The organism is Maricaulis sp., assembly GCF_030149515.1.
GTDB lineage: Bacteria > Pseudomonadota > Alphaproteobacteria > Caulobacterales > Maricaulaceae > Maricaulis.
In genome coordinates this window covers 1-45853 of sequence record NZ_JASBRI010000009.1, presented here as the reverse complement: position 1 = coordinate 45853, position 45853 = coordinate 1, and the positions used below count along the sequence as shown (strand labels likewise).

Below are 45853 nucleotides of genomic sequence, written 5' to 3'. Positions count from 1 at the left end.
ACTTCTTCGCCGTACCGCCGCCAGCTTCCGCCAACACCATCGTGATCGCCGCCGTCAGCGTCGTCTTGCCGTGGTCAACGTGACCAATCGTGCCAATGTTCGCGTGAGGCTTGGTGCGCTCAAACTTTTCCTTCGCCATCGTCTTTTCCTCTTGAACGCCGATCTAATCGCGAAGATGGGCATATCGACGTGGATGTAGATGAATATGCCCGGATACGGACGTATCCGAGCGACCGGCGCGGGATAGCGTCGGTTTCCGCCAAACGCAAGGGGCAAGCGCGGACAGTACCAGTTGTTATCAAGGCTTCCGCCTGCCCAGACCCCTCAGGCAGGCACAATATCCAGGGCGATCGTCAGTCTGGGATCCTCGCCCGAAAACGGGATGGTTCCGTGCCACATATAGGAGGGAAAGAGCACGATGGTGCCCGGCTGCGGCCGCACGGCGTGTTCGAAACCAAGCTCTGGATCGGTCGCGATGCCCGGTTCTCCGAACTTTATCCAGCCCTGTTTTCCTTCCGCGCCGACCGCTGCGGGCAGTTCGATGTAGCATGCCGAGGACAGCCAGCCGCGCGGATGGACATGATCGGCATGAAATCCGCCCGGTTTGAGCCAGACGGACCAGATACCGTCCAGGCGCCAGCGCCCCGTATTGCGGCGGCGCAGCGGATCCCCGCCGGTTCCGATTTCGGCAAGATGCCGCTCGACCGGCCCGCGAAGCGCCTCGGAGAAGGCCCTGATCGGCGGCAGATCGACCTGCAGCACATCGGCCAGCTGGCTGCCCTGGCGGACCGATTGGCCAAATGGATGGGTCTGGTAGGGGTGCACCGATTTCAACGCTGCCGCCAGATCCGCGACGTAAGCTTCAAGCGAAGCCCACCCGGCGGGTGTGTCGAGACGGTGGACCTTCACCATGCTCGAATAGTCATAGAGCGCGCGGTGCCGGTCATCGCCCAGCATGCGCCAGGCCGTCGATTGCAGCGCGATGGCATGCTGGTCGTCAGGCGCCGAGCGATGCAGCATGTCGGCCAGGGTGGCGGCCTCGGCGGCCCGGCCGGCCGCCAGGCAGGCATAGGCCTGCGCCTCCACAGGCGCGCGATCGTTCGGCGCCAGGCTGCGCGCATGCGCGGCATGGGTCAGGGCCAGATCCGTCTGACCCGACTGGGTCGCCACATTGACCGCCGGTATCAGCAGGCCCAGATCGTTCGGCCACTGTTTCAGCGCATCGGCAAAACAGGCATAGGCGGCGGCCGGCCCCCTCGTGAACTCCAGAATGCGCGCCCTGATGAAACGCAGGCCCGGCGCCTGCGGATTCGCAGCCACAGCGGCATCGATCCGGGTCAGCGCCACGTCGGCATCGCCGCTCTGCATCCAGATCAGCTGCGCCCATTCGAACTGGGCATCGAGCAGCAGGGGATTGCGCGCGAGCACCGCCTGAAAAGCCTCGCGCGCCTCGTCATGACGAAACTGAGCCTGCAGCGCCCGCGCCAGCACCAGCCAGCTCTCCGGCGCGTCCAATCCCTTCTGCATGGCTTTTCGGATGTGGGTTTCGGCGTCACGCGCCCGGCCCGCATCGCCGAGCGCTCCGGCCAGGTTGTGCTCGGCCACGGCGCTGGACGGATAGGTTTCCGTGGCCTGGCGATAGACTGCGACGGCATCGTCGAGCCGCCCCTGGGCCTTGAGCTGGTTGGCGCGGTCGGTCAGGGATTTCAGGCTCTCGGTCACGGGACGATCCGCCAGTCTGGAAAACTGCCTGCGAAACAAGCACATCCCCGAGCCTCGCGGCAAGCGTCAGGCACTGCGGCGAATGGCGCATGCTGCAGACGCGGAAACCGGGGCCACCGGCGGCGCCTGCCGGGAAAAGCCGTGTTGGCGCTTATTCTGGAAGGATGGAGCGGGTAGCGGGAATCGAACCCGCATCCTCAGCTTGGAAGGCTGCTGCACTACCATTGTGCTATACCCGCATCAGGGCGCCGGTGTTTACCGGGAAGCGCGGCAAAGGTCGAGAGGGCATTTGGATGCCGGTGCAGTGCGCGCTGGACGCAAGGATGGTGGAGGGGGCTGGATTCGAACCAGCGTACGCAATGCGGGCAGATTTACAGTCTGCTGCCTTTAACCACTCGGCCACCCCTCCACAGGGTGTTTCGCGACCGGGATCTAGCCGGTGCGGTCCGCTCCTGCAACGAAGGGTCTCAGCTTCCGTCCAGCCGTGCTATGGCAGGCAAAAACCGGGGCACCCCCGAAACAGGAGCGCGGACTATAGTGACGAAGAACCCCAGGCGCAACAGCCCGAAACGGCCCGATTACAGCCGCCGCTCCAGGCCTTCCGGCGCAGGGGAAACGGGCTGGATCTGGGGCCGCCACGCGGTGCTGGCGGCGCTGTCGAATCCGCGCCGGGAAATCCTCCGGATACGGGTCACCCGCAATGCCGCGCGCGACCTGCCCGACGGTAGCGCGGCCGAGATCGTCGAACCCCAGGCCATCGATCACGACCTGCCCGCCGGCGCGGTGCATCAGGGATTTGCCGTACAGGTCAGGGCCCTGGCGCCCGAACCGGTAAGCGCGGTGACCGATCCGACGCATGGCGCGCTGCTGGTGCTGGACCAGATCACCGATCCGCACAATGTCGGCGCCATCCTGCGTTCGGCAGCGGCGTTCGGGGTGCGTGCGGCGGTCATGCAGGACCGCAAGGCCCCGCCCCTCTTCGGCACGGTGTGCAAGAGCGCGGTGGGCGCGGCGGAACGCGTGGCACATGTGCGTGTGGTCAATATTGCCAATACCTTGGCCGATTTCCGCAAGGCCGGCCGCTTCGTCCTGGGCCTGGCCGGCGAGGCCGAAGTCGGCATCGCGCAGGCGCTGGCGGGGCCGGATGGCCAGGGGCTGGGCCCCGGCGTGGTGCTGGTAATGGGGTCGGAGGACAAGGGCCTGCGGCCGCGCGTGGCCGAGGCCTGCGACCGGCTGGTCCGCATTCCGATGACCGGCGCGGTGGAAAGCCTCAATGTTTCCAACGCGGCCGCCATCGCGCTCTACGAAGCGGCGAAGTGGCGCCCGGCCGGAAGCCGGGCACCGGATTGATCTCAGTCGGCACCGCCGACGCGCAGCACCGAGCGGCCATTGCGGCGCCAGTCGATCGCGCCTTCCACGGCCTCGATATCCACGTCACCGCCGCCGGATTCGCGAATCGTCACATCGATCGCCGTACCGCCGAAGGAAATGTCGCCCGAGCCGTTTATGTAGGCCTCGAAGGGCTGGGCCCGCCCGCCTGCGATCCGGATATCGCCCGAACCGGCGATCGAGGCGCGAAAGGCACCGTCGATATTGTCCACGCGCACATCGCCCGATCCGGAAACGCCGACATCCAGGCTGGCAATGCCGGCCAGCTCGATATCGCCGGACCCGTTGATGTCGATCTCGGTCGCACCGGCCACATCGCCGCCATCGACATCGCCCGAACCATTGACGCTGATGGTGACATTGCCCGCGATATCGCCCACGGAAATATCGCCCGAGCCATTGATTCTGAAGCGGGAATTGCCACCGATATCGCGCGTGATCACATCGCCCGACCCGTTGATGTTCAGCTCGGCATCGCGGGCGATGGCCCCCGCCTCGAACCGGCCGCAGGAATTCATCGACAGGTCGATCGAGCCGAGATCGCCGGATTCGCCGACGAAGGCGCTGTCGCCCATCGCGAGGTCGAGCCCGGCCGGCGCGGTGATGACCAGCAGCGGGTAATCCTCGATCGGGCGCGAATTCATCCACCGGCCGATACGCATTTCTCCGTTATTTGTCCGGCAGTTGAGATTGCGCACACGCTGTCCGCCATCGATGACGACACCGCCGCTCGTGGCACTGGCGACCGGGTCCTCCGCGGCATCGCCGGGATTGCGGATCTCGACGCGGATGTCCGGACCGCCGGTGCGTATCTCGACACGGCCGATGAAATTCTCGATCTGCACCTGCCGGCCGGAAAAGCCCCGGCTTTCCTGGGCGTTGGCCGTCATGGCCAGGGCGCCGATTCCCATCAGGGTCGCGGTGGCGCCGGCTATAATCTTGGGTGTCATGGATATCCCTCCAAACAAAGCTGTCCCTCCCATGATGCCGCGCGGGCATGGATTGGATGCAGTTTATCCCAAGGACAGGCCTGCCGCGTACTGACGGTGCGATGACGTCCTCGTAATGTCGAAACCGCATGCACAACTGGCCAACAAGCCCTCAATAAGGCACCAATAAGACCCCCATACCGGTGCAAGACCGGTGCAGAACCTCGGCGCAGGGGGATTGCAGGCATGACACAGGAGCATCGCGGCGGCTGCCGCTGCGGCGCGGTGCGCTATCGCTGCACCGGCGAGCCCGAATTTGTCGCCAACTGCCATTGCGAAGACTGCCGGCGCTCCACCGGCGCGGCGTTTTCGACCTGGGTGGCGTGGTCGGACAGCCAGGTCGAGATCGTCGCCGGCACGCCGGCCGTGCATGCCAGTTCGGAAGGGGTGCAGCGCGGCTTCTGCCGGACCTGCGGCACCCCCCTCTCCTATCTCGGGGCGAAATGGGCCGGAGAGACCCATTTCCTGATCGGCACCTATGACCGGCCCGGCGCCTTCACCCCCCACGGCGACGCCTTCACGGCCGAGGCGCTGGCCTGGGCGAAACCGAAGCGCGAGAGCTGACGCCCTAACCCGGCCAGAGCTCGAAGACGAGCGTGGCGATGGGGGTGCCGATGGCATAGCCCAGCACCCCGACCAGCACGCCGGGCGTGACCAGGTCCTTCCAGCCTTTCGCGGCCGCCAGGGCCGGCGCCGTGGTGGCGCCGAGAATGGCGGCGTTCGACGCGGTGATGAGTTCGGGCAGCGACAGGCGCATGACCGAACCGGCACCGAACACGACAACCGCATGGATCGCCAGCATGACGCCGATCAGCAGCATCAGCACCGGCGCCTGCTGCAGCAGCGACATCACATCGGCCCCCGCGGCGATCATGGCGAAGAAGACGAAGGAGAGGCCGATACCGATCTCGTAGCCGCCGCGCATCCGCCCCATCGTCTTTGGAAAGGCGGTGGCGGGGATGAGGGCGAGCACCGAGATGATGGCGAATTTCCACTTGCGCCCGGCATCCTCCCAGAAGGCGTCCAGCTGATCGGCGATCAGCGTGCCCACGGCCACCACGATCAGCGCATAGGCCGCCGACAGGGCCAGCGAGGCCGCCGAGACCGGATCCTCCTCCACCCCCTCGATATCGCCATGGGTGTGGTCGATCTGCACATAGCGCCGCGCCAGCCAGGCCCAGCCGGGCATGATCGCCAAAAGCGCCAAGAAGAAGCCGGAATACAGATTGTCCACCGCCGTCATCGCCGAGGCGAAGGACGGATCGGCCTCGCCCAACCCGGTCGCGCCGAGCAGCGCGCCGTAATTCACCGACCCGCCGATATAGGTGGCCGTGAACGAGCCCACCGCCGCGGCCTGGCGCGTGCCCAGATCGGCCGCCGCCGCGCCGGCCTCATAGTCGCCGATATCGATGAGGGCGAAGGCCGCCACGGCCCCCGCGACCGTCCCCGCCGCCGCCAGCAGGAACGCCCCGGCCATCCGCGTCGTCTCGAAGAAGATCTTCTTCAGGTCCGCCTTCATCAGAAAGAGCGGGATCAGCACCGGCACGAAATAGGTCCAGACGAAGTCATAGGCCGGCGCCGAGGAGGGAATGAGCCCGACATTCGACGCCAGGATAGCAATGAAGATCGCCGACACCGCCCCGGTGACCAGCGCCCCGATCCGCGTCTTCTCCAGCAGGAAACCTGCCCCCGCAATGGCAAACAGCGCGGCCATCACCGCAAGATGGTTGTCGGCCGGAATCAAGGACATGTGCTCCCCCCTGCTGGATTCGCCGGCAGGTTAGAGACGGGGGGCTGGACTGGCAATTCGGCAGGTGGGGAAGGCCTGCTTCCCGGATCTCCCGGTCAGGCGCAGGAGGGGACGTAGGCAACCCGAGTTTCAAGCACTCTATCTGCCTACCCCGCTCCTCGACCACGTCGCATTAGCGCCACATAGGCTCGCTTCTGCTCCACTAGCATGATGCAGAATTGCAGGGTCGGAGACCGCCAGTTTGTGTATCGCCAGCGAAGATAAGAGACGATGCATATGCTGATCAACTGAATTGGAACCCAAGCAGACAATAGGAACAGCTCCGCGCGGTCAAAAATTATTTTACCATCTTTAATGTCTTCGTATATATCTAGTGATATTGCGGCGAGAACTAGGAAATACACAAATATTGTAACGCTCATTACGCGGCGCCATTTTATGAATCGTCTGAACTCCAAAAGCGTAAACCGAATACCCATCAATTGCTGATACGTGTCATCGTTAGAAAAAAGCTTATTAAGCGCCTTACCCCACTCCTGTGATATATTTACAAAGTGAATAATGGTTATCGCAAACACAAATCCACCTAGGACCAACGCCGCTAATACAAGATATACAAACGGGCCAATGCTTATCTCTCCATTTTGCGAGAACACCCCATGGATGTTTTCGGAAACGCGTGGGATGAAATAAAGGGCAACTAGGCCAGCCAATAGGTACAGCCCGATCATTCCTTTCCGCCAATGGTCGTCAGATGATTTACCCGACTCAAGAACACTCGCCTCCACGAAATCCTCGTGATCTGAATTCACGTTAGCGAAATATGGAATTACGCACCGACCATCATCGGTCTCGACGAGCGACCCTCGTCCCTTGACTCCCTCAAACCGCCGCTCCCGAATTGCGTGGGCACGCTTGTTGAAGATCCAAGCCCAGAGACCGAAAGGCATTGCACTCTCCCCTTCTGACGGACCAGCACTACGAGTTCAGGTCGCCGCCTCGCCGTGTTCGCATGAGTGCTCACTATCTATGCAAACGGCTGCACATTACACTTCGAGCAATTTTGGGTATTTTTTAGACTGCCTGTTGACCATTTACAGGCAGAACTGGTGCACTTCGACTTTCTTTTGGCCGACTTGGCATCAATCCTCGAATCGCTTCATCGTCCCTGTTACGCCAGCCAAGAACAAGGGTACCAAAATCCATCCGCTAACGATGAGTGCCCACCTGATTATTTCTAACCAGCCATTCTCGAACCGTTTCCGGAAGAACATTTCGTACGAGTTGGACAGAGCGGCCGAATGGTGGACCTGAAGGTATTGTGTCCAGTGTGATGGGTTAGTTTGCTTCGCGCACTCCGCCGAAACGCTTGACGGCCCCCAGTCCCTTTCGTGGTATTGATCGATTATCGGAATGTACGAGTCCACAACGTAGTAAAGGGCGTTCAATTCGCGATAACCGGCTGGCGTTTGGCAGTCATCTTGAGACCAATACTCGGAGCTAACTAGCACCTCGCCATTTTGCGGTGCCATCCAACCCTCCTGCGCCGCAATGCTGAAAACGAAATACGCCGGCGCCAAGAGAAAAACAGAGATGATCAGCGCGTGGAACGGCTTATGGCCATGGCCAACCGTGACGCCGAGGAACAAGTTCATAAGTTTCTGAACCGGATTCAAGGAATCGCTCTTGCGCAACTCGACTTGTTTCTTAATTGAGACGAATCGCGCGTCTTCCTTGTAACCCATCTTATCCAGCACATTGATGAGCTGGACCCACGGCTGGGGCCGAAAGCTTGTCACCAAGTGTCCGGTCTTTTGACCCTGCAGCCATCGAACGCGGCTTTTCCATGCCGTGCTGCAGTTACCTAGACGCGAGTAGATGAAGCCGTCCAGCTCAAGGCAACCAGGAGGCGGACCAGCGATGTACTCCGATCTCGAATTCGCGTTCCCGTCACAGAACAGTTCACAGGCGGCATGGGAAAGAATCAGGGCGCCGTCGATCATCGTCCGCTCAGCCGAAGCAGCGTCGTCAAGGTAAAGTCCCTCATCAATTTCCGCAGATTGGAAATTGAGCGCGACGCAGGGCACGGGAGTATCCCTTGAACGAAGGCGCCACGGCAGCAGGCCGCGATTGTGGGACGGGCGGAGGTCGTTTCCCGTGCCGCCGCGGAAAGTGCCGCCGCCGCAACGTACGTCCGATCGCACCTTGGCTCGGACGATGTTAACCTCACCGCTGGATTTGAACCCCTCGCCGATCATCACAGAGGCGTCCACGCGAACACCGTCTAAATGCAAGGCAATGCGCCGGCCCTTGTCCCCTTCGACGGTGCGGGCAGCCCTAAACGTCCCACCCCGACAATCGAGGCGACCGCCGATGGACGACCGGACGAAGCTGACCTTGCCCCGCGCCTCGAACTGTCGAAGGTCGCTGGACGTCAACAGGACGGACCCGCCTATCTCACTCGTCTCAGCCCGCAGAGCATAGCCATGGGTGTGTGACCAAGGTCCGGCGGGGGCGTCGTCCGATCCGGGTGCGCGATCCGATCCGATAAGCATTCCGCAGCAGGACATCTCCCCCTCCACGATCGCATTGTGAAGATCGACGCATTCGTCGCAGTTTGCTCTATCAAGGTACAAGTTGCCTTGGATGTGGCTCCGACGCGCATCAATCCTCTGAAATGAGCAACCGAGAAAACCGAGAGATTTTGCGTGGGCATCGCGAATGGAAATCACGCCGGGCAGATCTGCGCGCCCATCAGCGGCGGGTTGCACAAATGCGCAATCATCGAACCACAGCTTCGAGCACACGCGGACACCTTCAAGGTCCAGAGCTGCCGCGTCCGGCCGGTCGGCAACCACGGTTGCGCCGTAGATCTCGAGTCCTTTAGGGTTGACCGGGGTTAGCGGAACCACTCGCAGCGCCTCGTCAATGTCCGAGACTAAATCACGAATGACAGATGATCGTATCCGATTGGACTCACCTTCAACTGCACTCCAAGCCCGCCCGGTTCGTGCGCACGCAACCAAGCGCTCCTCCGCTTGCGACAATGCTTCTTCGACATCCGACCTAGCCATTACTCCTCCCCCGGGCGCAAGCTGCGTGCACTCCAGTCAGGCGCCATGTTCAGCACGTTAACCGTGTTTTTTGCTCAATTCCAATGTGAATTTTTAGTTTCATACGACTGTGCCTGAACGGACCATTTGACGCATGACGAATTGTTAACTGTGCACCATCCCGTAAAACCAGGTTTCGGTGAGATCGCTCGGTAGCGTCCCCGCCCGGGATTATGCGCGTATCCGATCGCCTGCATCTCAAGCCCAACGGTTCGGCATTTTTGGAGCTAAACAAGACCGGAGGCCGTATCGAATCTGCCGTAGTCGCACTTGCAATTACGCTTTAAAGTCGCGAACGGCAGGGAAATTAAATGACCGGGGAAAACAAGCAATCCAAGAAGCGACGTAGCCCGTTTGTCACCATGTTCGGGGTATTAGGCATCCTGATGGCAATCGCGGCGCTGATTTCGCTTATCCAGCGTTGGACGGGAATAGAAATCACAATTGAAGTCGCTGCTGATGCGATCGACCTTTATCGCGAAATGATGGCGCAATTCAAATGGGCGATGTTCGACTGGTGGACGCCGGTCAAGCTTCCGTTCGGATTGGCGATATCGATGCCTATGTGGGGAATGGATCTACTCGCGGTTTGGGTTTTGTCGGTGACGGCGATGATCCGAAGCCATTCAGTTTTCGAGAGGCCTGATACGGGAATTTTAGTTTCTATGGTGGTGTTGGGGCCCCTCGGGCTTGTGCTTGATCTCATCACCAGCGCCGACTATTTCCGGGACTCTTTGTACGATGTGATGCACGCTGACATCCATGACGGAAAAGCGATGAATTACCGCAATGAAGTCAATTCGTATCAGAAGATCAGGGCGAACATCAAAGAATCGCATAGATTTTTGAGAATTATTGAGGGGTGGTTCCAAGCTTTTACACCGTTCATCGCGGTCGCAGTATTCTTCATTTGGAATGCGATACAGCTTTAGCCTGATTGTCGGTGCTCCAAGGTGGGGATCGCTAAACGCTGGGCTGGCATCGAAAAATCGGACGGGGTGCTAGGGCCTTACCCCACTGGATTGCGGAGCGCCACGTGTCGCGATTTTCCCAAATCCGAATTGATGGCTCCCGTTACATTGCGACCCATCGCCAATGTCCGCATTCGGGATCAAGCAGCCATTCCACGCACCTCCGCGCGCAGCCCCACCCCTACTCCACCTCACTCCCCAGCAGGTCCAGCGCCACGGCTGTCATCGCTTCGGTCGCCTGGACGATGGTCGTTTCCGGGTCGTCGGGGGCGAAGAAGGGGGAGTGGTTGGAGGGCGGGGTCTGGCCGCGTTCGATATAGCTGTCCAGCGCCTCCTGCGTGGTGCCGCCGACCCAGAACATGAAGGTGGGGATATTGTGTTCGGTGCGGTGGTACTGGGAATAGTCCTCGCCGCCCATCACCGGATCGGCCTCGACCACATGGCTCGCGCCGAAGCGTTCGCGCATGGCGGCGACGGCGCGGCTGGCCAGCTCGGGATTGTTGTAGAGCGAGGGCGTGTAGGTCTCCTCGATCTCGATGCGCGGATATTCCTCCTCGGTCAGGCCGTAGGCTTCGGCCTGGGCATTGGCGATGCGTTCGATGCCCTCGAGCAGGTGTTCGCGCGTTTCGTCGGAATAGGAGCGCACGGTGAGCTGGAGGTGGGCCTCGTCGGAGATGATGTTGTGCTTGGTGCCGGCATTGAAGGCGCCCACCGTGACCACGCCGGGTTCGAGCGGGGAGAGCTCGCGCGAGACGAGCGATTGCAGGTTCACCACGATCTGGGAGGCCAGGTAGACCGGATCCTTGGTGGTGTGCGGATAGGCGCCGTGGCCGCCGCGGCCGCGGACATAAAGGTCGACACTGTCGACATTGGCCATGGCATAACCCGGCGCATAGGTGATCGTGCCGGCCGGGATGGCCGAGAAGGTGTGGAAAGCGATATTGTAGTCGGGCAGCGGAAAGCGTTCGTAGAGCCCGTCCTCCAGCATCGCCACGGCGCCCTCGCCCAGCTCTTCCGCCGGCTGGCCGATCAGGACCAGCGTGCCGGACCATTCGTCCGTGCGCTCGACCAGCTGGCGTGCCGCACCGACCAGGCCGGTCATGTGGGTGTCGTGGGCGCAGGCGTGCATGACCGGGTTCTCCACCCCGCGATGGTCCACATCGGTGTCGGTGGACGCATAGGGCAGGCCGGTCTGTTCGCGCACCGGCAGGCCGTCCATGTCGGCGCGCAGCATCACGGTCGGGCCGGCCCCGTTTTCCATCACCGCGACCACGCCCGTACCGCCGACGCCCTCGGTGACGTCAAAGCCCAGCGCGCGCAGCTCCGCGGCCAGGCGCGCGGCGGTCTCGTGTTCCTGGTGGGAGAGTTCGGGATGGGCATGGAAGTGCCGGTAGAGGCTTTCCAGATGGGCCTCGTAATCGCTCTCGATGGCCCGGCGCAGCGCATCCCCGCCCCCGGCATCCTGGGCGGCCAGGGCCGGCTGGACGGCCAGGGCCAGGCCCAGAGCGGTGGTGACGGCCAGCAGGTGATGTTTCATGTCGTGCTTCCCCTTGTCTCTCGTTGCGGCCATTCGAGCGGGTGCGCGCGGCCGCGTCAATCGTCCGCAAACAAGTGTTCGTACCGCGCCGCCACATGGGCCAGGTCGATCTCGTTGAGGAAGGTCGAATAGGCCAGGTAGGAGAGCAGGTAGCGCAAGTCGCGTGCCCAGGGCGGCATGATGGCCGGTTCGCTAATCAGGCCGGCCTCGCGCAATTGCTTCATGGCCCCGAGATCGGCCAGGTCCATCTTGCCGGCGAAGAGCAGCCGGATCAGGCCCGGATCGCCGGCGCGCACGGCGGTGCGCAGATAGTTGTGCACTTCCAGCAGGCCGCCCAGATAGACCGAATCCTTGGTGAAGGGCGCCCCGCCGCCCACCAGCCCGCCCCGCACGACGCGGCGCGCGCTCTCGAAGGCCTCGATCGGCCGGTCCGGCGCGTTGCGCTCGCGGAAGAAGCGGTAGAGCTCGAGGAAGTCCGCCCCGTTCGCCGCCATGTCGATGGCGATCACCCGGTCGGCCAGGCGCCGGAAGCGGCGCGGATCGAGGGCGCCGGAGATGAATTCGGCGAAAACGGCCAGCCCTTCCTGGGTGCGCGCATTCCCCGGATGGCTCTCCGCCAGGATCGGGAAACGGGCCTGTTGCAGCCCGTTCCGGCTGGTGGCGATGTGGATATAGGCCTCGTGATGGAGCAATTGGGTGACATCGAGATCGGAAAAGACCGCGTCCGCCCGCAGCTTGATATAATCGCGCCCGGCAGCCGCCTTGGCCGAGACGTCCAGCGTCACCTCCACGCGCGGCGCCTGGCCGGCGAAGACGGCGGGCAGTTCCGCGTCCAGCCGGGCCTTGAGATCCCGCGCCGAGAGCTGTTCGGGCGGTTCCAGGCGCACCGCGGCGCCCTCGAAATCCGCGAGCACATCGTCCAGCCGCCGCGCCAGGTCCAGCGCAGTGCGCCGGCCATCGGCAATCGGGCTGGCGGGATCGCCGTAGAGGCGGCGCGAATAGGTGTGAAACCCGGCCGTGCCGGTGGCGGCCAGCAGGCGCGCCGTGTCGGCCATGGTCTCGGTGAGACGCAGGAGCCAGGCATGGACCGGGCTGTCGCCATCGATCAGCCGCCGCGCCTCGGCGACGCGCTCGAGCGAGGGTTCCGGATCGATGCGGGGATAGTCGGGCCTGGGCAATTCCCGTTCGCCGGCGGCGAAGAAAGCGTCGGCATGGCGGCGCTCCCAGGCGATGGTACGCAGCACCGGCAGCCGGTCCTCGGCCTCCAGCAACAGCCGGCCCGCCCGTTCCAGGCGCTCGATCTCGGCGGGAAAGAGATCGGCGGCCATGGCGTCTAGACGCCCTTCGCCCCGAAATGGGCGATATCGCCCTCGGCATCCAGCCGCGTGCCGGCGAGACGGGGCGATATGAGGTCCGGGAACTGGTGGATGCGGCCCCAGAGCCGCTCCTTCATCGCCCGGGGATAGGCCCTGAAGCGCCGCGCCGCATGGCCGATGGCCAGGATGCCGGCATTGAGCACCCAGGGATCGTCCGACGCCGCAGCGAAGTCCAGCGGCGCCCGGAGCGCATCCAGCGTCCTGCAATCCATGGCAATCGTGACGATGTCGAGCGGGGCGTAGGCCCGCGGCGTGCCGGTCATGCGTCCGGCTCCGCCCCGCCGAAGCGCTGCGTCCATTCGGCCACCTGGTCGTCCTCGATCTTGGCGAAGAGAACCGGCGGCGGGGTGATGGCGTGGCCGTGCGGCAGCGCATCGAGCAGACCGGCAATGTCGCCGAACTGCCAGGAGCGCCGGTCTTGCGGCACGCCCATCGCATCGAGGATCCGGCCCGCCGCTTCGGGGATGAAGGGCTGGGCGAGAATGCCGAACAGGGCCACCAGGTTGAGCCCGGTGCGCACGCCCACGGCGGCGGCATCGACATCGGACTTGTATTTCACCCAGGGTTCGGCCCGGGTGAGATATTCATTGCCCGCCGCCCATACCGCACGCACTTCGGCGGCGGCCTTGCGGAACTCCATCGCCTCCATGTGGGCGACGATGGCGGGCAGGCGCTGGCCCAGCTCGTCGGCAATCCAGGCCTCAGCCTCGCCCGGCTCGCCGGCGGCCGGCACCCGGCCGTCGAATTTCGAGGCGGTGTACCGGGTGATCCGGTTGACGAAATTGCCCAGCACATTGGCCAGGTCGGAATTGATCAGCGACTGGAAATGCTCCCAGGTGAAGGCCGAATCCGCCCCTTCCGGCGCGTTCGCCGTGAGATACCAGCGCCAGTAGTCGCCCGGCAGCAGGTCCAGCGCCTGGTCCATGAAGACGCCGCGCTGTTCGGAGGTGGAGAATTTGCCGCCATACCAGGTCAGCCAGTTGAAGGCCTTGAGCTTGTCGACCGTCTTCCAGGGTTCCTCCGACCCCAGGATCGTGGCCGGGAAGGAGACGGTGTGGAAGGCGACATTGTCCTTGCCCATGAATTGCACATAGGTGACGTCGCCGGCGCCCTTGTCGGTGCGCCACCAGCTCTCCCAGTCGCGGCTGCCCGCCCCGCCATTGGCCTCGGCCCATTCCACGGTGGCGCCGATATAGCCGATGGGCGCATCGAACCAGACATAGAAGACCTTGTTCTCGAAGCCTTCGCGCGGCTGGCCGTCCCGGGTCACCGGCACGCCCCATTTCAGGTCCCGGGTGATGGAGCGGTCGCGCAGCCCCTCGTCCAGCCATTTGTACGCGATCGACTTGGCCAGGCTGGGCCATTCCGTCGCCGCATCGACCCAGGCCCGGATCTGCGGCTCCACCTTCGTCTGCAGCAGGTGGAGATGCTTGGTCTCGCGCACTTCGAGATTCTTCGAGCCGGAAATCTTCGAATACGGCTCTTTCAGATCGGTGGGTTCGAGAAGGCGTCCGCAATTGTCGCACTGATCGCCGCGCGCGCGCTCGAAATCGCAATGCGGACAGGTGCCCTCGACATAGCGGTCGGGCAGGAAACGGTCGTCGTCGATGGAGAAGACCTGGTGTTCCAGGCGCTCCTCGATCAGCCCCTTCTCCTCCAGCACGTGCGCGAAATGCTGGGTCAGCACGATATTGGGCTCGTTGGAGGTGCGGCCGAAATAATCATAGCTCAGGGCGAAACCGTCGCCGGCGCGCTTTTGGATCTCGTGCTGCTCGTCGCAATAGGCGCGCACATCCATGTCCGCCGCGGCGGCGGCCAGCTCGGCCGGCGTGCCGTGTTCGTCGGTGGCACAGATATAAAGCACGTCATGGCCCATCGCCCGCTGGAAGCGGGCATAGACATCGGCGGGAAGCATCGAACCGGCCAGATTCCCCAAATGCTTGACACCATTGATGTAGGGCAGAGCGCTGGTGATCAGTATGCGGGCCATTTCGATCTTCTTCTCTTGCGCGGATTTCCGGGTAAGGTGTTCGCGTGAAAGGCGAGTCCCGGGGGACTCGCCCCGAGGGCGTGACACATACAAGCCCTTCAATGGGGAGGAAACATCAAATGCCGCGAATTCTGGGTTTGAACATCCTGGCGACGCTGGTGGCTGCCATCGTGCTCTATCTCGCCGGCTTCATCTTCTACGGCCTGCTCTTTGCCGATCTCTGGATCGGCCTGTGGGGCTTCACCGAAGCCGAACTGGCTGCCGCGGAAAGTGCCGCCGGCCCGTCCATGGCAATCGGCTTTGCCCTGTCGGTGGCGATGGCCGCCTTCCTGGGCCTGGCGCTCAAGGCCCTCAATGCCGACGATCTGGGCAGCGCCCTGAAATGGGCGGTCTTCCTGTGCGTGGGCTTTTGCGTGACGACCATGGCCTACGACACCGTCTACGCCCAGCAGCATATCCTGCTTCTGGTGCTGGATTCGGCCCATCTGCTGACGGGATTCCTGGCCATGGCGGCGGTGTTCACCTTTATGGACAAGGTCGCCGTCAAGGACTGACGGCCCGGCGCGCAGGGCAGGACAGCACGCATTGCACCAAACCCTTGTCCCGCCCTCCGCCGCCGCGTATCAGAGCGGGCCTGAGAGTGCCGGCTTAGCTCAGCTGGTAGAGCATCTGATTTGTAATCAGAGGGTCGGGGGTTCGAGTCCCTCAGCCGGCACCATTTTTCCGTTTGTCCGGCCCGGTCCCGGGCCGCGCCTCTGCCGGGCCCGGCAATCCCTCGACCAGGCAGTCGAGGAAGAGCCTCAGCTTGCGCGAGCTTTCGCGATGTCCCGGATAGACGCCGAACAGGTTGTGCCCCTCACCCGACCAGTCGGGCAGCACGCGGACCAGCGCGCCCGCCTCCCGGGCCTCCTCGGCATAGAGCAGCGGGATGAAGGCGATGCCGGCTCCGGCGATGGCCGCGTCGCGCAGGGCAAGGGAGTTGTTGGCGCGGAAATTTCCCTGCACGGACACGCTCTTTGATGAACGGCCTGCACGCAGCGACCACGTCGTGGGTGCGGCCGCCATGGTGAAGATCAGGCAGTTGTGGTCCGCCAGGCCGGACGGGCTGGCGGGTACGCCCCGCCGCTCCAGATAGGCCGGGGACGCCAGCAGGCCGCGCTCGATCGTCATGAGCTTGCGGGCGCGCAGGCTGGAATCCTGCAGCCCGCCGCCGCGTATCGCCAGGTCGAACCGTTCGCCGACCAGATCGACATAGCGGTCGCTGAATTCCGTCTGGATATCGATCCGGGGATGGCGGGCCGAAAATGTCGCGATCAGCCCGGACAGTCTGAGCAGCCCCATGGACATGGGCGCACTGATCCGCAGCCGCCCGCGGGGTTCGACGCCGGAGGACCGGGCCGTCTCGTCCGCTTCGGCCAGCTCGTCCAGCAGCCGGGTGATCCTGTCGTAATAGTCACGGCCGGTATCGGTCAGGCTGAGGGAGCGGGTTGTCCTGGCGATGAGGGGCGCGCCGAGATCCGCTTCAAGGTCCTTGATGATCTTGCTGACGGCGGCATTGGAATAGCCCAGATCCCGCGCCGCGGCACCGAAACCGTTGAGCTCGATCACGCGCCGGAAGACCGACAGGGCGACAAACCGGTCCATTATTTCCTCTCACTGAACAGTCCATCAATTTTTTGCACAATTATCATTCCATACTGGAAGGAACAAGTTGGCAGCACCAAGCTTTCAGGAGGCTGCCATGCCCTATTCCAGAACCGCCACTGCAATCGCCCTCGCCCTGTTTCTCGGCACGATGCCGCCGGCCGCGGACGCACAGACCGTAGGAACCAGCCCCTGGGGGCCCGACGATGAAATCGGCCGTCTCAACCTGATGACCGATGAAAGCCGGGCGGACGTGCTGGCCCGCATCGACGGCCACACGGTCTACGATCTCTCGGTAGACTATTTCATCGGCATGCCCAGCTGGCAGGCCGCCGGCGATCCCCATTACCGCATATGGATGACCCACACGCCGCGCGGCACGGTGATCGACGACCCGCTCGGCCTGGGTGCGGACATGAACGAACATGTCAGCTACACCGGCAGTGCCGTGTCGATGTACACGCATTCCGGCACCCATATCGATACGCTCGCGCATTTCGGCCTGGACGGCGAAATCTGGAACGGGTTCAGCGCCGACGATCATCTCGGCGACCGCGGCTGGACGGTGGCAGGCGCAGAAGCGCTGCCGCCGATCGTCGCACGCGGTGTTCTGATCGACCTGCCGGCCGCATTGGGCGTGGAGATGCTCGCCGACAATTACCGCATCACCGCCGGCGACCTGCGCGACGCACTCGACCGCCAGGATGTCGCGCTGCGCGAGGGCGATGTGGTCCTTATCCGGACCGGGCGCATGCAGGTCTATGAGGATGCCCAGGCCTATATGAGCCATCCGCCGGGCCTTGGAATGGAGGCGGCGCGCTTCCTGATCGAGGAGTCCGGCGCCATGGTTGTCGGGGCGGACAATCTCAGCTTCGAGGCCTTCCCCTCGGAAATCGAGACGAATTACGTCCCGGTCCACACCTATCTCCTCGCCGAACAGGGCGCGCCCATCCTCGAGCTTGTCTATCTGGAGGAACTCGCGCGCGACAGCATCTACGCGTTTGCCTTCATCGGGGGCGGGCTGAGGCTTCGCGGCGCCGACGCCGCGCCCATGCGGCCCATCGCGCTGCCATTGCGTCCGGCGGGGGAGTGAGCCATGCGCCATCCCCTCACCCGTCTGCAGACGCTCGCCCTGACCGCACTGGCACCGGTCATCTGGGGCACGACCTATCTTGTCACGAGTGAAATGCTGCCGGAGGGCTATCCGCTGACGATCGCGATGCTCCGCGCGCTGCCGGCCGGACTGTTGCTGCTGCTGGTCGTGCGCAAGCTGCCGCCGCGGGAAAAGCTGGTCGACATTTTCATTCTCGGCGGGCTGAATTTCGCGGCGTTCTGGACCTTTCTCTTCATCGCGGCCTATCGCCTGCCCGGCGGGGTGGCCGCCACTATGGGCGCAACACAGGCCCTGCTGGTGATCTTCATCGCCCGTGCGGTGCTGGCCACACCGGTGCGCCGCGACGCGCTGCTGGCCGGGATGCTGGGCGTGGCGGGCGTCGCCCTGGTCGCCCTCACCGCCGCAGCCCGGCTGGACATGATCGGGATCGGCGCCGCCCTCGCGGGCGCCGCCTCCATGGCGGCCGGCACGGTCTACAGCCGCAAACTGCGCGGCGACACGCCGCTGCTGACATTCACCGCCTGGCAGCTTGCTGCTGGCGGATTGCTGCTTCTGCCGGCCGCCCTGGTGTTCGAGCCGGGATTGCCGGCCATGGATGCCACAAGTCTCGCCGGTCTTGCCTGGCTGGGCCTGATCGGCGCGGCACTGACCTATGTGCTGTGGTTCCGCGGCGTTCAGAAGATCGACCCGGCCGCCGTGTCGGTGCTGGGCTTTCTCAGCCCGCTGACCGCCGTGCTGCTCGGCTGGCTGGTGCTCGGCCAGGATCTCACCGCACTGCAGACCGCCGGCGCGCTGCTGGTAGTGGCGAGCATCCTGTTCGCCCAGTTCAACCCGATCCGGAAACGCCGCAGGGCTCCGGCGAGGAACCGGCTCTGAGTGAGGGCTGGCGGCAACCCGCCCGGAAATTGTCCGGGCTTGAGCCGGTGCCGCAGCGAATGCCGAAGTCAGGGCCGCCCTGGCAAACAAACCTCAAGGGGCATCCCGCCCGTTCTTTCAGTCCACGACCGCGTGGCGCACCAGACGTCCTGCGGGTACCCGGGTGCGGAAGCGCGCCTCGTTGTAGGCGAGGCCCGCATCGACGTCCCAGCAACCGGCCGAGACGGTGAACCGGTAGGACCGGCCCGGCGGAACGGTTACGCCGGCCGGCAGACGATTGAGCCCGTAGCTGGCTGCCGAACAGTCCGAGATCAGGATCGCGCTCAGGGTCCGGCTCGACCGGTTGACGATTTCCAGCGTTCCGGTCGGCTCACCGGGCCGGACCAACGGACCGCCGGTGACCAGCGACGCGCAGGCCGCAAGGCCCGCCGCCAGAGCCATGACAGTCCCGGCTCGCACAAATCCGCGCATGGCATCTATCCCCCATTTTTTTAATCCGTGCCCGCCGTCACGCACCGGGCTTTCCTCTGGCGCAGTCGCCGAAATTATGGAGGACTAGGCCCGTCAGCCATCCCCCGTTCCGGGGAGCCGGTTTCTCGGCGTGCCGGTCTATGAACTGGGTCGCTGGCGTACAGGGGGGCACCAGACAGGATGAATATGCGACAGACCCGTCTGCCTCCGAATACGCGGTTGGTGCTCGTCTTGTTTGTCAGCCTGGCCGCCAGTGCCGCGGTGACCTGGACCGCCCTGCGCCCCGCCGAAGCGGACCAGCCCTTCCGCTCGATTGCAGAGCTGGGGCATGTTTTCTGGATCCAGATCGCCGTCGGCTTCGGCGCATTGTCGATCTCCGGCTGGGTGTGGGCCCTGCGGCCCCGCGACACGGCGACACGCCTGTTCGCGCTCAGCGGACTGGCGACGATGGCCTTCACCTATGCGCCGGTCCCGTGGCGCTTCGGGATCGCTCCGCTGAGCGACGATGTCGTGACGGCCCTGTCCATGACCAATTCGATCGGCGCGTCGGGTTTCGGCATCGCCATGATCGCGCTCTTCCTGATCTATCCCGGCCGGCTGCCGGCCCGCCGCATCCTGGCGATCGGTTCCAGTCTCGTCTTCGGTCTGTGGACTCTGCTGGCCCTCGCCGGTGTACCGCGAGGCGGCCTTACCAATGTCCACACCATCACCGTGCTGGAAATGCTGGCCATCTGCCTGGCGGCCGGCGCACAGATGATTGTCACCGGCCGAGACCCCCGGGCCCGGGCCGTCGCGGTCTGGTTCGGACTGGCCGTACTGTTCGGGGCGGGCGGCTTCATCACCATGACGGCGATTCCGGCGATGCTGGGCCATGAGCCCATTATCGAGGCCCATTACTCGTTCGCTTTCTTCCTCCTGATCTATATCGGCGTGGCAGCGGGGCTGCGCCGCTACCGCTTGTTCGACCTGGGCGATTGGGCCTTCCGCCTCCTGTTCTATGCAGCCGGCGCGCTCATCCTGCTAGCGGTGGACGGGGTGCTGATCTCTGTCGTCTCGGTCGAGCCGGGCCCTGCATTCGCCCTGGCCCTGCTTGCGGTTGCTTTCGTCTACCTGCCGCTTCGCGATATCGCCGCGCAGCGCATATTGCCGCGGCCGGGGCTCCGGGAGGACGAGCTTTTCCGAGCCGTCGTGGACATCGCCTTCGGCGCCTCGGACCGGACGCGCAACCAGCGCTGGCGCACCTTGCTGGACCGCCTCTTCGAGCCGCTGGAGATTGTCGAGGACGGGCTGTTCGACGGCGAACCGGAAATTCGCCAGGACGGTGTCGAGATGCGGCTGCCGGCGCTGACCGGACACCCCGGTCTGATGCTGCGCTATCCCTGGCGCGGCCGGGCTCTGTTTTCACCAAGGCATCTTGAAACGGCACGCCGTCTGATCGAGCTGATGGCACACGCCGAAAAGAGCCGTCGGGCCTATGATCTGGGCGTTGCCGAAGAGCGCAGCCGCATCGCCCGCGACATGCATGACAATATCGGCGCCCAATTGCTCTGCGCGCTGCATTCGGGAGACCGGGACCGCAAGGACCTGATGATTCGCGAGACGCTGACCGACCTGCGTGACATCATCAACAACGCCGCAACCCCGGGCATAGACCTTGACGAAACCCTCGCCGAACTGCGCGTGGAGACGGCGGAACGCCTTTCCGCGGTGGGAATCGGTCTGGACTGGTCGAACCAGATCGGCCAGGCACCCGACCTGTCCACCCCGGCCACCCACGGGCTCCGGTCGATCATCCGAGAGGCCGTCTCGAACGTGATGCGCCATTCCGGCGCCAGCCGGCTGTCTCTCGCGCTGAGGCGGGCCGGAGGCATGGCTGCGCTCGAAATCAGCGACAACGGACACGGCTTCGATCCCGCGTCGGTGACGTCAGGCAACGGCCTGTCCAACATGCAGAGCCGGACTGCCGGACTTGGCGGACAGCTGGAATATGAAAGCTCGGCGGCGGGCACACGGATCCGCGTCAGCTTTCCGCTCGAGACACCGCCGGGAGGGCAGAGATGAAACGAATTCTGATCGTGGAAGACGTCGCCCAGACACGCCGCTGGCTCGCGGATATCGCAAATGACGCCTTCCCCGGCTGCCGGATCGACGAGGCGGCCAGCATGCGCGCAGGCCTCGCCGCGGCGGCACAGGCGGATTGCGACCTGGCACTGATCGATCTGGGCCTGCCGGACGGGTCGGGCCTGGAAGTCCTGCGCAGCCTGAAACTCGTTTGCCCCGGAGCGATCCCGATCGTCACCACGGTGATGGGCGACGACGTACACATTGTCGCCGCGCTCTCTGCCGGCGCTCAAGGCTATCTTCTGAAGGAGAATCCGGCCGACCTGCTCACTGCCCAGCTGAAGCGGCTGGCCGATGGCATTCCGGCGCTCTCGCCCTCCATCGCCCGGCGCATCATGGAGCATTTCCGCTACACCGGTCCGGCCGCCGATCCCGACGAGGACCTGACGGCACGCGAACGGGAAGTGCTGGGCCTCATCGGGCGCGGCCTGCGTAATGTGGACGTGGCCGCCGGTCTCGATCTCGCCGAGAGCACGGTGGCCAGCCACATCAAGTCGATCTACCGCAAGCTGGGCATTTCCTCGCGCGCCGAAGCGTCCTGGCATGCGACGCGGATGGGTCTGACCGCCGAGGGGCGGGAATAGGCCTTTCTATCCCGATTTCTCTCTCTGTCCCCCATCGGATGCAAGTGGTTCGCCGAATACACCGCGTTCCTCAAGCATGGCGTCGATCTGTTCTTCCTCGATCGCCCGGTGCGAGAAGGTTCGCGGATCGGCTCCGGCATCGACAGCCAGCGCTCCGACATGCCCCTGCCGCGTCATCAGGGTCTGCGGAACGATGGAGGCGATCGGGTCGGCATAGGCCTCGTCCGGACTCACGATCGTCCAGCCCGCCACACGCAGCGCAATGACAAGGTCGTCGACAAAGGCCGCCGCAAGGTCGTTTTCATGCAGCAGAAGAACATGGGCCGGCGAGCGGCCGAGTGTGCTCACGGCCAGGGAATCGTAGAATTCGACCGCCCCGAGGATCAAGTCGACATAGGCCCGGCGGAGTGCGTCGCGATCGACCGGCCGCCCGTCGCGCACGGCCTGTTGCCAGCGCTGGTCAATATACCAGTCGTAATTGTCCACCGTGACATAGCCGTTCATCAGCCCGCGCGCGTCCAGAGCGTCACGAAGCCGGTCCCGCAGTTCGCGCTCATTCCCTTCGTCGAGAAAGGGAAAACGGAACCAGGGACGGCGCTGCACATGGGGTGGCAGGAGACCTTCGGCCCGATCGATGTCCGCGATATAGGCGTCGGGATCGGTACCGCTGAGCCAGGTGTGGCTGTGGGAATGGTTGGCGATGAGATGGCCGGCTTCGGCGTAGCGGGCGATTCGCTCGCGGCCCGCCGGGGTGTCCAGCCCCCGTGTCGTGACGAAGAAGACCGCGGTCCCGACACCGGCGGTCTGCAGACTGTCGAGAAGCGCCGCCGTTCTTTCCTCGCCGGTAAAGATCGGGCCATCGCCTCTCGGGGCATCGTCGAAACTCAGGGCGATGCGGCGATCGGCCGGAGAAGGCCCGGTCTGGCCGGACGCCACGGAAGGCATGACCAGGAGTGATAATATCACCAGAAAAAACAGAATGGTACGCACAACAACTCCTTCCGGGAGCCCCCGCCGGCATCCTGTCGCCCATTAGCGCGAAAGACAAGCGCCCCGCCCCCTAGCGATAGGCCTCTGCCTGGGTTTCGAACAGGTCGGCATAGACCCCGCCGGCGGCAATCAGCGCATCATGCTCACCGCACTCTGCGATGCGCCCCTTTTCGAGCACCAGGATCACATCCGCCGAGCGCAGATTGGCCAGGCGGTGGGAGATCAGGATGAGGGATTTGCCGCCCAGGTCGCGGGCCATGAATTCGGCTTCGGCGGCAGCGTCCATGGCGGCGGTCGGTTCGTCCAGGATGAGGATGTCGGCTGTCTCGTTGAGATGGGCGCGAGCCATGGCGAGGCGCTGCCATTGGCCACCGGACAATTCCAGCCCGTCGAGGAAGCGTTTGGACAGCCGGGCCTCCAGCCCGCCGGGCAGATCGCGCACCAGATCGGTGGCAAGTCCCCGTTCGATGGCCCGGTCGAGCCGGCCGGGATCGGGTTCGGCCAGCCCCGCCCCGGCGGCGATATTGTCCTTCAGGGTCAGCTTGTAGTTCACATGCGGCTGGAACATCGCACCGATGCGGGCGCGCAGGGCCGCGCCGTTCCAGTGTTTCAGGTCCAGCCCGTCCAGCGTGACACGGCCCGTATCCGGCATGTAGAGCCCGGCGGCCAGCTTGACCAGCGTGGTCTTGCCCGACCCGTTGGCGCCCACCAGGCCCAGGCGGCAGCCCGGCGGCAGGTGGAAGCTGACATTGTCCAGCGCCGGCCGGGCCCGGCCCGGATAGGTGAAGCCGACATTCTCGAAACGCAGCCCGTCTCCCGGAAGCGGGCCCGCCGCCGCGCCGGCCTCGCGGTCCTCGACGGGCATGTCCAGCAGGGTGAAGAGACTGGCCACATAGAGCAGGTCTTCATAGCTGCCCGCGAAGCTGGAGAGAAGATTGTTGACCCCGGCCTGGCCCTGTTTGAGGAGGCCGACCAGCATGGTCATCTCGCCCAGGGTGAAACGGCCGGCAATGGTGACGGCGACGATCCACAGCTTGCCGCCCAGGAAGACCGCCGCGCCGGTGAGACCCAGCGCGGATCCGAAAAACGTCTGGCGCGCCTTGAGCCGCGTATCCTCGCCGTGCAGCGCCTCGAACAGGGCGGAAAAGCGCCGCCGCAATTCCGGGCCCAGGCCGAAATGCAGGCGTTCGCGGGCCGAACCCTCCTGGGTGAGAAGGCTTTCCAGATAGCTGCGCTCGCGCATTTGCGGCGTGCGGCCGGTGTAGAAACGGTAGGCGTCACCCGAAAAGCGCAGATTGCCGATGAAGACAGGCAGCCCCCCCAGGACGACCAGCGCGACCAGCCAGGGCGCATGGGCGGCCAGCAGGACGAGGATCGAGACCAGGGTCAGCCCGTGCTGGGCCGCCTCGAAGATGCGGTTGACCAGATTATACGGCCGGCTGGCGGCGAACTGGCGCGCCAGGATGATCCTTTCCTGGATCTCGGCATCCTCGATCTGGGCCAGTGAGAAGGCATCGGCCTTGGCCAGGATCATGTCGGAAACGGCAAAGCCCAGCTCGGCATGTAGCTGGCCCTTGAGAAAGACCAGGATGCGCCGCACTGCCAGGAGCACGGCCAGCAATCCGGACTCCACCGCCACCCAGACCAGCGCCGCATTCCGGTCGGCCGCCGCCCCGCTCTCGATCGCGGTCACGACCCCGTCGACGATGAGTTTGGAGACATAGAGCGCCGCCGGCGGCAGCAGCGCCGCCGCCACGGTGAAGACCGCAATGGCAACGGCCAGTCCCGGACGGGTGTGCGCCACAATGCCCAGCGTGCGCCAGGCCTGGCGCAGGCCCTGCCGGCCCGGCCACGCAGGCCAGGCTGATTCCGCATCTGTCGGATCGTCGGTCATGATGCGTCAGGCGACGCGCGCCGTCTTGGTATCGGCTTCGGCCAGCATGGTCTGCGAAAGGACGGCACCCTTGTGCGGGAAGGGTTCCGCGGGCACCGGCCGGTCGAGGAAGGGGGCGAGACGCTCGAAACCCTCCCCGGAACACACGTCCAGCACCAGGAGATCCTGGGGCCGGTCCCTGAAATAGTCCATCACCGCTTCGACGTGCCGGTCGTAGACATAGGAGAAGCGGTCCGGGTCGAAATTGTAGCAGCCATAGACCGAGGCGCGCAGGAATTGTCTCATGCGCAGATGCACTTCCTCGTCCGGGTCCTCGACCTCCTTGAAGGCCGGCCGGTTGTACCAGTGGCGCGCGCACGAACCCAGCCAGGCCTCCTTGTCGCGCACCGTGAGGATGAATTTCGAACCGGGATACTGTTTGTCGAACTGGGCGTAGAAAGGCACCGTGGTGATGTCGGTCAGCCCGTCGTAAAAGCGCAGCAGGGTGAGATCGTACTGGGCGTTGGCCAGTTCGATATATGTATCCTCGTCGATGGGATAGTGCGAGGTGTCGAAGCCCAGCATCTGCAGCGCCGAGGTGAGGCTGCGCGTGCCGGTGCGCGACAGGCCCAGTCCGAAGACTTTCGGCTTGTCGGCCTTCTGGCCGTAGGCGATGCGGTCGCTGTGGGCGTCGAGCCACCGATCGAGTTCGGCCCGGGTGAAATCGCCCTTCTCGGCAAGGCCCAGCTTGTCGAGCTCTGTCGCAGCATGTTCGGGCAGGGCGGCGATGAAGGCGTGAACCTCCTCGGGTGTCGCGCCGTCGGGCACCATGCGCCGGGCATAGTCCACAGCATGGCGCGCCATGGTCAGGTCGCAGAATTCGCCCTCGGTATAGGTCCAGCGCTTCATGGAGCGGTTGAGCCGCACACGCTGCACCTTGGTGCGGCTGCGCAATTCCCGCAGCGCGTATTTCATGAAGATATGGCTGTAGGCCTGGAAATGGTCGTGCAGGATGTCGAAATTCCGGAAGGCCTTGGCCTCGCCCATCTTCTTCATCGCCAGATTGCGCAGGCGCGATTCCGGCCGCAGCACGTATTTCAGATCGCTCTGCGGCACCTCGGTGGCGGCCATGGCACGGACCAGGTCGATGCGGGTGATGTGCACGCCGCAATGCAGCCGGCCACGGAACCGGTCGGAAACATAGGCATCGACATAGGGGGCGTCGCATTGATCGATGAAGGCGCGCATGTCTTCGAGAATGAGACAGTCGGCATCGACATAGACGACATAGTCGCAGTCATGGTCGATCTTGAGCATCCGGTTCACGCACTCGGTGAAGGGCCGGACGTTGTCGATCACATAGGTGTTTTCAGGCCGGATATGCTGTTTAGCCAGTTCCAGGGCGACATCACGCGTACGCTCGTCGATCTGACGGAAGACCAAATCTACTTTCGCCATTGAGTCTATTCTTCCCACTTGAAGGATTCATTGGCCCGCGAGGCCAGTTTCTCGAACAGGGCGAGATGCGGGGCGCTCAATTCCTCGCGCCAGCGCAAATCCAGTTCGATGCCGCCGGGATGGTTTTCGTAATAGCCGCGCGTGCGGCCGTTCAGGCTGACAAAGGCCGCATCGGGATCGTCCAGCTGTTCGCGCGCGACGATGAACTGGGTGCCGCTATTGCCGCCCAGAACGTGATGGTCGCCCCGGGAATAGCGCAGCATCTGCGGTTCGAAATCGAGACCCGCCAGCGCGCAGATGGCCCGGGCGACATCCTGCGTGGATGTGGCCAGTTCCTCGTAGCGCACGCGGATTTTCGGCCCGTCGAAACGGTCGAACAGGGCTTCGCTGCGCGCCATCTTGTCGACCCAGTCGCGGATCTGGGCTTCCGGATCGCGGTCAGGATATTTGCGGATGCGCGAATTGACCACGGCCCGCCCGTCGCGGCCCAGCAGGATCAGGACGGCGCGCCCGCCCAGCTGCAGGGTCTCCGCGGCGCGGGTCTCGATCCAGGCCTCATCCTTGGTGGAATCGACAATGACCGGCCGGCCGGCATGCTCCGCCACGCGCGCATGCAGCGGACTCTCTCCGTCCCAGACAAAGCCGGACCAGACAGGGCAGTCCTCGCCGCAGATCTTGCAGACACGCTTGCGCATGGGCTTGGACGCGTCGCCGAGATAACGCGCCTTGCCGCCCTCTCCCATGTAGAAGGCGCGCGAATGACTGCCGAGGATCATCCCCAGCAAGGTCGAACCCGAGTGACCGGCCCCGCACATGAGAATGCTCGCCAGCCCGGCTGGTATGCTCATCCTGTCCCCAGGCAGCGCGCATGGCGATAATCGACCTGCGCGGGCCAGCCGTGATTTGGGCATGGAATGCGCATGTTGCACAAGCGAAAAAAGCCCGGCACAACCTGACGTGCGGGGTGCTGCGAAAGGTGGCAGTGTGACGCATAGCGAGGCGGGCGGTTTGCGCTATGTCTTGCACCATCGGTTCGAAACCCGGGGAGTTTCCGTATGCTGCGCAATCTTGTTCCGCTTGTTTCCACCCTGGCCCTGACCGCCTGCGGAGGCGGTCCGGACAACACCGCCGAAGCGGAACCGTCCGGCCCGGCCACCGAAACGGTCACCGAAACGTCCGCCGCCGATCAGCCGGCCGCTGAGGCCGGCGGGGACGCGGACAGCGATGCACAGGCCATTCTTGCCGCGCTGGGAAGCGATTATGCCGATGCCGATCTGGGCAACGGTGCCCGCCAGTTCCGACGCTGCCAGTCCTGCCACACGCTGAACGACGGCGGCCGGCATACGGTCGGACCCAATCTTCACGGCATCGTCGGCGCGGCAGCGGCCAGCGCCGAGGGCTTTTCCTATTCGCGCCAGCTCTCCGAGTCCGGCCTGGTCTGGGATGCGGCCACGCTGGATGCCTGGATCGAGAATCCGCGCGCCCTCGTACCGGGCAACCGGATGAGTTTTGTGGGCCTGCGCGATGCGCAGGACCGGCGCGACGTGATCGCCTACATGGCGGTGGAAACCGCCGACTAGAGCATTTTCGAACCGCGAAACCGGCGCCCGCTTTCGCTGAAAATGCTCTAGCGTCAGAAACGCCGCCACACCGACAGGAAGACCGCCCGTTCGTCCAGCGCATTGCGGCCGGCGGGCGTGATGGCGATACCGGCATGGTATTCCGCCGCGCCGACCGCGCGCCCAACGGACAGCTGCAGCTTGTGCTGTTCGAATTCCGGCCGGCCGGGCCGCGCCGGTTCGGCACTCCAGACCGAATAGCTTTGGGCGATAACCTGCCAGCGCCCGGCCGGGGCCCAGCCCCAGCTCACGTCGAAACGGATTTCGTCGAGGTCGCGGCCGCCGCGCCAGCGATGTGCGATCTGCAGGTCGACGAACTGGCCGCGGCCGAGACTGCGGCCCCAGAGCCCGCGCACCTCCCATGCAGTGTCGCCATCGCCCAGCGGCTGGTTGGAGACATTCTCGCCCGCACCGGGCAGGAGCGCGATGGCCTGGAGCGACACGACCTGGCGATCGCCGGTCCAGACAGGCCGCCGCAGACCGATCTCGCTTGCCGCAAGGCCGCGGGCCTGGTCGATGATGTCGCCATGGCGCCGGCGCACGGCCTGCCAGGCCAGCCGGCTCACCAGGGTGACCCGGCCGGTCAGCCCGTATTCGAGATAGACCGACGCTTCGTCCTTGTAGAAATAACCGTCATCGACCCGCCCGCCTTCAGCATCGAAGGCCAGATCGGCCCGGTCGGCGAGCGTTGTGACGATGAGCAGCCCCTCGCCGCGCTTTTGCGGCCAGGCGCCGGCCGCAGCCGGCGCCGGCGCGGTCAGCGCGGCGAGGCCGGCCAGCAGTGTCAGGCGTCGAAGCCGGGGCTTTCGCGGCGCACGCGGTCGAGCACGGCCGCCCAGGCGATTTCCTTGAAGAATTCGTTCGCGGCGATCTGGTCGGACTGGCCGAAGACGCGATCCTGCATCTTCCGATCCCATTCGATCAGCTCCCCGCCGGCCTGGGCCATCACCTGCACCTTGCAGGCACGCTCCAGTAGATAAATACGAATATACGCGCTAAACGGGTGGTCGCCAACCGACAATGTGCCGTGGTTGCGCAGGATCATCAGATTCTTCTCGCCCAGATCCTTCACCAGACGCACCTTCTCGTCCTCTTCCAGCGCCAGACCTTCATAATCGTGATAGGCGACATCGTTCATGATGTTCATGGCCAGCTGCGAGATCGGACGCAGCCCGCCCTTCTGCGCCGCGACCGCCACGCCGGCATCGGAATGAAGGTGCAGCGCCACATTCACGTCGGACCGCGCTTCGTGGATCGCCGAGTGGATAGTGAAGCCGGCCGGGTTGATGCCGTATTGCGAGGGCGGCAGCACATTGCCTTCCAGGTCGATCTTCACGAGGTTCGACGCGGTCACATCCTCGTACAGCAGGCCGAAGGGATTGAGCAGGAAATGCTCCTCCGGTCCGGGGACACGCATTGAAATGTGGGTGAAGAAGAGATCGTCCCAGCCGTGCATGTGCACCAGCCTGTAGAGTGCGGCCAGATCGCAACGCGCCTTCCACTCCTCGTCCGATACCTGATCCTTGACCGACAGATTGGCCTGATCGTCCATGTAAGCCTCCCGGGGAATTGTTTATTATCGCCAACGGGCACAGGATCGGCCGACACGCGCCGCACGTCAAACACCTACATTCGGATCGAAGGTCCGGCAGGCCGGAACCGGCTCGCCCTGTGCTTGTCCTTTACTCAACCCGTTACAATAAAGTGCGCAAATTGAGCCGGCGCCCAAGTCCTGCGATATCCATCCAGGCGAGCGGCAGCGGGAATTAACAAGTTTTCAAGGCGTTCCTGTCTTCATGTAAGGCAACGAAAACCGATAAGCCGCCGATACAATGCACGTTAATACAGCGGAAACCATGAATGTCCTGGCCCGGATTCAGGATCCGGACAAGCGCCGGACGCTTGCGCTCGGCGTGACCGATCTGTGCGTGGCCCAGCCGCTGGCGCCGAAAATCGAGTCCGTTGCCGGGGATCTGCTGGTAACGCTGTCGCGCAAGAGCGATACCGAGACCAAAGTCGCCGTCGCAACCAAGCTGGCCGGCTGCAACTGGGCACCGCACGATGCCATCCGGTATTTTGCCTTCGAGCCGATCGAGATCGCGGCGGTCGTTATCGAAAAGAGCGACAAGCTGACCCGGAAGGACATGGTCGAACTGGCCGAATCCGGTTCGACCGAACACCGCCGCGTGCTGGCGATGCGGGCCAATCTGTGCCTGGCGGTCACCGACACGCTGGCCAAGCCCGGCGAGGCCGTCGTGCTGCGGGCCCTGGCCAACAACGATACGGCCGAGATCAGCGAGAACACGCTGGAGATTTGCCTGACGGTGGCCCGCGACCACCCCAAGCTGCGCGAGGCCCTCGCCCGCCGGCACGACCTGACGACCGAATACGCCACGCAATTGTGCATCATGCTGCCGGAAAACTGGCGCGAGGAGCTCTATCGCCGGTTCGCCCTGGACAAGGACAAGGTGGAGACCCTGGCCATCGAGGCCGCTCTGGGCGCGACGCCGGAGAATGTCGACCGGGCCGCAGCCGAGACCGTTGCCAAGGCAGCCGAGGCCGGCAAGCTGACCGGCCAGTACGCGCTGGACGCCCTGAAGCGGGGTGAAGAAGCCGTCTTCGACCATGCCATCGCGCAATTGTGCAATATCAAGACCTCGCAATGGCGCGTCGCGCTGGCGATGGGCGGGGTGCGGGCGGCGGCCATGGCCTGCCAGGCCGCGAATCTGGACCGCACCGCCTATCCGATCATCCACAAGGCACTGCAGCGTTCGGGCCGGATGCATCAGTCGCTAGAAGGCGATGCCATGTCGGCAGCCGCCAATGTGTTCCGCATGTACGGATCGGAAAAGGCTGCAAAGGTCTTGCGTCAAATGGGTTCCAGGGCTTGAATAACGACTTGTTCGGCAACGTCTTTCACTAGAGCCCTCCCATCCCCGATTCACTCGCCTTTCTGGCCAGCGACAGGCCCGAAGCCAAGGCCGCGAAGGCGCGTCTGGAAGAGATCTATGGCTGCGTCCCGCTGGACGATGCGGACACCATCGTGGCCTTGGGCGGCGACGGGCTGATGCTGGACGCGCTGCACACCTCGATCCGCACCGGCGCCAGGGTGTACGGCATGAATTTCGGTTCGGTCGGTTTTCTGATGAACGACTTCCGGGCCGAAGGCCTGATCCAGCGCATCGCCACCTCCACACCGGTCCGTATCCACCCGCTGCGCGCCTGGGGCGAGGACGTCAATTGCACGCCCTTCGAGGCCCTGGCTATCAACGAGGTCTCGCTGCTGCGTGAAACCCGGCAGACCGCCAAGATCAAGATCACCATCGATGGCCGCGACCGGATGGGCGAATTGCAGGCCGACGGGGTGATGGTCGCCACGCCGGCCGGATCGACCGCCTACAATCTGTCGGCCCACGGCCCGATCCTGCCGCTGGATTCCAAGGTGCTGGCGCTGACGCCGATCAGCGCCTTCCGGCCCCGCCGCTGGCGCGGCGCGCTGCTGCCGCACACGGTGCGCGTGGGGTTTGAAATCGTCGAGCCGCGGCGGCGCCCCGTCTCGGCCGTGGCCGACAACCGGGAGTTCCGCGAGGTCGCGCGGGTGGACGTCGTGGAAGCCAGCGACGTCACGCTGACTTTGCTGTATGATAAGGGCCGCGACCTCGCAGAGCGCATCCTGATCGAACAGTTCGAATCCTGATCGGGCTTAGGCTCGCGTTAAGCAAGCCGCGCTAGCGTGGTGCCAGGATTGTTCGCACCGGACCGGCCCACACCCTATGACGCATTCTGCTCTCGATAAGGACATGACGCAGCTGCGTGTCCTGCTCGTCGACGACAATGCCGCCTTGCGCGGCGCATTGCGCGTATCGCTGCATGCCTTTGGATGCGCCCAGGTGATCGAGGCCGCCTCGGTGGACCGGGCGCTGGACGTGCTTGCCAGCTCGACCGTCGATCTGGTCATCACCGACTGGAAGATGAAACCGCGCAACGGGCTCGATTTCGTGCGTTCGCTGCGGCGGCCGGCCGGCAGCCCCGCCCCCTTCGTACCGGTGATCATGCTGTCGTCCTACTGCGACGGCGCGCGGATTGCCGAAGCCTGCCAGGCCGGCGTCGACGCCTTTCTGGTCAAACCCTTCACGGCGGCTTCGCTGGCATCGACCATGCTGGAAGCCCTCAACGACAACCCCGTCTCGCGCGCTGAAGCGGGCACGCGACTTGCCTACGCGAACTAAGAGGAATCACTCAATGGCCAAGCAAAACGATGTTGAGGTGATTTCGGTCCCCAATCTCCTCCAGGCCAAGGTCGGCGGCCCGATCAGCCAGGGCGACCTGCACATGATCGAGAAGGCCGAGGAAGCGCTGAAGGATCTGCGCGCCGATTTCGGCCAGTGGCTGGAAGAGGAAGTCGACAAGCTTGAAGCGGCTGCGAAAGTGGTCAAGGAGAAGGGTCTGAAAGGGCCGGAAGGCGAGGAACTCTTTGTGCGTGCCCACGATCTGCGCGGCCTGGGCACGACCTATGAATTCCCGATCGTCACGCGCCTGGCCGGTTCGCTGACCAAGCTGATCGATCTGGACGAGAAGCGCCAGAAGGCCCCGGTCGGCCTCGCCCTGGCCCATGTCGGCGCCATCCGTGCCGCACTGAACCAGAATATCCGCGACGCCAACGACCCGGTCGCCGCGGAACTGGCGGTCGAACTGGAAAAACAGTCCATCGCTTTCGCCGAACCCTGGGAAGACTGAGGTCCGGCCCCGTCAGGCCCGCGCGCCGGCGAACAGGGCTTCCAGCTTGTCGATCGCCTGCGCCCAGCCGCCCGCACCGGCCGATCCCGCAGGCACGCCGACATGGGTCATTTTCATGAGCGTGTGCCCGTCCGATTCCGACAGCTCGACGATCACTTCGGTCACATCCGGATGCGCCTCGGGCATGCCCTGCGGCGAAACAATATTGCCGGCCTCGTCCGCCATGCTCTCCGTGTAGACGAGGCGCCTGGGCGCATCGATTTCCTTGTACTCGCCGACGAACCACATCGTCATTGTCCGCTCCGGTGTTTGCATCTGCATGCACACCTTCCGCCGGCCGCCGACCACAACATCCATTTCCGCCGCCGGCACCGTCATACCATTGGGTCCGTACCATTTCCGGAACAGGTTCGGGTCGGTCCACATCGCCCACACCTTCCCGATCGGCGCCTTTATGCGGCGTTCGACACGCACCCAGTCATTGTCAGTCGTCATCCCCATTCTCCGTCAGCTGTTTGAGATGAAATTCCATCTTGTCGAACCGTGCTTCCCAGATGGGGCGGTATTGCTCTGCCCACGACGCGATCTCCCGCAAGGGCGCCGGATTGAGCATGCAGGGCCGGAACTGTGCGGACTGGCCCTGCACGACGAGACCGGCGCGCTCCAGCACCTTTATGTGCCGGGAAACCGCCGGCAGACTCATTTCGAAGGGTGCGGCCAGTTCCTTCACAGTGGCCTCGCCGGCCGCGAGGCGGGCCAGGATTTGCCGCCGGACGGGATGCGCAAGGGCGGAAAACGTGTTGTCGAGTTGCTCGGACATCATGACGTATCATTTAACATAGCTGTTAATTAACGCAAGTGTTTAATAGCGACACGTGGAGCAAGGGCGCGTGTACGCCTCGCCGGGCAGTTCAGGGGTTCCGCTGCAAACAAAAGGGGCCGCAACCCGGCGGCCCCCTTTCTGCGGACAATCCGGACCGTGCCTAGCCGGCCCGGGCCAACGGTTCGACGTCCTCGTCGAACCGGCTCATCACATAATCGATATCGGCTTCGGGAATGCCCTGGAAGCGTGTGATGGCGCGCTCTGCGAGGGCGCGGCGGAAACGGGCGCGGCCGGCCTCGTCGTGCGGCATCTCCATGGAATGGATGACGTCGAAGGCGGCCCGGATCGCAGGATAGAGACGTGGCGGCATGCCGGTGCGGTCATAGACGGCACGCAGGCCCAACGGTCCCGCATCGTGCACCAGCAGCCAGGCCTTGCCGTGGGAAATGCCGGCCAGCTCGGCAAAGGCGTGTTCGACAAAGGCGACATGGCCGCGCAACAGGGCGCGCAGAACCAGCGACGGGGTCAGGCGCGCATTCATGCGCAATTGCTGGACGAAATGCTTGGGGTCGTGCGCCAGCCCGGCCTGATCGACCAGGTCAAGCGTGGCCCGTTCGCGCATCCCTTCGGCGATCTCGACGGCCAGTTGGGGCGGCAGGGCATGGCGCTTGACCAAGCGTTGCAGGGCGGTGTCGGAAATGTGCGAGATCAGGCGTTCGGTGACGTCCAGCGGCAGGTGCGAGCGGGCCACGAAGGCATCCATCACCATCCCGTTTTCGCAGAATTCGGCGAAGGCGCGCTGATAGGCGGCGCCATCGAACTCGGCCCCGTCATTGGCCGCAGCCACCGAGACCGCTTCGCCGTCGCCGGAGCTGAGAATTTCGTGCACGACGACCGGCGAAACCTGCTTGCGCCCGGCAATGGCACAGCGCTTGGCCGTGTCGGCCTGCGTCAGCACGGCGATCAGGTCCTCGTCCTGCAGCACCGGGGAGGATTCCAGCACCGGCGTCGCGACGGCATCGCCGTCCATGGCCAGACGCAGGGCGACATCGCGCGGCAGGTTGGGCGAATTCTGCAGGGTCACCGACAGGGCGCGCCGCACCAGTTCGGCGGCATCGCGGGCAATGAGTTCGAGAATATCGTGAGCCGCCATACGTTCGGCGTCGGTGAGATTGGCCGCATCCATGCGCCGGCAGATCTTGCGGGCGGCCAGCGCCCGATCCTCGTCGCTGCCGCCTTTGACGAGGCGGCGGATGTCCTCCTGGGTCAGCCGGTTACGCAGGGCAACGACACTCATGACACGGTCCATCTCATTGTCAGATAAGGCAGAGCCTAGCCCCGCCATGCTTAACGAAAACTTGCCGCCGCCCCGCCCGTTTTACGAATTGCGAACCCGCCCGGCCGCGCGCGGTGCGTCGAGCGAGGCGAGGATTTCAACGAGGGCGGGCGACAATTCGCCATTGCCCACCCGATGACTGCCCGGGGTCACCACCGCATTGCGCACCGGCGAGGCCGGGCCGGCCAGCTGCACCTGACCGCCGGCGCTATCGGGTTGTCCGGCAGGAACGGCCGGAACGGGCCGTTCGCGCGTCAATGTCGCGAGCACCTCGCTGGCGGAGCGAGCCTGGCCGTTCTCGTAGAAAATCGCCCGGTTGGCCTGTGCTGCGGCCGGAAACAGCCGGTCGGCCCGCGCGTCGGGCGTCGTCTCCGCGGCCTCGATCAGGCTGGCTGCGCCCTGGGCACCGAGGAAATGGGCCGCGTAGAGCTCGCCGGACGATACCGGGCGCCCGATCCGCGCTTCGATCTGGCCGGCATTTTCCGCAGCCAGCTCGCCGGCCATGCGGGCCGAGGCCTCGGCATCGAAACGCAGGTCGAGAATGCGCTGGCGCTGGACCGGGTCCGTAACGACGTAACGGCCTCCGGCATCGCGCGAAATGGCGGACGCGGCGTCGCCATAACCGTGGTCGGAACCGTGGCGGTGCATCACGCCCAGCCAGGTCTGCTCGATGAACTGGAACAGGCCGGTGGCGCTGGACGTCGTCGCCTCGGCGCGGACGTCGAAATTGCTTTCGCGCGCGGCGGTGCGCAGCAGGAAGTTGAAATCCGTGCCGGTTTCGCTGGCCGCCTGGCGCAGCGTGCGCGTCATGAAGTCCTGATTATGGCTCTCGACGGGGCTGACCACATCGCTCTCCGGGGAATCGGTTGTTCGACGAATCGAACCCGACCATCGCCCGGCATGGCTAATCCGGCGTTAACGCCCCGGCCCGGACGCCGCTTGACCGTACGGGCAGTCAGTACGATATCCTGTAATCGAGGGACGAAAGAAAAGGAGACATCCATGCGACGTCTGACATCGTCCATACTCGCCGCCACGGCAGGCCTTGCCCTTTGCGCCGGCCCGGCGCTGGCCGACAGTATCCGCCTGGTCAATGTCAACGGCTATACCGTGATCGACCGGGAACACCTAGTCCTGAACGGCGGTGCCAGCCGCCATTATCTGGTGACACTGCGCACGCGCTGTTACGACCTTAATTTCGGGCACCAGATCGGCACCAGTTTCCCGCCGACGACGACCCTCTACGCGCCGATGATGGAATACATCACGGTGAACGAGGAACATCGCTGCTATATCGACACGATCGAAGAGGTCGACAGTGTCGATGCCGCCCGCACGCTGATCGAAGAGCGTGCCGAGGCCGTGGCCGACGCGGAGGCGGAAACGCCGGAAAGCTGATCGCGGCCGCGACAGGCGGTCAGCCGGGCGCAGCCGCCTGCTTCAGCCAGGCGGCCACGCGCTCCGGCGCCTCCATCGGAGCGAGATGACCGACCCCGTCCATATCTGTCAGCCGGGCGCCTCGCCCGGCGAGCGCCGGGGCGCGCACGACGGTCGAACCGTGTTCGGCCTTGAGCACACGGGCCTGCGGCGCCGCCCGGCGTGCCGCGCGGCCCAGATCATGCCCCTGCGCCTCGTAGTTCGCCGCCTCCCAGGCCGGATTGCAGGCCAGCACCACGGTGCCCGCCTCCGTCTCCCTCAGCCCGTCTTCGAGATAATCCTCCAGCGTGCCCGCCGCCCAGCGCCTGAACGTGGGATGGCCCGCATAGCGCGCCAGCGCTGCGGCCCGGTCAGGCCAGCTATTGCGGCGGCGGCGCGCCTGTCTGGCGATGGCCAGGCGGTTGCGCATCAGGAAGCCCAGCGGCGAGCGCGACACGGCATAGACCGAGCGCGGCAGGACGACCGGCTCGATCAGCGCCAGGCGCGGCACGTCGGGCAGGCGCGATGCGGCGATAAGTGCCCCGACGGCCCCCATGGAATGACCTGCCATCACGTCCGGCCGGCGGCCGAGCCTTTCGATGAGGGCCAGGAGATCGCGGGCATAGACATCCCAGCTGCGATGCGTGGCGGGATCGGCCGGCAACGCCGTGCGCCCGTGCCCGCGCAGATCCGGCGCGAGAATGTCGTAGGTATCGGCCAGCGGTTCGAGAACCCGGCGATAGGCCGAGGCGCAGAACCCGTTGGCATGCACAAAGACAAGCCGCGGCGCCCCGGGATTGGGCCAGTGCCAGGCCGCCATGGTGCCGCCGGGAAGGTCGAAACTGCGGCGGGCGGGCAAGGTTGTGTGGGATCGGGTCGCGTACATCGCCATTCCAGCTCCTGAACAGCGTTCACCCTAGCGCAGCCCGGGGCGCGACGGGATTGGCGCGGTGCAGTCGTGGGTGAATGGCGTGGATTTGAAAATGGTACCGCCTCCCCGGTTCGAACGGGGGACCTCTAGATCCACAATCTAGCGCTCTAACCAACTGAGCTAAGGCGGCACGCGTCGCGCGGCCCGGTGAACCGGGGCGTGAGGCGCGGGAAACTAGCGCCAGTGCCGCTCACTGGCAACAGGCTTGTCAGGGCTTTTGCAGGCAGGTCGGCCGGCCTGCCTGCGGGCCGGGCTCAGGCATAGCCCCGCGCCTGGATATGGCGCCGCATCTCGGCGATGCGGCTTTCGTCGGAGGGGTGGGTGGAGGCGAATTCGGCCACATGGTGCTCGTTCATGGTCGACATGGCGATCCAGAAATCCACCGCCTGGCGCGGGTCGTAGCCCGAGCCGGCCATATAGTCGACGCCAAGCCGGTCGGCCTCGTATTCGTGCTCGCGCGAATAGGGCAGGATGATGCCGTAGGTCACACCCATGCCCAGGGCGGCGCCGATATCGTTGGAGTATTGCGCATACTGGCTGTTGGACGAGCCGATGGCGCTGGCCAGGAGGGAGACTCCCATCTGGGCCGCCATCTGCTGGCTGGCGCGCTCGGCGGAATGACGCCCGGCGACATGGCCGACCTCGTGACCCATCACCGTGGCGAGATGGTCGTCGGTGGCCATGATGTCGAGAATGCCCTTGTAGAAACCCACCTTGCCGTTGGGCAGCACCCAGGCATTCACCGTGTCCGAATCGAAGACGACGAATTCCCAGTTGTGATGCGTCTGGCCGGAGGCCTGCACGACGCGTTCGCCGACGCGCTGGAGACGGCGGGTATAGGCGGGATCGCGCAGCACGCGTTCGCGCTGCAGGCTGTCCTGCCAGGCCTGGTCGGAGAGCTGGGCCAGCTGACCGTCGGAGATCAGCATCAATTGGGAACGCCCCAGGGCGGGATTGTCGGCACAGCCCGGCACGAAGGGCAGGACCGTGCCTGCGGCCAGGCCGATAATCAGTTCACGCCGACGCATCAAGGACATGGAGGACTTGTCCGGCATACCAGCTTCCCCTTTGGTTTTCCGACACAATCTCCGTTAGAATAGCCCAGAAGAATGCGCGCGTCTCGCCAAGAAAGCGACAAAAGCCGCTGTTAACGTGCGTCGTCAACCCGGATGGGAGCTAGCCTGCATGAAACGCCTTGGTACCGGTCTGATCCTTCTCGTCGTCATTGTTGCGGGGGCGGCCTTCCTGCTGCCGGCCGTGATCCCCGCCTCCGCCTATCGCGACCGCGTGGAGACGGCCGCCAGCGACGCGCTGAGCCGCGAGGTGTCGCTGGCCGGCGATGTGCGCCTCACACTCCTGCCGCGGGTGGAAGTGCGCGCCAGCGACGTGGCCATCGCCAATGCCGAGGGTTTCGGCGCCGAACCCTTCGCCGAAATGACGGAGATGCGGGTCGGCGTACGGCTGATCCCGCTGCTTTCGCGGCGGGTGGAGATCACCGAATTTGTCCTGGTCGAACCCACGATCCGGCTGGAACAGCGCGGCGGCGCCAATAACTGGACCTTCGCCTCGGACGGGACCGCCGCAGCGCCCGCTTCCTCCGGCACCGGTTTCGTGCGACGGCCGGGCGCCCTGCCGATCGAGGCGAGTTTCGGGGATGTCCGTATCGAGAACGCCGCCATCCATTATTCCGACGGCACCCGGACGCGCAGCATCACCGGCCTCGACGTCGCAGTGCAGTTACCCTCGCTGGACGAACGCACCATGATCGACGGCACGTTGTCCGCCGATGGCGAGGCGATGAGTTTCAATGCCGAGCTCGGCTCCGTCCGCGACTTCTTCGAGGGCCGGGCCACGCCGCTGGCGCTGTCGCTGGGCGGCAATCTTCTGGATGTACGTTTCGACGGGGAGGTTCCCGCGTCCGAAGGCATTGAGCTTGCCGGCGGCTTCTCGGCCGACATTCCCTCGATCCGCGCCCTGGCCGCCTTCGCCGGGGCCGACTTGCCGCCGGGCGATCGATTGCGCCGGTTCAGCGCCCGCGGGCAGATCGCCGGACGTCCCGACCGGCTGTCGCTGACCGCGCAATCGATCCGGCTGGACGATATCGCCGGGTCGGGCAATCTCACCGCCACACTCGGCGGCGCGCGGCCGCGCCTGACCGGCCGGCTCGACCTGCCCGCACTGGATGTCACGCCCTATCTGCCCGAACCGGCCGGCCAGCCCGCCGGCGGCGGTGGCGGCGTTCCGCCCTGGAGCGAGGCGCCGATCGACCTGGCCGGCCTGGGCATTGTCGACGCCAATCTCGACCTCGCCGTCGGCACGCTGCAATTCCGCGACATCACCGTCACCGATGCCGCGCTCAACGTGCTGATCGAGAATGCCCGCCTGACCGCAACGCTGCAGCGATTCACGCTTTACGAGGGCCAGGGCAATGTCACCGTGGTGGCCAATGCCCGTTCGGCCACGCCCAGCTATTCGCTGCAGGCCAGCCTGTCGGGTCTGGACGCCCTGCCCTTCCTTGAGGCGGCAGCCGGATTCGAACGCCTCGCCGGGACCGGCACGATGGGGCTGAATTTCACCGCCAGCGGCGCCAGCCAGGCGGCGATCATGCGCTCGCTGGACGGTAGCGGGAATTTCAACTTCGCCGACGGCGCCATTGTCGGCATCAATATCGCCCAGACCATCCGTAATGTGTCCGGCTTTCTGGACAGCCGTCAGTCCGGCGGCACACAGGGCGAGACCGATACCAGCGAGAGCGACAGCGAACGCGCCAGTGTGGGCGAGACCCAGACCACGGACTTCACCAGTCTGGGCGGCACGTTCAACATCGTCGACGGCCGCGTGACCAATCAGGATCTCCTGATGCTCTCCCCGCTGCTGCGGCTGGAAGGCACGGGCTGGGTCGACCTCGCCGAGCAGACCCTGGACTACCGCCTGCGCCCGCGCGCCGTGGCGACGATCGAGGGTCAGGGTGGCACTACCGATCTGCGCGGCGTCGTGGTGCCCATCCGCTTCCAGGGCGGGTTCAATTCGGTGCGCTATGGTGTCGATACCGAAGCCGTCGCCCAGGCCCTGGTGCGCGGCGCGCTGAGCAATGCGCTGGGCGGCGACCGGTCGCAATCACCGGAAGACGTGGTGCGCAATTCGCTGATGGATGCCATCGGACTGGGCCAGCCCTCACGGCAGGAGGGCGGGGACGAGGCCACCGAGGAAGAGGCCGATCCCGCCGAGCAATTGTTGCGCGGCCTGCTCAACCAGAGCCGGTCGCGATCGCAGACACAGGACAGCGAGGACGGCGGCGACCCCAACCGGGGTTGAGCGCCCGCGCCACACAGCCGGCCCCATGAACCGCCGATGAACCCGCCGCTCTACGCGGGTTCACCTGGCATGCGTTAGGGCTGGGATTTACGACATAGCCGGTTCACGAGGGAGAGAACGCACATGTCCATCCGCACTGCCGCAATCGGAGCGCTGGCTCTGGCCGGTGGCTGTTTTTCAGCCTCGGCCGCGGCCCAGGAGATCATCCTGTATGACGGGCCCAATTTCACCGGCCAGCAGGTCCGCGTCACGGGTCAGGTCAATAATCTCAGCGCGATGCGTTTCAATGACCGCGCCTCCTCGCTGCGCGTCGTATCGGGCCAGTGGGAAGTCTGCCAGCACGACGATTTCAACGGCACCTGCGAGGTCCATTCCGGCGATGCCCGTTCCCTGGGCCGGATGAACAACCAGATCACCTCGCTGCGTCCCGCCGGATACGGTCCGGGCGGGCCGGGCATCACGCTTTACTCCGGCCCGAACTATACCGGCCGTTCGGTGACGCTGACCGAGACCACGCCCAATCTGCAAAGCGTCGGCTTCAACGATATGGCCCGTTCGGTCCGGCACAATGGCCGGCGCAACTGGCGCGCCTGTCAGCATGCCGATTTCGGGGGGGCCTGCATGGAGATCAGCGGCGACATCCCCTCGATCGGCGGCGGCATGGCGGGCGAGATTTCCTCGGTCGAACCGGATTTCGGGGCTCGTCCCGGCCGGCCCGGCGGCGGCCCTGACCGGCCGCGTTCGGGCGTCTTTCTCTATGACGGACCCGGTTTCAGCGGCCAGCGTGTCGATGTCACGCACGACGTGGCCAATCTCGAAGCGCTGGGCTTCAACGACCGTGCCGACAGCCTGATCGTCGCCCGCGGCGAGATCTGGGTGATCTGCGAAGACGATCATCTGGGCGGGCGCTGCCAGCGTGTTGAAGGCGAGATCCGCGATCTGGGCCAGTTGGGCCTGCGCAACGAGGTCACCTCCCTGCGCCGCATCGACGATCATTGGGGCGGACCGGGCGGTCCGGGCTATCCCGGCGGCTATCGTCCGGATGTGACCGGCGGGGTGCGCGGTGTCGATGCCGTCTTCTTCCCGCGCCCGGAAATCCGCGGCTATGCCGTAGACCGCTGCCTGGGCGGTTATGGCCGGCGCTGCGACCAGGAAACGGCCGATGCGATCTGCCGTTCGGCAGGACTGCGCCGCGCCGAATTCTACGAGGTCGACCGCTACAGCCGTGCGCGCACCTGGTATCTGGGCGAGAATGAGGCCTGCCGCGGCGGCCAGTGCGAACCGATTGTGAACGTGCTCTGCACCGATTGATCGCGCACGGTTGACGCACATGCCAACGCCGCCCCGCACGATCGGGGCGGCGTTTTACGTCTTCACGTCAGATTTTACCGCCAACACCCCTTGGGTGCGGCCGCGAACGGGCGTATATTTGGTTACAAATGAAACTATCCAGCTGCCGGACTCCGTATCATGCCCGTCAATGACCCGATTGTGGCGGAACAGACCCCCGCCGCCGACTTTACCATCGACCAGAAGTGGGAGCGCTATTCGCGCGAGGAACACGAGATCTGGAACACGCTATACGATCGCCAGATGAAAGTGCTCAAGGGCCGCGCGGCACCGGAGCATTTCAAAGGCCTGGAGTTGCTCAATCTCAATGAGGGCGGCATTCCCGATTTCCGCCGCGTCAACGAGAAACTGGAAAAGCTGACCGGCTGGACCGTGGTCACCGTGCCCGGCCTGATCCCGGAGAAGGATTTCTACGACCACCTGGCCAATCGCCGCTTCGTCTCCGGCCGTTTCATCCGCGACGGGGAAAAGCTGGACTATCTGCCCGAGCCGGACATCTTCCACGACGTGTTCGGCCATGTGCCCCTGCTCACCCAGCCGGTCTTCGCCGACTATATGGAGGCCTATGGCAAGGGCGGGCTGCGTTCGCTGCAATTCGACGCCATCAAGCACATGGCGCGGCTGTACTGGTATACGGTCGAGTTCGGCCTGATCAACACGCCGGAGGGCCGGCGCATCTACGGTGCGGGCATCGTCTCTTCCAGCGCGGAGTCCGTGTTCTGCCTGGAAGCGCGTTCACCCAACCGGATCCATTTCGACCTGGAACGCATCATGCGTACGGACTACCGCTATGACGATTTCCAGCAGACCTATTTCGTCATCGACAGCTATGATGAACTGATGGAAGCGACCTATCGCGACTTTGCCCCGATCTACGAGAAACTGCCGGGCATGAGCGAACTCAAACCCTCCGACGTCATTGAGGGCGACAAAGTCTATACCCGCGGCACCCAGGAATACGCCAAGGCAGGCGGCCTGACGGCGCATGCGGAGGCGGTATAGGACAGAAATCTACGCCGCTTCGCTGTCGGTGCTGACCAGGCGCAATTCGCCTTCGGCCTCGACGAGTGCCATCGAGCCCAGGCCGGCAACCGTCTTCTCGAACACGTCGCGCGTCACCGGCTTGACGATATAGAAGCTGGAGCCGGCATCGCGGCACTTGGCTTCCTTTTCCGGATTGCGGGCTCCGGAATAGACGCCCACCGCGCCACCGCCGAGAAAGGGCTGGACGTCGCGGATGAATTCGACGGCGTCGCTCCCGGCCAGCGAGAGATCGGTGAAGATGAGGACCGGGCGTCCCGGACCCGATTTGAGATGAGCGAGTGCGTCTTCCGGCCGCGTAAACGCTTCGAATTCGAAACGCACGCCGGCGTCTTCCAGGTCGGCCCGGAACAGGAAATGTTCGTCCGGATCGTCATCGACCAGAATAACAAAAACGCGCTGACCTTCGCTCAATTGGTCTCTCCCCCGACGAATTGAAGCGCGCAAACTATCATGATTTTCCGGTTTGGATAGAGCCTATCCAAACCGGCCGGAATCCTGGTTACCGGGCTCTCATCCGCGCTGGAACGGGTAGAAATCCGGCCCCAGGCCAAGAATCTGCGTCAGGGCATCGAGCGCTTCGCGTGACTCGCGCAGGAGCGCGGGGTCCGCCAGATCGTTGGGTGCCAGGCTCTCGCGATAGTGACGCTGCGCCCACTCAACAAGCCGGGCATAGAGCGCATCCGTCATCAGCGCGTTCGGCGAGACGGCAGCCCGTTCCGCCTCGGTCAGCACGACACGCAGACGCAGACAGGCGGGTCCGCCGCCATTGCGCATGGATTGGCGCACATCGACGAACTCGACCCGGCCGATCGGCCCGTTGCCCGCCGTCATGGCGGCGCAATAGGCCCGCGTGCTCGCCGTCTCCTCGGTCTCCGCCGGCGCAACAAGTACCAGGCGGTCCTCGCCGGGCCATTCCAGCAATTGCGAATTGAATAGATAGCTGGTGATGGCATCGCCGATCGCCACCTCGGCCTCGGGCACTTCCACGAAGTCCGGCTCGAACAGCCCGTCGGCCACACGGCGGATCGCGTCCAGCGCGCCCTGGCGATTGGCGAAGGCCTTCTCGTGGAAGAAAAGTGTGGTGCGCGTACCCACACAGACCACGTCATTGTGGAAGGCGCCGGCCTCGATCGCCGCTTCGGACTGCCGGATGAAGACGGTGCGGGCCGGATCCAGCCCGTGCGCGCGCGCCACGGCCTGGCAGGCTTCCAGGGTCTGGCGGGCCGGGAATTTTCCGCTCCAGGCCTCGCCGGCCTCACGGCCATAGACAAAGATCTCGACACCGGGCCCGCCCTGTTCGGCACACAGGCGGACATGATTGGCGGCGCCCTCATCGGCAAAGTCCGGCTGCATGGGCAAAACGTCATGGACCTCGAACCGCTGCCGGTCCGGGAAGGCCCATTGCAGGGCGCGGCGTGTCTGCCGTCCCTCGATGGACCGGTGCAGCGTGGTCAGGAGATTGGCCGGCGTGAAATGCAGGCGTCTGTCCGCGGTGTCGGCCGAGGGCGACACGGTGGCGGCGTTGGCCGCCCACATCGGCGAGGCCGAGGAGGTCTTGCGCAAGAGACCCGGCGCCGTCTTCCAGGCCGCCTCGATCACGGCCTCGTCGGACCCGGAAAACCCGGCCTGGCGCAGCAGCGGCAGATAGGGGCGTTCATGCGGCGGAATGAGGCCCTGGACCAGGCCGCTATCGGCCAGGCGCTTCATCTTGGCCAGGCCCTCGAGAACGCCGGCGCGCGGCGACGATGTCAGACCCTCATTGCGCGCACTGGCCAGATTACCCTCGGACAGGCCGCCATAATTGTGCGTCGGGCCGACCAGGCCGTCGAAATTCGCTTCCACTGCCCGCGACATCAATCCACTCCCTTGACCGGCATGCGTTCCAGCTTGTTCGCGGCCTGGGTGGCGACGGGATAGGCACAGTAATCGGCGGCATAGTAGGCGCTCGGCCGCAGATTGCCGGACTGGCCGGGCCCGCCAAACGGCATGTTCGAGGCCGCTCCGCAGGTCGGCCGGTTCCAGTTGACGATGCCGGCGCGGGCTTCCACCCAGAAGCGCTCCCACAACTCCTCATTGTCCGACACCAGACCGGCCGACAGGCCGTAGGCGGTGTCATTCGCCGCCGCGATCGCCGCATCGAAAGACGCCACACGGGTGACCTGTATGACCGGGCCGAAGATTTCCTCGTCCGGAACATCGATACCGGTGACGTCGATCAGGCCCGGGCGCAGGAAGGCCCCGCCCAGTTCGTCCACGGTCTGCGCCTTGCGGATCGCCCTGGCGCCCCTGGCGATCAGATCGTCCTGGGCGGCCAGCACCCCCCTGGCAGCCCGGGCCGAGACCAGCGGACCGATAAAGGGCTCGGGGTCCCCGTCCCAGCGCCCGATGGTGAGCTGGCCGGCAATCCGGTCGATCGCGGCCAGGAGGGCCTCCCCGGCATCGCCCTCGGGCACGATCAGGCGCCGCGCGCAGGAACAGCGCTGACCGGCGGTGATATAGGCCGAATGCACGGCGATCCGGGCGGCCGCTTCGGCATCGCCGGCATCCCAGACGACCAGCGGATTGTTGCCGCCCATTTCCAGCGCCAGCTGGATGCCCGTGCGGCCGGCGAACTTCTTGTGAATGAACTGGCCCGTCGGCCAGGAGCCGGTAAACAGGACCCCGTCGAGATCGGCATGATCGAGCGCAGCCGCGCCCGTCTCGCGCGCGCCCTGGACCAGGTTCAGAACACCCGCAGGCAGGCCGGCGGCCTGCCAGGCCCTGGCCATGAATTCGCCGACGCCCGGCGTCAGTTCGGACGGTTTGAACACGACCGTATTGCCGGCCAGGAGGGCCGGAACAATATGCCCGTTGGGCAGATGGCCGGGGAAGTTGTAGGGGCCGAGCACGAACATCACGCCCAGCGGCTTGTGCGCCAGGGCGGCATAGCCGAAAGCCGTATCGTCGGACTGTTCGCCGGTGCGCTCGGCATAGGCCTTTCTGGAAATCTCGATCTTGCCGATCATTGCGCCCGCTTCGGCCAGGCCTTCCCAGCGCGGCTTGCCGGTTTCGCGCGAGATCAGTTCGGCGAGATCGCTCTTGTGGTTTTCCAGATGGGCCTTATAGGCTTCGACAATGGCCGCGCGCTCGGGATAGAGGCGGCGCCCCCAGGCCGGAAAGGCCGAACGGGCGGCCTTGAAGGCGGCATCGACGTCCCCGGGCGCAGCGGCACGGCCACTCCAGACACTCGACCCGTCTGCAGGGTTTTCCGAGTTGAAGTCCGCGCCGGCGCCGTCGCGCCATTCACCGTCTATCAGCAGCATCTCGTCACCTTT

General features: G+C 64.8%; 43 protein-coding genes and 4 tRNA genes. 18 read left to right on the top strand and 29 right to left on the bottom strand.

Going from position 1 to position 45853, the window contains the following annotated elements:
- The 4 genes from Q1U94_RS04515 to Q1U94_RS04500 form a co-directional block, all read right to left on the bottom strand.
- Positions 1-139: GTP-binding protein (locus tag Q1U94_RS04515; RefSeq protein WP_300542306.1), on the bottom strand; the 139-nt coding region annotated here is incomplete at its 3' end.
- Between the two features lie 185 nt (positions 140-324).
- On the bottom strand, positions 325-1722 hold the full coding sequence (locus Q1U94_RS04510) for a putative 2OG-Fe(II) oxygenase (protein ID WP_300542304.1): 1398 nt from the start codon (positions 1720-1722) through the stop codon (positions 325-327).
- Between the two features lie 165 nt (positions 1723-1887).
- Positions 1888-1961, bottom strand: a tRNA-Gly gene (locus Q1U94_RS04505).
- A gap of 85 nt (positions 1962-2046) precedes the next feature.
- Positions 2047-2131, bottom strand: a tRNA-Tyr gene (locus Q1U94_RS04500).
- Between the two features lie 128 nt (positions 2132-2259).
- Here Q1U94_RS04500 and rlmB point away from each other — a divergent pair.
- On the top strand, positions 2260-3072 hold the full coding sequence (rlmB, locus tag Q1U94_RS04495; RefSeq protein ID WP_300542303.1) for a 23S rRNA (guanosine(2251)-2'-O)-methyltransferase RlmB: 813 nt from the start codon (positions 2260-2262) through the stop codon (positions 3070-3072).
- Positions 3073-3074: 2 nt separating this feature from the next.
- On the opposite strand, the gene Q1U94_RS04490 is transcribed toward rlmB, so the two are convergent.
- A complete protein-coding gene (locus Q1U94_RS04490) occupies positions 3075-4061 on the bottom strand; it encodes a DUF2807 domain-containing protein (RefSeq protein WP_300542302.1) in 987 nt (328 codons plus the stop codon).
- A 225-nt stretch (positions 4062-4286) separates the two neighbouring features.
- Here Q1U94_RS04490 and Q1U94_RS04485 point away from each other — a divergent pair, with 225 nt between their 5' ends.
- Positions 4287-4664, top strand: coding sequence for a GFA family protein (locus Q1U94_RS04485; protein WP_300542301.1), 378 nt, complete (start codon positions 4287-4289; stop codon positions 4662-4664).
- Between the two features lie 4 nt (positions 4665-4668).
- On the opposite strand, the gene Q1U94_RS04480 is transcribed toward Q1U94_RS04485, so the two are convergent.
- From Q1U94_RS04480 to Q1U94_RS04470, 3 genes are all read right to left on the bottom strand, one after another.
- On the bottom strand, positions 4669-5850 hold the full coding sequence (locus Q1U94_RS04480) for a DUF819 family protein (protein ID WP_300542300.1): 1182 nt from the start codon (positions 5848-5850) through the stop codon (positions 4669-4671).
- Between the two features lie 146 nt (positions 5851-5996).
- Positions 5997-6800, bottom strand: coding sequence for a hypothetical protein (locus tag Q1U94_RS04475; protein WP_300542299.1), 804 nt, complete (start codon positions 6798-6800; stop codon positions 5997-5999).
- A gap of 192 nt (positions 6801-6992) precedes the next feature.
- Complete coding sequence (locus tag Q1U94_RS04470) at positions 6993-8924, bottom strand: hypothetical protein (protein WP_300542298.1); 1932 nt, start codon at positions 8922-8924, stop codon at positions 6993-6995.
- A gap of 350 nt (positions 8925-9274) precedes the next feature.
- Here Q1U94_RS04470 and Q1U94_RS04465 point away from each other — a divergent pair, with 350 nt between their 5' ends.
- Positions 9275-9895 carry a hypothetical protein gene (locus Q1U94_RS04465; RefSeq protein ID WP_300542297.1) on the top strand — a complete coding sequence of 207 codons (621 nt, stop codon included), beginning with the start codon at positions 9275-9277 and terminating at the stop codon, positions 9893-9895.
- 220 nt (positions 9896-10115) lie between these two features.
- Here the strand turns inward: Q1U94_RS04465 and Q1U94_RS04460 are convergent, their stop codons facing one another.
- Genes Q1U94_RS04460 through metG form a run of 4 tightly spaced genes read right to left on the bottom strand, consistent with a single transcriptional unit; the run spans position 10116 to position 14837 of the window.
- Positions 10116-11471, bottom strand: coding sequence for an amidohydrolase (locus tag Q1U94_RS04460; RefSeq protein WP_300542296.1), 1356 nt, complete (start codon positions 11469-11471; stop codon positions 10116-10118).
- A gap of 56 nt (positions 11472-11527) precedes the next feature.
- The gene (locus tag Q1U94_RS04455; protein ID WP_300542295.1) at positions 11528-12799 is read right to left on the bottom strand and encodes a flavohemoglobin expression-modulating QEGLA motif protein; all 1272 of its coding nucleotides are present in this window, start codon (positions 12797-12799) and stop codon (positions 11528-11530) included.
- 5 nt (positions 12800-12804) lie between these two features.
- On the bottom strand, positions 12805-13110 hold the full coding sequence (locus Q1U94_RS04450; RefSeq protein ID WP_300542294.1) for a hypothetical protein: 306 nt from the start codon (positions 13108-13110) through the stop codon (positions 12805-12807).
- On the bottom strand, positions 13107-14837 hold the full coding sequence (gene metG, locus Q1U94_RS04445) for a methionine--tRNA ligase (RefSeq protein WP_300542293.1): 1731 nt from the start codon (positions 14835-14837) through the stop codon (positions 13107-13109). The genes Q1U94_RS04450 and metG overlap by 4 nt, the downstream gene beginning before the upstream one ends.
- 119 nt (positions 14838-14956) lie before the next feature.
- Between metG and Q1U94_RS04440 the strand changes: the two genes are divergently transcribed.
- Positions 14957-15391: a DUF1761 domain-containing protein gene (locus tag Q1U94_RS04440; RefSeq protein WP_300542292.1), complete on the top strand. Its 435-nt coding sequence runs from the start codon at positions 14957-14959 to the stop codon at positions 15389-15391.
- A gap of 88 nt (positions 15392-15479) precedes the next feature.
- Positions 15480-15555, top strand: a tRNA-Thr gene (locus Q1U94_RS04435).
- On the opposite strand, the gene Q1U94_RS04430 is transcribed toward Q1U94_RS04435, so the two are convergent.
- Positions 15543-16481, bottom strand: coding sequence for a LysR family transcriptional regulator (locus Q1U94_RS04430; protein ID WP_300542291.1), 939 nt, complete (start codon positions 16479-16481; stop codon positions 15543-15545). The two genes, Q1U94_RS04435 and Q1U94_RS04430, sit on opposite strands and share 13 nt — an antisense overlap.
- A 151-nt stretch (positions 16482-16632) precedes the next feature.
- Here Q1U94_RS04430 and Q1U94_RS04425 point away from each other — a divergent pair, with 151 nt between their 5' ends.
- Positions 16633-17574: a cyclase family protein gene (locus tag Q1U94_RS04425; RefSeq protein WP_366917255.1), complete on the top strand. Its 942-nt coding sequence runs from the start codon at positions 16633-16635 to the stop codon at positions 17572-17574.
- 3 nt (positions 17575-17577) lie between these two features.
- A complete protein-coding gene (locus Q1U94_RS04420) occupies positions 17578-18471 on the top strand; it encodes an EamA family transporter (RefSeq protein WP_300542289.1) in 894 nt (297 codons plus the stop codon).
- Positions 18472-18588: 117 nt separating this feature from the next.
- Here Q1U94_RS04420 and Q1U94_RS04415 read toward each other — a convergent pair whose 3' ends face one another.
- A complete protein-coding gene (locus tag Q1U94_RS04415) occupies positions 18589-18942 on the bottom strand; it encodes a hypothetical protein (RefSeq protein ID WP_300542288.1) in 354 nt (117 codons plus the stop codon).
- 186 nt (positions 18943-19128) lie between these two features.
- Between Q1U94_RS04415 and Q1U94_RS04410 the strand changes: the two genes are divergently transcribed.
- Positions 19129-21003, top strand: coding sequence for an ATP-binding protein (locus tag Q1U94_RS04410; protein ID WP_300542287.1), 1875 nt, complete (start codon positions 19129-19131; stop codon positions 21001-21003).
- Positions 21000-21647, top strand: coding sequence for a response regulator transcription factor (locus Q1U94_RS04405; RefSeq protein WP_300542286.1), 648 nt, complete (start codon positions 21000-21002; stop codon positions 21645-21647). Before Q1U94_RS04410 ends, Q1U94_RS04405 begins: the two co-directional genes overlap by 4 nt.
- A 6-nt stretch (positions 21648-21653) precedes the next feature.
- Here Q1U94_RS04405 and Q1U94_RS04400 read toward each other — a convergent pair whose 3' ends face one another.
- The 4 genes from Q1U94_RS04400 to Q1U94_RS04385 all read right to left on the bottom strand — a co-directional run bounded on the left by Q1U94_RS04400 (position 21654) and on the right by Q1U94_RS04385 (position 26816).
- Positions 21654-22637 carry a polysaccharide deacetylase family protein gene (locus Q1U94_RS04400; RefSeq protein ID WP_300542285.1) on the bottom strand — a complete coding sequence of 328 codons (984 nt, stop codon included), beginning with the start codon at positions 22635-22637 and terminating at the stop codon, positions 21654-21656.
- A gap of 70 nt (positions 22638-22707) precedes the next feature.
- Positions 22708-24531 (bottom strand): ABC transporter ATP-binding protein, encoded by a 1824-nt coding sequence (locus tag Q1U94_RS04395; RefSeq protein ID WP_300542284.1) that lies wholly within the window; start codon positions 24529-24531, stop codon positions 22708-22710.
- Between the two features lie 6 nt (positions 24532-24537).
- The gene (locus Q1U94_RS04390) at positions 24538-25968 is read right to left on the bottom strand and encodes a sulfotransferase family protein (RefSeq protein WP_300542283.1); all 1431 of its coding nucleotides are present in this window, start codon (positions 25966-25968) and stop codon (positions 24538-24540) included.
- A 5-nt stretch (positions 25969-25973) separates the two neighbouring features.
- Positions 25974-26816: a sulfotransferase family protein gene (locus Q1U94_RS04385; protein WP_300542282.1), complete on the bottom strand. Its 843-nt coding sequence runs from the start codon at positions 26814-26816 to the stop codon at positions 25974-25976.
- 207 nt (positions 26817-27023) lie between these two features.
- Here Q1U94_RS04385 and Q1U94_RS04380 point away from each other — a divergent pair, with 207 nt between their 5' ends.
- Positions 27024-27548: a cytochrome c family protein gene (locus Q1U94_RS04380; protein WP_300542281.1), complete on the top strand. Its 525-nt coding sequence runs from the start codon at positions 27024-27026 to the stop codon at positions 27546-27548.
- 823 nt (positions 27549-28371) lie between these two features.
- On the opposite strand, the gene Q1U94_RS04375 is transcribed toward Q1U94_RS04380, so the two are convergent.
- On the bottom strand, positions 28372-29139 hold the full coding sequence (locus Q1U94_RS04375) for a class II aldolase/adducin family protein (protein WP_300542280.1): 768 nt from the start codon (positions 29137-29139) through the stop codon (positions 28372-28374).
- A gap of 280 nt (positions 29140-29419) precedes the next feature.
- Here Q1U94_RS04375 and Q1U94_RS04370 point away from each other — a divergent pair, with 280 nt between their 5' ends.
- The 4 genes from Q1U94_RS04370 to Q1U94_RS04355 all read left to right on the top strand — a co-directional run bounded on the left by Q1U94_RS04370 (position 29420) and on the right by Q1U94_RS04355 (position 32324).
- Positions 29420-30478, top strand: coding sequence for a DUF2336 domain-containing protein (locus tag Q1U94_RS04370; protein WP_300542279.1), 1059 nt, complete (start codon positions 29420-29422; stop codon positions 30476-30478).
- Between the two features lie 41 nt (positions 30479-30519).
- Entirely contained in the window at positions 30520-31284 is a 765-nt protein-coding gene (locus tag Q1U94_RS04365) for an NAD kinase (protein ID WP_300542305.1), read from the top strand.
- Positions 31285-31387: 103 nt separating this feature from the next.
- Entirely contained in the window at positions 31388-31816 is a 429-nt protein-coding gene (locus Q1U94_RS04360) for a response regulator (protein ID WP_300542278.1), read from the top strand.
- A gap of 13 nt (positions 31817-31829) precedes the next feature.
- Entirely contained in the window at positions 31830-32324 is a 495-nt protein-coding gene (locus Q1U94_RS04355) for an Hpt domain-containing protein (RefSeq protein WP_300542277.1), read from the top strand.
- A 12-nt stretch (positions 32325-32336) separates the two neighbouring features.
- Here Q1U94_RS04355 and Q1U94_RS04350 read toward each other — a convergent pair whose 3' ends face one another.
- The 4 genes from Q1U94_RS04350 to Q1U94_RS04335 all read right to left on the bottom strand — a co-directional run bounded on the left by Q1U94_RS04350 (position 32337) and on the right by Q1U94_RS04335 (position 35329).
- Positions 32337-32819 (bottom strand): SRPBCC domain-containing protein, encoded by a 483-nt coding sequence (locus Q1U94_RS04350; RefSeq protein WP_300542276.1) that lies wholly within the window; start codon positions 32817-32819, stop codon positions 32337-32339.
- Positions 32809-33147: a metalloregulator ArsR/SmtB family transcription factor gene (locus tag Q1U94_RS04345; RefSeq protein ID WP_300542275.1), complete on the bottom strand. Its 339-nt coding sequence runs from the start codon at positions 33145-33147 to the stop codon at positions 32809-32811. The genes Q1U94_RS04350 and Q1U94_RS04345 overlap by 11 nt, the downstream gene beginning before the upstream one ends.
- A gap of 160 nt (positions 33148-33307) precedes the next feature.
- Entirely contained in the window at positions 33308-34444 is a 1137-nt protein-coding gene (locus tag Q1U94_RS04340; protein WP_300542274.1) for a DUF2336 domain-containing protein, read from the bottom strand.
- An 81-nt stretch (positions 34445-34525) separates the two neighbouring features.
- Positions 34526-35329 carry a hypothetical protein gene (locus Q1U94_RS04335; protein WP_300542273.1) on the bottom strand — a complete coding sequence of 268 codons (804 nt, stop codon included), beginning with the start codon at positions 35327-35329 and terminating at the stop codon, positions 34526-34528.
- A 156-nt stretch (positions 35330-35485) separates the two neighbouring features.
- Between Q1U94_RS04335 and Q1U94_RS04330 the strand changes: the two genes are divergently transcribed.
- On the top strand, positions 35486-35881 hold the full coding sequence (locus Q1U94_RS04330; RefSeq protein WP_300542272.1) for a DUF6491 family protein: 396 nt from the start codon (positions 35486-35488) through the stop codon (positions 35879-35881).
- A gap of 19 nt (positions 35882-35900) precedes the next feature.
- Here Q1U94_RS04330 and Q1U94_RS04325 read toward each other — a convergent pair whose 3' ends face one another.
- From Q1U94_RS04325 to Q1U94_RS04315, 3 genes are all read right to left on the bottom strand, one after another.
- Positions 35901-36791, bottom strand: coding sequence for an alpha/beta hydrolase (locus Q1U94_RS04325; protein WP_300542271.1), 891 nt, complete (start codon positions 36789-36791; stop codon positions 35901-35903).
- 92 nt (positions 36792-36883) lie between these two features.
- A tRNA-His gene (locus Q1U94_RS04320) sits at positions 36884-36960 on the bottom strand.
- A gap of 124 nt (positions 36961-37084) precedes the next feature.
- On the bottom strand, positions 37085-37867 hold the full coding sequence (locus tag Q1U94_RS04315; RefSeq protein WP_300542270.1) for a M48 family metallopeptidase: 783 nt from the start codon (positions 37865-37867) through the stop codon (positions 37085-37087).
- 148 nt (positions 37868-38015) lie between these two features.
- Between Q1U94_RS04315 and Q1U94_RS04310 the strand changes: the two genes are divergently transcribed.
- The 3 genes from Q1U94_RS04310 (at position 38016) to phhA (ending at position 42497) form a co-directional block, all read left to right on the top strand.
- Complete coding sequence (locus Q1U94_RS04310) at positions 38016-40145, top strand: AsmA family protein (RefSeq protein WP_300542269.1); 2130 nt, start codon at positions 38016-38018, stop codon at positions 40143-40145.
- 123 nt (positions 40146-40268) lie between these two features.
- Complete coding sequence (locus Q1U94_RS04305; RefSeq protein WP_300542268.1) at positions 40269-41456, top strand: beta/gamma crystallin-related protein; 1188 nt, start codon at positions 40269-40271, stop codon at positions 41454-41456.
- A 159-nt stretch (positions 41457-41615) separates the two neighbouring features.
- Positions 41616-42497, top strand: a complete 882-nt coding sequence (gene phhA, locus Q1U94_RS04300; protein ID WP_300542267.1) for a phenylalanine 4-monooxygenase — start codon at positions 41616-41618, stop codon at positions 42495-42497.
- Positions 42498-42506: 9 nt separating this feature from the next.
- Here the strand turns inward: phhA and Q1U94_RS04295 are convergent, their stop codons facing one another.
- From Q1U94_RS04295 to astD, 3 genes are all read right to left on the bottom strand, one after another.
- Positions 42507-42950 (bottom strand): response regulator, encoded by a 444-nt coding sequence (locus Q1U94_RS04295; protein ID WP_300542266.1) that lies wholly within the window; start codon positions 42948-42950, stop codon positions 42507-42509.
- Positions 42951-43049: 99 nt separating this feature from the next.
- Positions 43050-44393, bottom strand: a complete 1344-nt coding sequence (gene astB, locus Q1U94_RS04290) for an N-succinylarginine dihydrolase (protein WP_300542265.1) — start codon at positions 44391-44393, stop codon at positions 43050-43052.
- Positions 44393-45841: a succinylglutamate-semialdehyde dehydrogenase gene (gene astD / locus Q1U94_RS04285; protein ID WP_366917254.1), complete on the bottom strand. Its 1449-nt coding sequence runs from the start codon at positions 45839-45841 to the stop codon at positions 44393-44395. The genes astB and astD overlap by 1 nt, the downstream gene beginning before the upstream one ends.
- Between the last annotated feature and the right edge of the window lie 12 nt (positions 45842-45853).

What these genes read in the sequence shown, in the direction of transcription:
- Q1U94_RS04390 (WP_300542283.1), bottom strand. Translation starts at nt 25,968, where the DNA reads ATGGCGAAAGTAGATTTGGTCTTCCGTCAGATCGACGAGCGTACGCGT.
- Q1U94_RS04440 (WP_300542292.1), top strand. Translation starts at nt 14,957, where the DNA reads ATGCCGCGAATTCTGGGTTTGAACATCCTGGCGACGCTGGTGGCTGCC.
- Q1U94_RS04450 (WP_300542294.1), bottom strand. Translation starts at nt 13,110, where the DNA reads ATGACCGGCACGCCGCGGGCCTACGCCCCGCTCGACATCGTCACGATT.
- Q1U94_RS04460 (WP_300542296.1), bottom strand. Translation starts at nt 11,471, where the DNA reads ATGAAACATCACCTGCTGGCCGTCACCACCGCTCTGGGCCTGGCCCTG.
- metG (WP_300542293.1), bottom strand. Translation starts at nt 14,837, where the DNA reads ATGGCCCGCATACTGATCACCAGCGCTCTGCCCTACATCAATGGTGTC.
- Q1U94_RS04475 (WP_300542299.1), bottom strand. Translation starts at nt 6,800, where the DNA reads ATGCCTTTCGGTCTCTGGGCTTGGATCTTCAACAAGCGTGCCCACGCA.
- Q1U94_RS04405 (WP_300542286.1), top strand. Translation starts at nt 21,000, where the DNA reads ATGAAACGAATTCTGATCGTGGAAGACGTCGCCCAGACACGCCGCTGG.
- Q1U94_RS04360 (WP_300542278.1), top strand. Translation starts at nt 31,388, where the DNA reads ATGACGCAGCTGCGTGTCCTGCTCGTCGACGACAATGCCGCCTTGCGC.
- Q1U94_RS04340 (WP_300542274.1), bottom strand. Translation starts at nt 34,444, where the DNA reads ATGAGTGTCGTTGCCCTGCGTAACCGGCTGACCCAGGAGGACATCCGC.
- Q1U94_RS04485 (WP_300542301.1), top strand. Translation starts at nt 4,287, where the DNA reads ATGACACAGGAGCATCGCGGCGGCTGCCGCTGCGGCGCGGTGCGCTAT.
- Q1U94_RS04370 (WP_300542279.1), top strand. Translation starts at nt 29,420, where the DNA reads ATGCACGTTAATACAGCGGAAACCATGAATGTCCTGGCCCGGATTCAG.
- Q1U94_RS04305 (WP_300542268.1), top strand. Translation starts at nt 40,269, where the DNA reads ATGTCCATCCGCACTGCCGCAATCGGAGCGCTGGCTCTGGCCGGTGGC.
- Q1U94_RS04385 (WP_300542282.1), bottom strand. Translation starts at nt 26,816, where the DNA reads ATGAGCATACCAGCCGGGCTGGCGAGCATTCTCATGTGCGGGGCCGGT.
- phhA (WP_300542267.1), top strand. Translation starts at nt 41,616, where the DNA reads ATGCCCGTCAATGACCCGATTGTGGCGGAACAGACCCCCGCCGCCGAC.
- Q1U94_RS04425 (WP_366917255.1), top strand. Translation starts at nt 16,633, where the DNA reads ATGCCGCCGGCCGCGGACGCACAGACCGTAGGAACCAGCCCCTGGGGG.
- astB (WP_300542265.1), bottom strand. Translation starts at nt 44,393, where the DNA reads ATGTCGCGGGCAGTGGAAGCGAATTTCGACGGCCTGGTCGGCCCGACG.
- Q1U94_RS04330 (WP_300542272.1), top strand. Translation starts at nt 35,486, where the DNA reads ATGCGACGTCTGACATCGTCCATACTCGCCGCCACGGCAGGCCTTGCC.
- astD (WP_366917254.1), bottom strand. Translation starts at nt 45,841, where the DNA reads ATGCTGCTGATAGACGGTGAATGGCGCGACGGCGCCGGCGCGGACTTC.
- Q1U94_RS04480 (WP_300542300.1), bottom strand. Translation starts at nt 5,850, where the DNA reads ATGTCCTTGATTCCGGCCGACAACCATCTTGCGGTGATGGCCGCGCTG.
- Q1U94_RS04310 (WP_300542269.1), top strand. Translation starts at nt 38,016, where the DNA reads ATGAAACGCCTTGGTACCGGTCTGATCCTTCTCGTCGTCATTGTTGCG.
- Q1U94_RS04430 (WP_300542291.1), bottom strand. Translation starts at nt 16,481, where the DNA reads ATGGACCGGTTTGTCGCCCTGTCGGTCTTCCGGCGCGTGATCGAGCTC.
- Q1U94_RS04380 (WP_300542281.1), top strand. Translation starts at nt 27,024, where the DNA reads ATGCTGCGCAATCTTGTTCCGCTTGTTTCCACCCTGGCCCTGACCGCC.
- Q1U94_RS04415 (WP_300542288.1), bottom strand. Translation starts at nt 18,942, where the DNA reads ATGCGCGGATTTGTGCGAGCCGGGACTGTCATGGCTCTGGCGGCGGGC.
- Q1U94_RS04455 (WP_300542295.1), bottom strand. Translation starts at nt 12,799, where the DNA reads ATGGCCGCCGATCTCTTTCCCGCCGAGATCGAGCGCCTGGAACGGGCG.
- Q1U94_RS04395 (WP_300542284.1), bottom strand. Translation starts at nt 24,531, where the DNA reads ATGACCGACGATCCGACAGATGCGGAATCAGCCTGGCCTGCGTGGCCG.
- Q1U94_RS04375 (WP_300542280.1), bottom strand. Translation starts at nt 29,139, where the DNA reads ATGGACGATCAGGCCAATCTGTCGGTCAAGGATCAGGTATCGGACGAG.
- Q1U94_RS04350 (WP_300542276.1), bottom strand. Translation starts at nt 32,819, where the DNA reads ATGACGACTGACAATGACTGGGTGCGTGTCGAACGCCGCATAAAGGCG.
- Q1U94_RS04470 (WP_300542298.1), bottom strand. Translation starts at nt 8,924, where the DNA reads ATGGCTAGGTCGGATGTCGAAGAAGCATTGTCGCAAGCGGAGGAGCGC.
- Q1U94_RS04345 (WP_300542275.1), bottom strand. Translation starts at nt 33,147, where the DNA reads ATGATGTCCGAGCAACTCGACAACACGTTTTCCGCCCTTGCGCATCCC.
- Q1U94_RS04420 (WP_300542289.1), top strand. Translation starts at nt 17,578, where the DNA reads ATGCGCCATCCCCTCACCCGTCTGCAGACGCTCGCCCTGACCGCACTG.
- Q1U94_RS04355 (WP_300542277.1), top strand. Translation starts at nt 31,830, where the DNA reads ATGGCCAAGCAAAACGATGTTGAGGTGATTTCGGTCCCCAATCTCCTC.
- Q1U94_RS04465 (WP_300542297.1), top strand. Translation starts at nt 9,275, where the DNA reads ATGACCGGGGAAAACAAGCAATCCAAGAAGCGACGTAGCCCGTTTGTC.
- Q1U94_RS04315 (WP_300542270.1), bottom strand. Translation starts at nt 37,867, where the DNA reads ATGTCCTTGATGCGTCGGCGTGAACTGATTATCGGCCTGGCCGCAGGC.
- Q1U94_RS04410 (WP_300542287.1), top strand. Translation starts at nt 19,129, where the DNA reads ATGCGACAGACCCGTCTGCCTCCGAATACGCGGTTGGTGCTCGTCTTG.
- Q1U94_RS04325 (WP_300542271.1), bottom strand. Translation starts at nt 36,791, where the DNA reads ATGGCGATGTACGCGACCCGATCCCACACAACCTTGCCCGCCCGCCGC.
- Q1U94_RS04490 (WP_300542302.1), bottom strand. Translation starts at nt 4,061, where the DNA reads ATGACACCCAAGATTATAGCCGGCGCCACCGCGACCCTGATGGGAATC.